At 72.6% G+C, this 57,671-nt stretch carries 37 protein-coding genes (1 of these 37 running past the window's edge); 17 read left to right on the top strand and 20 right to left on the bottom strand.

What is annotated here, in order from left to right; all coding sequences use genetic code 11:
* Together pxpB and AB0C66_RS32895 are read right to left on the bottom strand one after the other, a co-directional pair.
* Positions 1-504, bottom strand: the 5' portion of a protein-coding gene (gene pxpB / locus AB0C66_RS32900; protein WP_362447101.1) for a 5-oxoprolinase subunit PxpB. 162 nt of this gene lie to the left of the window's left edge; only the first 504 of its 666 coding nucleotides appear in the window; the start codon lies at positions 502-504; its stop codon lies off the left edge, out of view.
* Complete coding sequence (locus AB0C66_RS32895; RefSeq protein WP_362447099.1) at positions 501-1,280, bottom strand: 5-oxoprolinase subunit PxpA; 780 nt, start codon at positions 1,278-1,280, stop codon at positions 501-503. Before AB0C66_RS32895 ends, pxpB begins: the two co-directional genes overlap by 4 nt.
* A gap of 267 nt (positions 1,281-1,547) precedes the next feature.
* Between AB0C66_RS32895 and AB0C66_RS32890 the strand changes: the two genes are divergently transcribed.
* The 8 genes from AB0C66_RS32890 to AB0C66_RS32855 all read left to right on the top strand — a co-directional run bounded on the left by AB0C66_RS32890 (position 1,548) and on the right by AB0C66_RS32855 (position 13,904).
* Positions 1,548-2,264, top strand: coding sequence for a GntR family transcriptional regulator (locus tag AB0C66_RS32890; RefSeq protein WP_362447293.1), 717 nt, complete (start codon positions 1,548-1,550; stop codon positions 2,262-2,264).
* 157 nt (positions 2,265-2,421) lie between these two features.
* Positions 2,422-3,144 (top strand): DUF969 domain-containing protein, encoded by a 723-nt coding sequence (locus AB0C66_RS32885; protein WP_362447096.1) that lies wholly within the window; start codon positions 2,422-2,424, stop codon positions 3,142-3,144.
* A complete protein-coding gene (locus AB0C66_RS32880; protein WP_362447093.1) occupies positions 3,141-4,109 on the top strand; it encodes a DUF979 domain-containing protein in 969 nt (322 codons plus the stop codon). Before AB0C66_RS32885 ends, AB0C66_RS32880 begins: the two co-directional genes overlap by 4 nt.
* A gap of 46 nt (positions 4,110-4,155) precedes the next feature.
* Positions 4,156-4,800, top strand: a complete 645-nt coding sequence (gene pcp / locus AB0C66_RS32875) for a pyroglutamyl-peptidase I (RefSeq protein ID WP_362447090.1) — start codon at positions 4,156-4,158, stop codon at positions 4,798-4,800.
* 41 nt (positions 4,801-4,841) lie between these two features.
* The gene (locus AB0C66_RS32870; protein WP_362447087.1) at positions 4,842-5,885 is read left to right on the top strand and encodes a DUF2891 domain-containing protein; all 1,044 of its coding nucleotides are present in this window, start codon (positions 4,842-4,844) and stop codon (positions 5,883-5,885) included.
* A gap of 51 nt (positions 5,886-5,936) precedes the next feature.
* A complete protein-coding gene (locus tag AB0C66_RS32865; RefSeq protein WP_362447084.1) occupies positions 5,937-7,478 on the top strand; it encodes a hypothetical protein in 1,542 nt (513 codons plus the stop codon).
* Between the two features lie 73 nt (positions 7,479-7,551).
* Entirely contained in the window at positions 7,552-8,445 is an 894-nt protein-coding gene (locus AB0C66_RS32860) for a hypothetical protein (protein ID WP_362447081.1), read from the top strand.
* Positions 8,446-8,492: 47 nt separating this feature from the next.
* Positions 8,493-13,904: a hypothetical protein gene (locus AB0C66_RS32855; RefSeq protein ID WP_362447078.1), complete on the top strand. Its 5,412-nt coding sequence runs from the start codon at positions 8,493-8,495 to the stop codon at positions 13,902-13,904.
* On the opposite strand, the gene AB0C66_RS32850 is transcribed toward AB0C66_RS32855, so the two are convergent.
* From AB0C66_RS32850 to AB0C66_RS32815, 8 genes are all read right to left on the bottom strand, one after another.
* Positions 13,855-23,496 carry an Ig-like domain repeat protein gene (locus tag AB0C66_RS32850; protein WP_362447075.1) on the bottom strand — a complete coding sequence of 3,214 codons (9,642 nt, stop codon included), beginning with the start codon at positions 23,494-23,496 and terminating at the stop codon, positions 13,855-13,857. The two genes, AB0C66_RS32855 and AB0C66_RS32850, sit on opposite strands and share 50 nt — an antisense overlap.
* A 359-nt stretch (positions 23,497-23,855) precedes the next feature.
* Positions 23,856-25,403 carry a GMC family oxidoreductase N-terminal domain-containing protein gene (locus tag AB0C66_RS32845; RefSeq protein ID WP_362447072.1) on the bottom strand — a complete coding sequence of 516 codons (1,548 nt, stop codon included), beginning with the start codon at positions 25,401-25,403 and terminating at the stop codon, positions 23,856-23,858.
* Positions 25,404-25,426: 23 nt separating this feature from the next.
* Positions 25,427-26,971, bottom strand: a complete 1,545-nt coding sequence (locus AB0C66_RS32840; RefSeq protein WP_362447069.1) for an amino acid permease — start codon at positions 26,969-26,971, stop codon at positions 25,427-25,429.
* Between the two features lie 15 nt (positions 26,972-26,986).
* Entirely contained in the window at positions 26,987-28,453 is a 1,467-nt protein-coding gene (locus AB0C66_RS32835) for an aldehyde dehydrogenase family protein (protein ID WP_362447066.1), read from the bottom strand.
* Entirely contained in the window at positions 28,450-29,613 is a 1,164-nt protein-coding gene (locus tag AB0C66_RS32830) for an aromatic ring-hydroxylating dioxygenase subunit alpha (RefSeq protein WP_362447063.1), read from the bottom strand. The genes AB0C66_RS32835 and AB0C66_RS32830 overlap by 4 nt, the downstream gene beginning before the upstream one ends.
* Before the next feature lie 107 nt (positions 29,614-29,720).
* Entirely contained in the window at positions 29,721-32,210 is a 2,490-nt protein-coding gene (locus tag AB0C66_RS32825) for an FAD-dependent oxidoreductase (RefSeq protein WP_362447060.1), read from the bottom strand.
* Positions 32,207-33,292, bottom strand: coding sequence for an S-(hydroxymethyl)mycothiol dehydrogenase (locus tag AB0C66_RS32820; protein ID WP_362447057.1), 1,086 nt, complete (start codon positions 33,290-33,292; stop codon positions 32,207-32,209). The genes AB0C66_RS32825 and AB0C66_RS32820 overlap by 4 nt, the downstream gene beginning before the upstream one ends.
* Positions 33,293-33,660: 368 nt before the next feature.
* On the bottom strand, positions 33,661-34,458 hold the full coding sequence (locus AB0C66_RS32815; RefSeq protein ID WP_362447054.1) for an IclR family transcriptional regulator: 798 nt from the start codon (positions 34,456-34,458) through the stop codon (positions 33,661-33,663).
* 149 nt (positions 34,459-34,607) lie between these two features.
* On the opposite strand from AB0C66_RS32815, the gene AB0C66_RS32810 reads away from it, so the two are divergent.
* Positions 34,608-34,970 (top strand): bifunctional 3-phenylpropionate/cinnamic acid dioxygenase ferredoxin subunit, encoded by a 363-nt coding sequence (locus AB0C66_RS32810; RefSeq protein WP_362447051.1) that lies wholly within the window; start codon positions 34,608-34,610, stop codon positions 34,968-34,970.
* Complete coding sequence (locus AB0C66_RS32805) at positions 34,967-36,163, top strand: FAD-dependent oxidoreductase (protein WP_362447048.1); 1,197 nt, start codon at positions 34,967-34,969, stop codon at positions 36,161-36,163. Before AB0C66_RS32810 ends, AB0C66_RS32805 begins: the two co-directional genes overlap by 4 nt.
* On the opposite strand, the gene AB0C66_RS32800 is transcribed toward AB0C66_RS32805, so the two are convergent.
* Positions 36,111-36,542 carry a hypothetical protein gene (locus tag AB0C66_RS32800; RefSeq protein WP_362447045.1) on the bottom strand — a complete coding sequence of 144 codons (432 nt, stop codon included), beginning with the start codon at positions 36,540-36,542 and terminating at the stop codon, positions 36,111-36,113. The two genes, AB0C66_RS32805 and AB0C66_RS32800, sit on opposite strands and share 53 nt — an antisense overlap.
* 374 nt (positions 36,543-36,916) lie before the next feature.
* On the opposite strand from AB0C66_RS32800, the gene AB0C66_RS32795 reads away from it, so the two are divergent.
* The 4 genes from AB0C66_RS32795 to AB0C66_RS32780 are packed head-to-tail and all read left to right on the top strand — an operon-like array spanning position 36,917 to position 41,080.
* On the top strand, positions 36,917-39,670 hold the full coding sequence (locus tag AB0C66_RS32795) for a nitrate- and nitrite sensing domain-containing protein (RefSeq protein ID WP_362447042.1): 2,754 nt from the start codon (positions 36,917-36,919) through the stop codon (positions 39,668-39,670).
* Entirely contained in the window at positions 39,667-40,095 is a 429-nt protein-coding gene (locus AB0C66_RS32790) for a roadblock/LC7 domain-containing protein (RefSeq protein WP_254747528.1), read from the top strand. Before AB0C66_RS32795 ends, AB0C66_RS32790 begins: the two co-directional genes overlap by 4 nt.
* Positions 40,096-40,110: 15 nt before the next feature.
* Positions 40,111-40,506 (top strand): DUF742 domain-containing protein, encoded by a 396-nt coding sequence (locus tag AB0C66_RS32785; RefSeq protein ID WP_362447038.1) that lies wholly within the window; start codon positions 40,111-40,113, stop codon positions 40,504-40,506.
* Positions 40,487-41,080: an ATP/GTP-binding protein gene (locus AB0C66_RS32780; protein ID WP_362447035.1), complete on the top strand. Its 594-nt coding sequence runs from the start codon at positions 40,487-40,489 to the stop codon at positions 41,078-41,080. Before AB0C66_RS32785 ends, AB0C66_RS32780 begins: the two co-directional genes overlap by 20 nt.
* An 82-nt stretch (positions 41,081-41,162) precedes the next feature.
* On the opposite strand, the gene glpK is transcribed toward AB0C66_RS32780, so the two are convergent.
* The 6 genes from glpK to AB0C66_RS32750 form a co-directional block, all read right to left on the bottom strand.
* Positions 41,163-42,695: a glycerol kinase GlpK gene (glpK, locus tag AB0C66_RS32775; RefSeq protein ID WP_362447032.1), complete on the bottom strand. Its 1,533-nt coding sequence runs from the start codon at positions 42,693-42,695 to the stop codon at positions 41,163-41,165.
* A gap of 14 nt (positions 42,696-42,709) precedes the next feature.
* Entirely contained in the window at positions 42,710-43,480 is a 771-nt protein-coding gene (locus AB0C66_RS32770; protein WP_362447029.1) for an MIP/aquaporin family protein, read from the bottom strand.
* 233 nt (positions 43,481-43,713) lie between these two features.
* Complete coding sequence (locus tag AB0C66_RS32765) at positions 43,714-44,904, bottom strand: lipid-transfer protein (protein ID WP_362447026.1); 1,191 nt, start codon at positions 44,902-44,904, stop codon at positions 43,714-43,716.
* Positions 44,901-45,353 carry an OB-fold domain-containing protein gene (locus tag AB0C66_RS32760; protein WP_362447023.1) on the bottom strand — a complete coding sequence of 151 codons (453 nt, stop codon included), beginning with the start codon at positions 45,351-45,353 and terminating at the stop codon, positions 44,901-44,903. The genes AB0C66_RS32765 and AB0C66_RS32760 overlap by 4 nt, the downstream gene beginning before the upstream one ends.
* A gap of 81 nt (positions 45,354-45,434) precedes the next feature.
* Positions 45,435-46,238 carry a M15 family metallopeptidase gene (locus AB0C66_RS32755; RefSeq protein WP_362447020.1) on the bottom strand — a complete coding sequence of 268 codons (804 nt, stop codon included), beginning with the start codon at positions 46,236-46,238 and terminating at the stop codon, positions 45,435-45,437.
* A gap of 176 nt (positions 46,239-46,414) precedes the next feature.
* Positions 46,415-48,817 (bottom strand): glycoside hydrolase family 31 protein, encoded by a 2,403-nt coding sequence (locus tag AB0C66_RS32750; protein ID WP_362447017.1) that lies wholly within the window; start codon positions 48,815-48,817, stop codon positions 46,415-46,417.
* 227 nt (positions 48,818-49,044) lie between these two features.
* On the opposite strand from AB0C66_RS32750, the gene AB0C66_RS32745 reads away from it, so the two are divergent.
* On the top strand, positions 49,045-51,063 hold the full coding sequence (locus AB0C66_RS32745; protein ID WP_362447014.1) for an acetoacetate--CoA ligase: 2,019 nt from the start codon (positions 49,045-49,047) through the stop codon (positions 51,061-51,063).
* 93 nt (positions 51,064-51,156) lie between these two features.
* On the opposite strand, the gene AB0C66_RS32740 is transcribed toward AB0C66_RS32745, so the two are convergent.
* A complete protein-coding gene (locus tag AB0C66_RS32740) occupies positions 51,157-52,476 on the bottom strand; it encodes an aminotransferase class I/II-fold pyridoxal phosphate-dependent enzyme (RefSeq protein WP_362447011.1) in 1,320 nt (439 codons plus the stop codon).
* 58 nt (positions 52,477-52,534) lie between these two features.
* Here AB0C66_RS32740 and AB0C66_RS32735 point away from each other — a divergent pair, with 58 nt between their 5' ends.
* Entirely contained in the window at positions 52,535-53,938 is a 1,404-nt protein-coding gene (locus AB0C66_RS32735) for an MFS transporter (protein WP_362447008.1), read from the top strand.
* A gap of 23 nt (positions 53,939-53,961) precedes the next feature.
* On the top strand, positions 53,962-54,945 hold the full coding sequence (locus AB0C66_RS32730) for a hypothetical protein (RefSeq protein WP_362447005.1): 984 nt from the start codon (positions 53,962-53,964) through the stop codon (positions 54,943-54,945).
* A gap of 76 nt (positions 54,946-55,021) precedes the next feature.
* On the opposite strand, the gene ptsP is transcribed toward AB0C66_RS32730, so the two are convergent.
* Together ptsP and AB0C66_RS32720 are read right to left on the bottom strand one after the other, a co-directional pair.
* Entirely contained in the window at positions 55,022-56,692 is a 1,671-nt protein-coding gene (gene ptsP / locus AB0C66_RS32725; RefSeq protein ID WP_362447002.1) for a phosphoenolpyruvate--protein phosphotransferase, read from the bottom strand.
* A gap of 101 nt (positions 56,693-56,793) precedes the next feature.
* Complete coding sequence (locus tag AB0C66_RS32720; RefSeq protein WP_362446999.1) at positions 56,794-57,246, bottom strand: PTS glucose transporter subunit IIA; 453 nt, start codon at positions 57,244-57,246, stop codon at positions 56,794-56,796.
* Positions 57,247-57,671: the final 425 nt, after the last annotated feature.

Genomic DNA, 57,671 nt, shown 5'->3' with positions numbered 1-57,671 from the left:
GGAGCGCGGATAGACACCGGTGTAGGGGCCCGCGAGCGCGACCGAGCCCACCGGGACCTTGGTCCGCGGGGTGGCGCGGCGCGGCACCGCGAACCGCTCGGGCAGTCCGGTCAGATAGCCGAAGCCCGGTGCGAATCCGCAGAAGGCCACGCGGAACTCGGTGCCGCTGTGGATGCGTACGGCCTCCTCCGGGGTGACGCCCCAGAGGTCCGCGACCTCGGCGAGGTCGGGTCCGTCGTAGCGCACCGGGAGCTCGACGGTGGTGCCCGCGCCACGGGCGAGGGGCGGTATCTCCCAGCCGGGCAGTTCCGCGGCCAGTCGGCCGGGCTCCTCGAGGCCGTCGAGGTACACGGTGCGGGCGGCGGGCACGATCTCGCGCACCGCGGGCAGCCGTCCGTCGGCCGCCCGGCGCAGCAGCTCGGCGTGGAGCGCCTCGGCCTCGTCGCCGCTGCCGAGCTCGACGAGCAGTCCGTGATCGCCGACGGGCAGGCTCCGCAGCGTCATGTGAACGCCGCCACGCGCACACCCGCGGCGGTCAGCTCGCTCCGTACCCGGCGGGCGAGGTCGGCGGCGCCGGGGGTGTCGCCGTGGAGGCACAGGGAGCGCACCGCCACCTCGATCCGCTGTCCGTCCACGGAGGTGACCGCGTGGTCGCGGGCGAAGCCCAGGGCGCGCTTGACCACGGTGTCGGGGTCGGAGACGACCGAGCCGGGCTCGGTCCGCGGCACCAGGGTGCCCGCCGCGGTGTAGGCGCGGTCGGCGAAGGCCTCGGCGACCACCGGCAGTCCGGCCGCGAGGGCCGCCTCATGGAGCCGTGAACCGGGCAGGCCGAGCACCGGCAGCGGACCCTCCGCCGCGAGCCGTACGCCCTCGACGACGGCGGCGGCCTGCGCCGTGTCGTGCACACTGCGGTTGTAGAGGGCGCCATGCGGTTTGACGTAGGACACCCGCGATCCCGCCGCGCGCGCGAAGATCTCCAACGCGCCGATCTGGTAGGCGATCTCATCGGCCAGCTCGCGCGCGGGGACGTCCATGGCGCGCCGCCCGAAACCGGCCAGGTCCCGGTAGGAGACCTGGGCGCCGATGCGGACCCCTCGCTCGGCGGCCAGCTCGCATACCCGGCGCATGATCGACGGGTCGCCCGCGTGGAAGCCGCACGCGACATTGGCACTGCTGACGACGGACAGCAGGGCGTCGTCATCGGTGAGCTGCCAGTGGCCGAAGCCCTCGCCGAGGTCGGCGTTGAGATCGATCGACGGGTTCGCCAAGGGTACGGTCATTTCCGTCCGTTCGGGCGTGCGGAGGGCGTACGGATACGGGGACGTACGCGGGGCCGATGTGGTTGAGCGCCAAGGTAGGCGATCGTTGAACGATCCGACAAGAGTGTTGTTGTCCCGTCCTCGTTTCTGGGCTTGACTTCTCGCCATACGGAATGCGTGAAGCCGTGAATGGGAGCGAAAGTGGCAAATGGGGAGAACGGGTCCAATGCGGCGGAGGCCGCGGCGGGCGCGGAAGGCGCGGAGGAACGTCTCGCACAGGCGGCGGAGGTGGCGGGAAGCCCGGTACTCCCGGGTGGCCCGGGGGGCTCCGGACTGGAGGCCGACCGGGCGCTGCTGGGCCGCACCAGCACCGCGGAGCGGGTCGCCGACATCCTCCGCGACCGCATCGCCGAGGGCTTCTTCCCGCCCGGCACCCGGCTCTCCGAGGACAGCGTCAAGGGCGCCCTCGGCGTCTCCCGCAACACCCTGCGCGAGGCGTTCCGGCTGCTCACCCATGAGCGGCTGCTGGTCCATGAGCTCAACCGCGGGGTGTTCGTGCGCGTGGTGACCGTGGACGACCTCAATGATCTCTACCGGCTGCGCAGACTGGTCGAATGCGCCACCCTGCGCGGCCTGGGGGACCCGCCCTATCCGCTGGACGCCGTCGAGGCGGCGGTGGCGGCGGGTGAGCGCGCCGTGCACGAGCGGTCCTGGCAGGACCTGTCGACCGCCAATATCCGCTTCCACCAGGCGATCGTCGGCCTCGCCGCGAGCCCCCGCACCGACGAGCTGATGCGCGCCGTCCTGGCCGAGCTGCGGCTGGTCTTCCACGTCATGGCCGACCCCCGCCGCTTCCACGCCCCCTACCTGGTCCGCAACCGGCAGATTCTCGAGGTGCTCCAGACCGGGGACGCGGCCGAGGCGGAGCGGCTGCTCGCCTCGTATCTGGACGACTCCCAGCGGCAGTTGGTCGAGGCCTACGCCCAGAAGGTGTCCCGCGGCTGAGGGATCCGGCGCGATAAACGATCAAGCGGAACGAGAACAAGTCGGTTTCAGGCTCTTGTCGGATCGTTGAACGAACATCTAGCCTCCGGTGCGTTCTCCTCTTGACGTCGTGCTCCCCCACGGCGCCGGGAGGTCCTGCGCGCGGAAGGCGGGACGCATGATCGTTCTCCTTGGCGTTCTCGTGGTGATCCTCGGATTCGCCACACGACGCAATCCCCTGCTGGTGGTCGGGGTCGCCGGTATCGCCACCGGGCTGCTGGGCAAGCTCTCGCCCCAGGAGGTCCTCGCGGCCTTCGGCGACGGCTTCGCCTCCAGCCGCTCGGTGACGATCTTCGTCATCACCCTCCCGGTCATCGGCCTCCTGGAGCGCCACGGGCTCCAGGAACAGGCCCGGACCCTCATCGGCAAGCTGGCCAAGCTCACCACCGGCCGGTTCCTCGCGCTCTACCTGGCACTGCGCCAGCTGACCGCGGCCTTCGGCCTCACCAGCGTCGGCGGCCCGGCCCAGAGCGTGCGCCCCATGGTCGCGCCGATGGCCGAAGGGGCCGCCGAGCGGCGCTACGGTCCGCTGCCGGAGAAGGTGCGCGAGCGGATCCGCTCCTACTCCGCCAGCTCCGACACGGTCGGGCTGTTCTTCGGCGAGGACTGCTTCCTGGCGATCGGCTCGATCCTGCTGATCACCGGCTTCGTCAACTCCACCTACCACACCCACCTGGAACCGTTGCAGCTCGCGCTGTGGGCCATCCCCACCGCCGTCTGCGCCTTCCTCATCCACGGCTTCCGGCTGCTTCGCCTGGACCGCTCGCTGGAGAGCCAGTTCGCCGCCTCGGGCGGACCGTCCGCTGCCGAGGGCAGCCGCACCGTGGAGGAGGCCAAGTGATCAAGGCCGAGTGGTTCTTCTGGCTCGTCGGCGCCGTCTTCCTCGCGATGGCCGCGCAGATGGCCTTCGACCGCAGCAACCCCAAGCGCCACGGCTCCGCCGCCTTCTGGGGACTGCTGGGTGCCTGCTTCTTCTACAGCTCCTGGGTGACCGAGAAGAAGGCTCCCGCCGAGCCGCTGGGCGTCGCCGTGCTCGTCATGGTCTGCCTGGCCGGTTTCGATCTCACCGGCCGCGGGGTGCCGCGGACCACCACCCCCGAACAGCGCGTCGCCTCCGCCGCCCGGCTCGGCAACCGGCTGTTCATCCCCGCACTCACCATTCCGCTGGTCGCCGTCATCTGTGCCTCGGCCGTCAAGCACTGGCACATCGGCGGCACCCCGGTGCTCGAGACCGGCAGCGAGACCATCCTCGGCCTGGGCTTCGGCGCCATCGCGGGGCTGCTGGTGGCGATGGTCGTGGTCCGCGAGCGCAGCGCCACCGTGCCGCTGCACGCCGGACGGTCGCTGCTGGAGTCCATGGGCTGGGCGCTGCTGCTGCCCCAGCTGCTCGCCGTACTCGGTTCCATCTTCCAGGTGGCCGGGGTCGGCGACCAGGTCGGCAAGATCACCGAACAGCTGCTGCCGGACGGCCAGAAGTACGTCGCCGTGGCCGTCTACTGCATCGGCATGGCCCTGTTCACCGTCATCATGGGCAACGCCTTCGCCGCCTTCCCGGTGATGACGGCCGCCATCGGCTGGCCCGTGCTCATCCAGCAGATGCACGGGGACGCGCCCGTGGTGCTCGCCGTCGGCATGCTCGCGGGCTTCTGCGGAACGCTGGTGACCCCCATGGCGGCCAACTTCAACCTGGTGCCCGCCGCGCTGCTGGAGCTCAAGGACCAGTACGGGCCCATCAAGGCGCAGATACCCACCGCCGGGGCGCTGCTGGTCTGCAATATCGCGATCATCTCGCTCTTCGCCTTCTGAGGCCCCGAATCTCCGCCTTCCGAGGCCCCGAACCAGGGAGTACGTCATGACCCGGGTGCTGCTCACCGGTTTCGAACCCTTCGGGGGCGAGGAGACCAATCCTTCGTGGGAGGCCGTCTCCCTCGTCGCGGCCGCCCCGCCGCCCGGTCTCGATCTCACGCCGGTGCGGCTGAGCTGTGTCTTCGGCACCGCGCTCGAGGAGTTGGCCGCCGCGGTGGAGGCGGCCGATCCCGCTCTTGTGCTGTGCGTCGGACAGGCGGGCGGCCGCTCCCAGGTCACCGTCGAACGGGTCGCGGTCAACGTGGACGACGCCCGGATACCCGACAACGCCGGACAGCGGCCGATCGACGAACCGGTCGTACCGGGCGGCCCCACCGCCTATCTCGCACCGCTGCCGGTGAAGGCGTGTGTCGCCGCCGTCCGTGCCGCCGGGATCCCGGCGGCCGTGTCGCAGACCGCGGGCACCTTCGTGTGCAACCACGTCTTCTACGGGCTCGCGCATCTGATCGCCACCCGGCGGCCGACGACGCGGGGCGGCTTCGTCCACCTCCCGTGCGCGCCCGAACAGGTCGTGGACCGGGACCAGCCGTCGCTGCCCGTCGCCACGGCCGCCGAGGCGCTGCGCGCGATCCTCACCGCGGCCGTGCACACCGGGACGGATCTGCGGATCGCCGAAGGAGCCACCCATTGACCGTGGAACCCCCGGAGACAGATAGGGGTATATCGGGTGAATTGCGGCAGCATGCCGAGCGGTTCGCCGCCGTCGCGATCGCCAACGTCACCCGTGCCTACCCCAACGCGCCCGCGCATCTGCTGCGCGGCCCCGAGGACCTGGTGCCGCCGCACCGCCACCACCCCGCCTTCTACGGCTCCTACGACTGGCACTCCGCGGTCCATATGCACTGGCTGCTGGTCCGGCTGCTGCGCCGCTGCCCCGACCGCGTCCCCACCGCCGCGCTCACCGAGGTACTGGACCGCCATCTCACCCACGGGGCGCTCCTCGCCGAGGCGGACTATCTGCGCGCCAACCCGTCCTTCGAACGCCCCTACGGCTGGGCCTGGCTGCTCGCCCTGACGGCCGAGTGCCGCGCCCTCGGCGGCGCGGCGGGCGCACGCTGGGCGGACGCCCTGGAACCGGCCGTCGGCGCGGTCGAGGAGCTGCTGCGCGAATGGCTGGCACGGGCCACCTATCCGGTCCGCCACGGCACCCACGCCAACAGCGCCTTCGCCCTCGGCCTCGTTCTCGACAGCGCGTCCGCCGCGGGCCGCCCCGCGCTGGCGGAGCCCGTCGCCGAGGCCGTCCTCGGCTGGTTCGCCGACGACCATGACGCGCCCGTCCACTGGGAACCCTCCGGCCAGGACTTCCTCTCCCCGGCGCTCACCGAGGCGGAGGCGGTCCGCCGGGTGGTTCCGCGCGAGGAGTTCGGGCCCTGGCTGACACGTTTCCTGCCCGGTCTCGAACCGGCCCCCGCACGCGGGCCCGGCCGCCGTGTACCCGCCGCCCCGCTCACCCCGCCCGTCGTCTCCGACCCCGCCGACCCGCAGATCGGCCATCTCATCGGGCTCTCCCTCAGCCGGGCCGCGGCGCTGCGCGGGCTGTCGGCCGCCCTGCCGAACGGTGACGCGCGGATACCGGTGCTGACGGGCGCCGCCCGCGACCACCTCGCCACCGGGCTTCCGTACACCGCCTCCGGCGACTTCACCGGTGACCACTGGCTCGCCACCTTCGCGGCGCTCGCCCTGGACGGACCACCCGGTCATGGGGCCGTAGACTGACGGGCCGTGCCGTTTCGTCCGTTGTCGGTGCGACGGCCTACTCTGTGCGACGTGACATCTCCAGCCCCCGGGGCGGCCGCGCCCCAGCTCAACGGCCCTGCCGGGCCCGCCCGCCCGGCTCCCGGCCCGGCCGCGGACGAGGGCCTGGCCCGGCGGCTGCGCGCGCTCGCGTGCACCGCGCCGCTGCACGACCTCGACACCCGCAAGGCCAATCTGGCGGGGGAGTACGGGGTGTACGCGATGGCCGAGGTCGCCCTCGCCGCCATCGACCTCGTCACGCTCCACATGGACTTCGACACCGGGGCCGACCATGAGCAGATAGTGGCCAGACTGCTGCCCCGCGTCGCCGCCCAGGCCCCCGCGCGCCCCGCCGCCGAGCATGAGCGGGTCGCCCGCTGGGTGCTGGAGAACCTGATCAATGTCGGCAGTGTGGACCGCGGCTTCCGCGCGGTCTACGGCACCTTCGGCGCCGACGGCGCGTACATCCGGCGCGACTATGACTTCAAGCTGATCGAGGAGGTCCCGGGCCCCGGCGGCACCGTTTATCTGCGCACCACCGACGAAGCCGTCAACGTCCTCGTCGGCGCCCTCGACACGGACGTCACCAGCGCCCAGATCGCCGCCGAGGTCAAGCTCGAGGTGCTGATCAGCCGCGGCCGTCTCGCCGACGCCCAACTCGCCGCCGAACAGGCCCGCTACCGCACCGTCCAGTACTCCGAGACGCTGCGCCGCACCCTCGACGCCACCCGGCGGAACGTCCGGGCGGTCGACTGGCTGAGCACCGTCCCCGAGATGATCACCGAGGCGCTCGACCATGTGGCCGACCGCTACCGCCACGAGAACGCGATCCTCACCAATATCCGCAAGGTGCGCGACGAGGCCGCCTCCGGACGGGACCCCGAGCACAAGCGGCGCGCGGCCGAACTGGTCGATATCGTCAAGGACTGCATCCGCCGCCACACCCAGCTCCAGTCCCGACTGCTGGAGGCCGGGCCGCTGTTCCGCGCCGAGCAGGACCGCCAGGCGTTCGCCGCACCCGCCGCCCGCGCCGGACTCGACCTCTACGGACAGCTGCTGGCCCCGCTGCTCCCGCTCCCGGTCGAGCGCGCCGGGCGGGTCACCGACGCCTTCTTCGCCCGGGGCACCGGTCTGCGCACCCCGACCTCGGTACGGATGGGCGACCTGGTGGAGATGCTGCTCACGCCGCCCGTCGAGCGGGAGCACCTCGGCGCGGAGATGCCCGAGCCCGATCTGATCGCCACCCCCGACGACAGCCGGTTCAGCGAGGAACAGCTCGCGTCCGCCATGGAGCTGCTCGACCTCCCGGCCGACGCCCCCCGCCGGCTCTCGGGCCTGCTGGCCGACGCCCGCCGTCGGGACGCCGACCTCCCGTACCTCATCGCCCTCCTGGCCGTGCACGCCGCGAGCCCCCCGGTCGGCACCGCCTACCGCCAGGGCGAGCAGCGGCTGCTCTTCGCCGTCGACGACGGCACCGAACTCGACGACGAGGAGTTCGGCGGCGCCGACCTCATCGTGGGCACGGCCCTGCTGGACGCCGCCGGAATGGCCGCGGACCGGGCGGAGGCGGCCTGATGCCGCGCGCCGTCCGACCGGCCGCCGGGTCCTTCGTCAACCGTGAGTACGTACCGCGCAAGGAGCTTCACCCGTGACCGAGTACGACGCCCTCGACGAGGCGGCGCAGCCGGAGCCCGCACCGGCCGCCGGCGGCGCGCCGGGCGGGATCACCCCCGCCGACGCGGCCGACGCCGCACGGCTGGTGGCCTTCGGGCTCCAGCCCAAGCTGCTGCCCGCGCGGGACGTCGAGTACGCCGAGCTGCTCCGCCGCCACCGTGACGAACCGGCCTTCGCCCGGCTCACCGACGCCGTCGCGGCCGGGCTCGGGCTGATCGTGCTGGAGGTGTCCACCCGCGCCGGAATGGCCGTCACCGCCGCCGAGGACTCCGTCTTCGCCGTCCGCATGGGCGACTACGCCCGCCGCGCCAACACCGACTCCGCCGACCGCTTCCTGCACGGCCTGGCCCATCTCGCCGTCGCCGCCCTGGCCTTTCCCCGCCCCGAGGACCTCGCCGACGACGGCTATATCGGCCGGGTCACCGTCAACGGGATCGACGCCTTCGTCCGCCAGGCGTGCCGCCGTCTCGAGGAGCGGGCCGAGGAGCACGGCGACAACACCGATCCGGCCACCGACGCCCCCGGTCTCGAGGCCGCCTGGCGGGTGTACGCGCGGCGCAGCGCCACCGGCGCCACCAAGGACGCCCGCAGACTGGCCGGTTCGACCACCGGCATCGTCGGCAAGGCCGTGGCCTTCCTCGTCGACTCCGGCTTCCTCCAGCGCACCGGGGACGACGCCGGGGGCGCGTACCGCACCACCGCCCGCTATCAGCTCCAGGTGCGGGACATGGCCGCCGGTGCCGCCATGACCGAGCTGCTGGAGCTGGGCGTCGTACCCGTCGGCGACGGCAGCGCCACCCTGCTGCCGCCCGAAGACACCGACGACCTCGACCTCGTCGCCGACGCCGGTCTGCCGTTCCACGCCTGACGTTCCCGACGCCACCCGCCCCCGAAGCCAACGAGAGTCCTGCCGCCATGTACGAGCTGTCCCGGGTCCGCCTCTACTCCATCGGGCCGGCCGGTGCGCGCTACGCCGACACCGTGCTGGACCTGCGCGGAGTCGGCGAGCCGGTGCCCAGCCCCGCGCCCACCCAGGCGGAGTTCTTCGAGGACGAGCCGGTCGGCCCGCCCCGGCGGCCGGCCCCCGCGGGCGTGCTCTTCCTGGAGAACGGCGGCGGCAAGTCCGTCCTGCTCAAGCTGATCTTCTCGGTGATGCTGCCCGGTCACCGCAACACCCTCGGCGGCGCCAGCTCCGGTGTGCTGCGCAAGTTCCTGCTCGCCGACGACTGCGGACATGTCGCCCTGGAGTGGCAGCACACCGTCACCGGTGAGACCGTCGTCGTCGGCAAGGTCAGCGAGTGGCGCGGCCGTCAGGTCTCCAACGACCCGCGCAAGTTCGCCGAGGCGTGGTACTCCTTCCGCCCCGGCCCCGGGCTCAGCCTCGACTCGCTGCCCGTCGCCGAGTCCGCCGCGGTGCGGCCCCTCGCGGAGGGCGCCTCCACCGCCCGCGGCCGCCGCCGCACCATGAAGGGGTTCCGCGACGCCCTTACCGAGGCGGGCAAGGCATATCCCCATCTGGACGTGGTCTGGGTGGAGATCCACGAGCGGTGGAACGAACACCTCGGCGACCTCGGCCTCGACCCCGAACTCTTCCGCTACCAGCGGGAGATGAACGCCGACGAGGGCGAGGCGGCCGGGCTCTTCGCCGTCAAGAACGACTCCGACTTCACCGATCTGCTGCTGCGCGCCGTCACCGACACCCGGGACACCGACGGGCTCGCCGACCTCGTCCACGGCTTCGCGCACAAGCTGGGCCGCCGCGCCGAACTGACGGCCGAACGGGACTTCACCGCAGGATCGCTGGATCTGCTCTCCCGGATCGCCGAGGCGGCCGACCGGCGCGAGCAGGCGCGCGGTGTGCACGCGGGCGCCGAGCGCCGCACCCGTACGCTCGCCCGGCGCCTCTCCGCGCGGGGCGAGCAGGAGCGCGGCCGGGCCGCCGAGCTGGCCCAGCGGGTGGCCTCCGCCGCGTACGCCGTCACCGAGGCCGAGACGGCGCGCGGCCGCAGCGATCTCGTCGCCGCCGAACTCGCCTACCGTCACGCCTCGTTGGCGCTCACCGCCGCCGAGAAGGGCGCCGCCGCGCAGCGCCGGGAGCTGAACGACGCCCGTACCCTGCACTCCGCCTGGCAGGCCGCCGAGACGGTGCTGCGCCACCGCGCCGCCGCCGACCGCTCCGCCCGGGTCGCCACCGCCATCCGCGAGGCCGAGCGGGACGCCGCCCCCGCCCTCGCCGCCCGTGCCAAGGCCGCCGCCGACCTGGTACGCGCCCTGCACGCGGCCGCCGAGGACGGCGAACGGGTGGCCACCGAGGAGGAGGAGCGCTCCGCCGCCCTCCAGGAGACCGGTGAGGCCGCCCACCGCGACGCCACGGCCGCCGCCACCGCCGCCCAGCGCGCCCGCAGTGACGCCGAGCATCTGCGGCAGCGGCTCACCGAGGTCGAGCAGGAGACCTCCGAGGCCGTCCGCGCCGGATGGCTGGACGACTCCGCGCCGGACGCCGACCCGGCCCGCGCGGCGCTCGCCGCGAGCGACGCGGAGAAGACCGCGGCCGCCGCCTGGGACGCCGCCCGTGAGACGGCCCGCCGGGGCACCGACCACGCGAAGACCGCCGCCGCCGAACAGGCCCGCACCGAACTGGCCGCCGCGCGGGCGGCGGACGCGGCACGGGCCGCGGAGTCCGCGTACGAGGCGGAGCTGCGCACGGCCGAGGCACTCGGCGCCGAACAGCGCCTGGTCGAACTGCTCGGCCTGCCCCAGCCGTCGGCCCCGGTGCCCGCGCCCCGGGGCCGCCCGGTGCCCGCCGAATCCGGCCGGGCCGGGTGGATCACGGTCCCGGTCGACGACGACCCCGACGCGGACGACATGCTGGGCCTGGCCCAACTCCCCGCCGCGTTCCGCGCCGAACCCCCACCCTGCCCGTTCGCTCCCGACCCCGGCCCGGACCCGGCGGACGACCACGCCTACGTGGAGGACGCGGGCGACGCACCGACAGTCCGCACCCGGGACCGAGACGGCCAGCCCGCCGACGACCGCCCCGCGGAGGGCGTCTCGTCGGGCGCGGACCGTGGGGATCCTGAGGGCGGCGGCCGTACCCTGGCCGCGGACTCCGTGCCACCGGGCCGGGTGACCGTCCGGATCGAGGACGGGGACGAGGACGGGGACGACGGCGGGGACGAGGGCGGCGATCGTCGCCGCCGTGCCGTGGCCGCCGATTCGCGCCCCACCGGCCGGGTCTCGGCCGATGCCGGGGACGGGTCCGGACAGGACGCGCCCGGATCCGTTCCGCCGCCCGCGCCCCGCGCCGATGCCGACGGGACCGGGCATGCCGAGGACACCACGGGCACCCCGGACACCTCCGCCGACGACCCCGACTGCTGGGACCCCGAGCTGGGGGACACCACGGGGGAGGCTCCGCTCCCCCGTCCGTCGCGCGGCGAGCCCGCGCCCACGCCGCCCACGCCGCCCCTGCGCCCCGAAGGGCCGCTGACCGCCGAGGAGTTGGACCGCAGCGCCGAGGCGCTGCGCGAACTGCTCGACGAGAGCGTCGCCTCCGCCGAACGGCAGCTGTTCGAGCTGCGGACCGCCGCCGCCGACGACGCGCGGATCCTCGCCGCCCTCGGCGACGGCGGACTGCTGCCGCCCAGCCCCGATGTGCTGGCTGCCGTCGAATTCCTCGGTGAGCACGGCATCCCGGCGCTCCCGGGCTGGCGTTACCTGGCCCAGGCCGTCGACCCGGTCGACCACGCCGCCGTGCTGAGCGCCCGCCCCGAGCTGGTGGACGGCGTCGTGATCACCGACCCCGCCACCCACGCCCGCGCCCGCGAGGTGCTGGCACAGGCGTCGCTGCTGCCGCGGTCCGCCGTGGCCGTCGGCACCGCCGCCGCGCTGCTCGCGCCGACGCCCGCGCCGGGCGAGCGGGACAGCGGTGTGTTCCTGGTCCCGCCGAACCCGGCGATGCACGACGAGCACGCCGCCGACGACGAGCGGCGGGAGCTGCGCACCCGCGCCACCGCCCGCGACGAGGAGATCCGGGCGCTCGCCGCCCGGCTGGCGGGGGACCGTGCGCTCTCGGCGCGGCTCGTGTCCTGGCGCACCGGCTGCCCCCGGGGACGGCTCGCCGAGCTGGCGGCCGCGGCCGAGGAGGCGCGCGAGACCGCCGACACCGCACAGCGGGAGCTCGTGGAGGCGCGGACGGCCCGCGCCGAGGCCGACGAGGCCGCCACCGAGGCCACCCGGGTCCGTGACGAGCGGCAGGAGGCGGCCCAGCGCGCCCGCCGCGTGGCGGACGCGCTGGCCGGTCTGGCGCACCGGCTCCGCCAGCGCGCCGCCTGGCAGACCCGGCTGCGCGAACTGGCCGACGAGGCGGCCGAGTCGGAGGAGCGGGCCGACGCCTGTGTGGACCGGGCCCGCGCCGCGGACGAGGACCGGCGCGCGGCCCAGCGCGCCGCCGACGACGCCCACCGCACCGCCCGCGCGCTGCGCGCCGAGCGGGCCGAGATCGCGGGCGCGCCCGACGACCTCGGGGAGGGCAGCGAGCCGCCCGGCGCCTCGCTGCCCGCGCTCCGCGAGGCGTACCGCGCCGCCTCCCAGGTCTACGAGAAGGTCGGGGTGGGCGCCGACCTCCGCGCCGAACAGGCCCGTGCCGAAAGCGACGAGAGCGCGGCCCTCGCCTCCCTCGACCGGCTCACCAACAAGGTCCGCACCCGCGCCGCACAGCTCCTGGAGGGCACCGACGGTGCCGACGGACCCTCCCGCCAGGCGGCCGCCGCCCGCGCCGAATCGCTGGTGCAGATGCTGGAGACCCGCGCGTCGGCGGCGAGTGAGCAGCTGGGGCGGCTGCGCGGTGAGGCCGAGCGGCTGGCACCCGCCGACGACGGCGACGCGCACACCGAGCTGCCCGGGGAGCTGGTCCCCGCCGACGCCGAGCGGGCCAAGGAGCTGCTGCGCACCGCCACCACCGAACTGGCCGCCCGTACCGACGCGCTGGACACCGCCCGCGCCGCCCACGCCGAGCTGCTGCGCTCCCACCGCGCCGCCGAGGACGCGGCGGGCGGTTTCGACGAGACCGCCGCACTGCTGCGGGACCTGCTGCGCGACGGACCCGGTACGGGCGAGGACGAGGGGGAGCGCCCCGAGCCGTACAGCGGGGAGCTCGCCGAGGCCCGCCAGGCCGCCGCCGAGACCCGCCGCTCGCTGCGCGGCTGCGCCGCCGATCTCTCCCAGGCCGAATCGGCCGTCCGGGAGGCGAGCGACATCCTCGTCCGGCACGCCAACTCCACCCGCTACGAGCAGGTCCGCACCCCGGCCCGGCAGCAGATCCGCGAGCTGCCCGCGGCGGCCCTGCCCGAGCACGCGTCGGCCTGGGCCGAGGCGTTCGCGCCCCGGCTGCGCGTACTCACCGACGAGCTGGAGCAGTTGGAGCGCAACCGCGACAGCATCGTCGACCGGCTGCGCGGCCTGGTCGAATCCTGTCTGGCCACACTGCGTTCGGCCCAGCGGCTCTCCCGGCTCCCGGAAGGTCTCGGCGAGTGGTCGGGCCAGGAGTTCCTGCGGATCCGCTTCGACGACCCGGACCAGGCCACGCTGGCGGAGCGGCTGGGCGAGGTCATCGACGAGGCCACCCGCTCCGCGGTGAAGAAGAACTCGGATCTCCGCCGGGACGGAATGTCCCTCCTGCTGCGCGGAGTTCACGCCGCGCTCCAGCCGCGCGGGGTGGCGGTCGAGATCCTCAAGCCGGACGCGGTGCTGCGGGCCGAGCGGGTGCCGGTCGGGCAGATGGGCGATGTGTTCTCCGGCGGTCAGCTGCTGACCGCCGCCATCGCCCTGTACTGCACCATGGCCGCGCTGCGCAGCAACGACCGCGGCCGGGACAAGCACCGCCACGCGGGCACGCTCTTCCTCGACAACCCCATCGGCCGGGCCAACGCCACCTATCTGCTGGAGCTCCAGCGGGCGGTGGCGGACGCCCTGGGCGTACAGCTGCTGTACACCACGGGGCTGTTCGACACCACGGCGCTCGCCGAGTTCCCGCTGGTGATCCGGTTGCGCAATGACGCGGATCTGCGGGCGGGGCTGAAGTACATCAGCGTCGAGGAGCATCTGCGGCCCGGACTGCCGCAGAGCGACCCGGAGGGCGAGCAGGTGCACGGCCAGATCACCGCCACCCGGATGTACAAGCGGCCCTCGGAGACCCCGGCGTCCGGGGCCGCCGAGGTCTCCGACACCGCCCGGGAGCGGACCGGGGCGGCGGACCGGCGTCCGTCTTCCGAGGGGGTCAGTTCACCACCATCAGCGAGGTACTTCCCGCCGAGGCCGCGTGGTTGACGGAGCCGTTGTAGTTGGCGGTGACGGTGTACGTCCCCTTGGGGAGCGGATTGAACTCCCCGGAGGCCACACCGTTGACCAGCGTCACGGTCTGCGGGGTCCGCCCCGGGATGGCGAGGGTGACGGTTCCGGTGGGTGTGCCGGTACCGGGGAGGACCGTGGCCACCGTGGCGGTGAGGGTCACCCGGTCATTGACCCTCGCGGGGTTCGGCGCGGCGACCACGGCGGTGGTGGTGGACGCCTTGTTGACGGTCTGGGTGTCGGTGCCGGTGGAGGGGGCCAGGCCGTCGGTGCCGTTGAAGGTGCCGGTGACGGTGAACGGACTCCCCGTCGTGGTGGTGTAGGTGCGGGTGGCGGTCGCGATTCCCAGGAGGACCGGGACGGTGACGGAGGCGCTGCCGTCACCGAAGGAGAAGGTGACGGTCCCGCCCCCGGAGGGCGAGACAACCGCCCGCGCGGTCACCGTCTGGCCGACCACCGACGGGTCGGGGGTCGTGGTCACCGTGGTGGTGGTCGCGGCTTTGGTCACCGTCTGGGTGTCGGTGCCCGTGGACGTGGTGAAGTTGGTGTCGCCGTTGTAGGTGGCGGTGATGGGGAAGGGGCTTCCGGTCCTGCTGGTGTAGGTGTGGGTGACGCCGGCGACCCCTCCGGAGAGTGTCGCCGTGGCGTTGCCGGTGCCGTCGCCGAAGCTGAAGGTGACGGTGCCGGTGGGAGTCCCCGCACCGGGCGGGATGGCCGCCACGGTGGCGGTGAGGGTCACCGACTGGCCCGCCCCCGAGGGATCCGGTGTGGACACCACGCTGGTGGCGGTGGACGCCCGGTTGACGCTCTGGGAGTCGGTGCCGAGGGAGGTGTTGAAGGAGTCGCTGCCGTTGTAGGTGGCGGTGACGGAGTACGGGCTCCCGGTGGTGCCGCCGAAGGGGTGGGTGACCGTCGCGACCCCTCCGGAGAGCGTCGCGGTCGTGCTGCCCGTGCCGTCACCGAAGGTGAAGGTGACCGTACCGGCCGGGGTGCCGTTGCCGGGCGCCTGCGGGGTGACCGTCGCGGTGAAGGTGACCGACTGGCCCGTCGCCGAGGGATCCGGAACGGAGACCACCGTGGTGGTGGTGTTCGCCTTGTTGACCGTCTGGGTGTCGGTGCCGCTTGACGCCGTGAAGTTGGCGTCCGCGTTGTAGGTGGCGGTGATGGCGAAGGGGCTGCCCGTCCGGGTGTTGTAGACATGGCTGATGCTCGCCACTCCGCCCGTCAGGGTGGCGGTGGCGTTGCCGGTGCCGTCGCCGAAGGTGAAGGTGACGGTGCCGGTGGGGGTTCCGGCGCCGGGGGCGACGGAGGTGACGGTGGCGGTGATGGTGGTGGACTGTCCGGTGACGGTCGGGTCGGGCGAGGAGACCACGGCGGTGGTGGTGGCGGCCCGGTTGACGGTCTGGGTGTCGCTGCCGTTCGAGGTGGTGAAGGTGTCGTCGCCGTTGTACGTGGCGTTGATGGCGTACGGACTGCCGGACGTGCCCGGGTAGGCGTGGCTGACGGTCGCCACTCCGCCCGTCAGGGTGGCGGTGGCGCTGCCGGTGCCGTCGCCGAAGGTGAAGGTGACGGTGCCGGTGGGGGTTCCGGCGCCGGGGGCGACGGAGGTGACGGTGGCGGTGACGGTGGTGGACTGTCCGGTGACGGTCGGGTCGGGCGAGGAGACCACGGCGGTGGTGGTGTTCGCCTTGTTGACGGTCTGGGTGTCGCTGCCGCTGGACGCCGTGAAGCTGGCGTCCCCCTGGTAGGTACCGGTGAGGGTGTACGGACTGCCGGAGGACCCCGTGTACACATGGGAGACCACGGCCAGGCCGTTGTTCACCGGTGCGCCGACATCCGGGGTGCCGTCGCCGAAGCTGAACAGCACCGTGCCGGTGGGGGTTCCCGCGCCGGGCGCGGCGGACGCGACATTGGCGGTGATGGTGGTGGACTGTCCGGCCACGGTGGGGTCGGGGGAGGAGACCACCGCCGTGGTCGTCGCCGCCGGGCCGACCGTCTGGGTGTCGCTGCCGCTGGACGCCGTGAAGCTGGCGTCCCCGAGGTAGTCGGCGCCGACCGTGAAGGGTCCACCCGCGGCGGTGTAGGTGTGGGTGATCCGGGCCGTGCCACCGTCGAGGGGCGCCATCACGGTGGGGCTGCCGTCGCCGAAGTCGAAGGTGACGATCCCGGTGGGCACGCCCGCGCCGGGGGCGACCGGTACCACGGCCGCGGTGAGGGTCACCGGCTGGCCGGTCACCGACGGATCCGGTGCCGAGGTGACCGTGGTGGTCGTCTCCGCCGGGGTCACCGTCTGGACGTCCGAGCCCGCGGAGGAGCTGAAGTCGCCGTCGCCGCTGTAGGAGGCGGTGACCGTGTACGGGCTGCCCGTCGCGCTCGTGTAGGAGTGGGCGACCGTCGCCACCCCGGCGATGAGCGGCGTGGTGATCACCGCCGTGCCGTCGCCGAAGTCGAAGGAGACCGTACCGGTGGGCACTCCGCCGGCGGGCGGGACCGGGGCCACGGTGGCGGTGACGAGCACCGCCTGCCCGGTCGTCGAGGGGCCCGGGGAGGAGACCACCGTCGTGGAGGTGGTGGCGGCTCCGGGCGACACCGTATGGGTGTTGGTGGCGGTGGCCGGGGCGAAGTCGGCGTCCCCGCTGTAGTCCGCGGTGGCCGTATAGGGGCTCCCGGAGGAGTCCGCGTAGGAGTGGCTGATGGTCGCCGCCCCGCCGGAGACCATCGCCGTGACCGGTGCGCCGCCGTCGCCGAAGTCGAAGGTGACGGTGCCGCTGGGGTTGCCCGCGCCGGGAGCGGTGGCCGCCACCCTGGCGGTGAAGGTGACCTCCTCCCCGGCCACGGACGGGTCGGGTGAGGACACCAGGGTCATGGCGGTGACGGCCTGGCCGACGGTCTGGCTGCCGGTGCCGGTGGAGACGGTGAAGTCGGCGTCACCGTTGTAGTCGGCGGTGACGGTGTACGGACTGCCCGCGGTGCCCGTCCAGATGTGGCTGACGGACGCCTGTCCCGCCGCGAGCGACGCGGACACGGAGGGGGTGCCGTCGCCGAAGGTGAAGGTGACGGTGCCGGTGGGGGTTCCGGCGCCGGGCGCGGCCGCCGAGACGGTGGCCGTGACGGTCACCGGCTCGCCCGCCACCGAGGGGTTGGGCGAGGTGGCCACCGCGGTGGTGGTCGTGGCCGGGACGACGGTCTGGGTGTCGGTCCCGCTGGAGCCGGTGAACCCGGCGTCCCCGCCGTAGACGGCCGTGATCCCGTAGGGGCTCCCGGAGGTGGTGGTCCAGACGTGGCTGACAACGGCACTGCCGCCGACGAGGTCCGCGGAAAGCGGCGCGCTGCCGTCGCCGAAGTCGAAGATGACGGTGCCGGTGGGGATTCCGACGCCGGGCGCGGCCGCCGAGACGGTGGCGGTGACCGTCACCGGCTCGCCCGTCACGGACGGATCCGGCGACGAGACGATCACCGTGGCGGACGGCGCCGGGAAGACGGTGTGCGCGACGGTGCCCACCGAACCGGTGAAGTCGGTGTCGCCGCTGTAGGAGGCGGTGACCGAGTACGGGCTGCCCGCCGCGGTGGTGTAGTCGTGGGTGGCGGTGGCCTCACCGCCCATGACGGGGACGGTGACCGGTGCGCTGCCGTCGCCGAAGTGGAAGGTCACCATCCCGGTCGGGGAGCCGTCGGCCGGGGCGTCCGGCGTCACCCGCGCGATGAACGTCACGGTCTGGCCCGTCACCGACGGATCCGGCAGGGTGAGCACGGAGGTGGTGGTCGTGGCCGGGGCGACGCTCTGGGCGTCGGTGCCGCTGGAGGCGGTGAAGTCGGCGTCGCCGTCATAGGAGGCGGTCACGGTGTACGGGCTGCCCGCGGTGCCCGTCCAGACGTGGTCGACGGTGGCGCCGCCGCCGATGAGATCCGCGGTGACGGGGCCACTGCCGTCGCCGAAGTCGAAGGTGACGGTGCCGGTGGGGGTTCCGGTCCCGGGGGCGAGCGCCGAGACGGTGGCGGTGAAGGTCACCGGCTGGCCCGGCACCGAGGGGTCGGGCGAGCCGGTCACCGCGGTGGCGGTCGCGGCCGGGTCCACGGTCTGGACCACGGCGCCGCTGGAGCCGGTGAAGTCGGTGTCCCCGCTGTAGTCGGCGGTGACGGCGTACGGGCTGCCGACCGTATTGGTCCAGATGTGGTCGGCGGTCGCCACCCCGGCGCTGAGCGGCACGGTGACGGGCGCGCTGCCGTCGCCGAAGTCGAAGGTGACGGTGCCGGTGGGGGTTCCGGCGCCCGGCGCGGCGGCCGAGACCGTCGCGATGACGGTCACTTGCTGCCCCACCACCGACGGCACGGGCGACAGGGTCACCGCCGTGCTGGAGTGGGACTGGTTCACGGTCTGGGCGAAGGTGTCGATCGAGCCCGTGTAATCGGTGTCACCGCTGTAGGTGACGGTCACCGTGTACGGACTGCCCGCCGCGCTGCTGAAGATGTGGTCGACGGTGGCCACCCCGGCGACCACGGGGACCGCGGCCGGGAGGCTGCCGTCGCCGAAGTCGAAGGTCACCGTGCCGGTCGGCGAACCGCCGCCCGGCCCCACCGGAGCCACCGACGCGGTGTAGGTGACCGGTTGGCCCACCACGGAGGGCTGCGGTGCGGCGGTCACCGTGGTGCTGGTGGCGTCCTGGGTCACCGTGTGGGCGGCCGTGGCCACCGAGGTGCCGAAGTCGCCGCTGCCGTTGTAGACGGCGGAGATGGTGTACGGGCTGCCGAGGCTGGTGGTGTAGGCGTGGCTGACGCTGAGGGCTCCGCCGACCAGCGGCGCGGTGACGGGAGTTGTGCCGTCACCGAAGTCGACGGTGACCGTGCCGTCCGGGGTCCCGGCGCCCGGTGGCACGGCGGTGACCGTGGCGGTGACGGTCACCGCCTCACCCACCACCGTGGGGCCCTGACCGATGGTCACCGTACTGGTGGTCGCGGTCTGCTGGACGGTGTGGGTGGTGGTGACGGTGGAAGTGGCGTAGCCGGTGTCGCCGCTGTAGGTGGCGGTGATGGTGTACGGGCTGGCCGCGGTGGTGGCGTACGGATGGGTGACCGTGGCCAGACCGCCCACGGTGTCGACGGTGACGGTCGGGCTGCCGTCGCCGAAGTCGAAGGTGACCTCGCCGGTCGGGGTGCCGGTGCCCGGGGACACCGGGGCCACGGCCGCGGTCACGGCCACCGGCTGGCCGACCACGGTCGGATCGGGCGTGGCGAACACGGTGGTCGCGGTGGCGGCCTGGTCGACCGTCTGGGTCGCGGTGTCCGTGGAGGAGCTGAAACCGGCGTCGCCGTTGTAGGTGGTGGTGACGGTGTACGGGCTGCCGGAGGGATCCGCGTACGCGTGGACCGCGGTCGCGACCCCGTCGGCCAGCGGCACCAGGAGGGAGTCCGAGCCATCACCGAAGTCGAAGGTCACGGTCCCGGTCGGGGTACCGGCGCCCACCGTCGCCGGTGCCACGGTCGCGGTGAAGGTGACCGGTTCGCCGGTCACCGAGGGGTTCGGGGTGGCGGCCAGCGTGGTGGTGGAGTCGGCCAGGTCCACCGTGTGGGCGTCGGCCCCGGTCGAGCCCGCGAAGTTGGCGTCGCCGCTGTAGACAGCGGTGATCGTGTAGGGGCTCCCCGCGGTGGAGGCGTAGATGTGGTCGGCGCTCGCCGTCACCGGACCGGCGCCGGTCACGGGCACGGCGACGGTCGGGGTGCCGTCGCCGAAGTCGAAGGTCACCGTGCCGGTGGCGGTGCCCGAGGCGGGCGGCAGGACCGCCACGGTCGCGGTGAAGGTGACCGCCTGGCCGACGACGGACGGGTCGGGGGAGGAGATGACCGTGGTCGAGGTGCTCGACACATCCGCTTCCACCCGCTGGTCGAACGTCCCGACGGACGCGGCGAAGTCACCGTCGCCGCTGTAGGAAGCGGTGATGGTGTACGGGCTGCCCGCGGTACTGCCGTAGGCGTGCGTCGTCATGGCGATACCGGCCGAGACCGGCACGGTGACGGGGGAGGAGCCGTCGCCGAAGTCGAAGACGACCGTGCCGCCGGGTGCCCCGGCGCCCGGCGGCACCGGTGCCACCCGCGCGATCAGCGTCACGGTCTGGCCCACCGCCGAGGGCTCCGCCGACGAGGTCAGTGTGGTGGTGGTGTCGGCCGGTTCGACGACATGGGAGATGGTGTCCTCGGACGGGGCGAAGTTGGCGTCCCCGGTGTAGGCGCCGGTGATGGTGTACGGGCTGCCACTCGCGGTGGTGTAGGCGTGGTTGACCGTCACCGTGCCGTTCACGAGTTCGGCGGTCAGGATCGGGGTGCCGTCGCCGAAGTCGAAGGTGACCTGACCGGTCGGGAGACCGACGCCGGGTGCGGCCGGGGTCACGGTGACCGTGATCGTCTCACCGGTCACGGACGGATCGGGGGCGGCGGTGACCGTGGTGGTGGTACCGGCCGGTTCGACGCCGTGCAGCCAGGTGCCGTTGGACGCCAGGAAGTTGGTGTCACCGTCGTAGGTGACGCTCACGGGGTACGGGCTCTGCGACGCGTTGGCGTACGCGTGGTCGACCTCGGCTGTGCCGCCCGTCAGCGGCACGGTCTCGGTGGCCGTGCCGTCACCGAAGTCGAAGGTGACGGTGCCGGTGGGGGTGCCCGCCCCGGGCGGTACGGCGGCCACGGTCGCGCTGAGGGTAACCGTCTGGCCGGTCACCGAGGGCTCCGGGTCGGCGCTCACCACCGTCGCCGACACCGCCTGGCTCACCACTTGGGTGTCCGATCCCTCCGAGGCGTTGAAGTCGCTGTCGCCGCTGTAGGTGGCGTCGACCGTGTACGGGCTGTCCGCCACATCCGGGTTGGCGCGGGTGACGGTCGCGGTGCCGCCCGCGACGGGTACGGTGACGGTCGGGGCGCCGTCGCTGAACTCGAAGGTCACCGTGCCGGTGGGGGTACCGGCCGCCGGTTCCTCGGGGGTGACCTTCGCGACGAACGTCGTCGCCTGCCCCACCGTGGAGGGGTCGGGCGCGGAGCTCACGGTGGTGGTGGTGTCGGCGGGCTGGACGGTCTGGAGAGCGGTACCCACCGACGTGCCGAAGTCGGCGTCGCCGTTGTAGGTGGCGGTGACGGTGTAGGGGGTCTCGGCGGCGGCGCTGAAGGCGTGGGTGGCCTCGGCGACACCTCCCACGACCACGGTGACGATCGGGGTGCCGTCGCCGAAGTCGAAGGTGACGGTGCCGGTGGGGGTGCCCGCCCCGGGCGGCGCGGCGGCCACCGTCGCGGTGAACGTCACCGGCTCACCCACGAGGGAGGGGTCGGGGGCGGAGGTCAGGCTGGTGGTGGTATCGGAGGGCCGCACCGTCTGGGCGCCGGTGCCGAGGGAGGCGGTGAAGTCGGCGTCACCGCTGTAGGTGGCGGAGATGGCGTACGGGCTGCCGGAAGTCCCCGCATAGGTGTGGGTGGTCTCGGCGGTGGAGCCGGTGAGGGTGACGGGGACGGGCGGGGTGCCGTCGCCGAAGTCGAAGGTGACGGTGCCGGTGGGGGTGCCCGCCCCGGGCGGTACGGCGGCCACCGTCGCGGTGAACGTCACCGGCTCGCCCGCCGCGGCCGGATCGGGCCCCGAGATCACGGTGGTCGTCGAGGCGGACTGCCCCACCGTCGCACCGGCCGTGCCCGAGGCGGCGGAGAAGTCGGCGTCGCCGCTGTAGGTGGCGGTGATGGTGTACGGGCTGCCGGTGGTCCCCGCATAGGTGTGGGTGGTCTCGGCGGTGGAGCCGGTGAGGGTGACGGGGACGGGTGGGGTGCCGTCGCCGAAGTCGAAGGTGACGGTGCCGGTGGGGGTGCCCGCGCCCGGTGGCAGTGCGCTGACCGTGGCGGTCACGGTCACCGGCTCCCCGGCCGTCGACGGGCTGGGAGAGACACCGACCGCCACACTCGTCGTCGCCTGCCCGACGGTCTGGGTGTCGGTGCCGCCGGACGCGGTGAAGTTGGTGTCGCCGCTGTAGGTGGCGGTGACCGTGTACGGGCTGCCACTGGTGGACGTGTAGACATGGTCCACCGTCACGGCCACACCGGACAGCGGCAGGTCGACCGTCGGGGTGCCGTCGCCGAAGTCGAAGGTCACCGTGCCGTTCGGGGTCCCGGCTCCCGGCGCCACCGGAGCCACCCGTGCCACGAAGGTGACCGGCTGCCCGGTCTGGGAGGGGTCGGGAGAGCCGGTCACCGTGGTGGTGGTCGAGGCCGCCGTCACCACCTGGGTGTCCGTACCGGTGGAGGCGAAGAACAGCACCTCGCCGTTGTAGGTGGCGGTGATGGTGTAGGGCGTCTGTGACGGGGCGAGGTAGGTGTGGCCGACCGTGGCCGTGCCGTCGGTGAGCGAGGTGGTGACGGGCTCCGTACCGTCGCCGAAGTCGAAGGTGACGGTGCCGGTCGGGGTCCCGGTGGTGGGCGGAACACCCGTGACCGTGGCGGTGATGGTCACCGGTTCGCCGACGAGGGAGGGGTCGGGCAGCGAGCTGACGGCCGTTTCGGTCGGCGCCAGATAGCCGAAGGCCCCGGCCAGGGTCACGGTGCCGCCGGGGGTGGTCACGGTGATGTCGGCGGAGCCGGGCGTCCCCGGCGGGGTCACCACCACCAGCAGGGTGTCGGAGTAGGCGCGGAAGGAGACCGCGGGGACACCGCCGACGGTGACGGCGCTGACGAGGGAGAGTCCGGTGCCGGTCAGGACGAGGGTGGAGCCGCCCGCGATCGGCCCGGTGGACGGGGTGACCCCGGTGACGGTGGGGACCGGCGCGTAGGTGTAGGCGAGCCGGTTGCTCACCCCGCCGACAGCGGCGACCCACACCGGGACGGTGCCCGCCCCGGTCGCGGGCGGCGCGGTCACCAGGAGCTGCTGGTCGGAGACGGCGGTGGGGAACGCGAGGGAGTCGCCGAAGTACACCAGCTGAGCGGTGCTCAGATTGACGCCGGTGAGCTCGACGACATTGCCGCCGCCGACCGGCCCGGCGTCGGGCGTGATGGTCTTCAGCCCGGGCCAGGGGATGTAGTAGAAGATGCCGATCGGGGCGGTGCCACCGGGGGTGGTGACCGTGACCGGCACCGCTCCGGTGCCCCAGGGGCTCACGGCCACGATCGTCTCGTCGTCCAGTACGGAGAAACTGGCCGCCGGATGGGGGCCGAAGGACACATCGGTGGCGAAGCCGAAGTGGTGTCCGATGATGGTCACCAGCGTGCCGCCGCCGTACGGACCCTGGTCCGGGAAGACCCCCGAGAACGCCTCCAGGAGGATGGTCGGCGGATCCTCCTCCGCCCCGGACCGCGCGGCTGCGAACAGCGGACCCGCGCCCGCGCGGGGCCGGGGGAGCGAGCCGAGCAGGGCGGCGGTGTCCAGCGTCGCCGGCACTCCGTTGAGATCGGCCGCGGTGCAGATCACCAGCCGGTCGGGGGCCGACCGCGCCACGAGCGGGATCGGCGCGCGGAGGGTGCGGACGATCCTGTGGGACTCCGGGTCGACGACGGCGAGGCAATCACCGCCGCCGTCCGTGACGATGACCAGCCCGTAGGGGCGATAGGGCGTCGGCATGACGGCTCCAGACCAGCTCGCGGGGCCCGCCGCGCCGAGGTGGCCGCCCTTACGCGGGCGCCGCCTTGGCCGGTCCCTGCACGTCCTGTCACGGAGGAGGGCAGGGCACGACCGCATCACTCGGGTGCTTCCGAATTCGGGCGGGCGCCTTCCACTCCTCCGGAAAGGATGGGCGGCCCACCGGAATCAGACGGATTCAGTAACCCATTCCGGTGATAAGGAAGGCAACGCTCCGGACAGGAGGTCACCCGAACGGACGAGTCGGGCATTCGGGCATCGCGGTGCGCCCCCTCCCGGAACATCCGGAAGGGGGCGGAAAGAGGCGACCGCGGGGGCCTGTTGAAGCGTCCGGGGCTCGGCTAGACCCCCTGCTTGATCATGTCGGCGCACTTTTCGCCGATCATCATCGTGGTGATGCACGGGTTGACGGCGACCAGATGCGGCATCACCGAGCCGTCGCACACCCGCAGCCCGCTCACCCCCTTCACCCGCAGCCGGGGGTCGAGCGGTGCCGAAGGGTCGTCCGGCGCTCCCATCTTCACCGTGCACGCCGGGTGGTAGACGGTGTTGTGGGTGTCACGGATGTACCCGAAGAGCTCCTCGTCGGTGTTCACCTCCGGGCCGGGGGCGAGTTCGGCCCCCGCCCACTCGGCCAGCGCGGGCCGGGCCGCGATCTCCCGTGCCAGCCGCAGCCCGTACGTCATCACGCGGATGTCGTGTTCATGGGTGAAGTAGCGGGGGTCCACCCGGGGTTTGTCGCGGAAGTCGCGGGTGCGCAGCCGGACGGTGCCGGTGGAGCGGGCGCGGGTCACATTGGGGGTGAGGCAGAAGGCGTTCTCCGAGGTCGGGTAGCCGCGCCGGTAGGTGTTCATGTCGAACGGCACCGAGCCGTAGTGGAACATCAGGTCCGGCCGGTCCAGACCCGGTTCGGTACCCGCGAAGACGCCGATCTCCCACCACTGGGTGGAGCTGGTGACCATGGGCTGCTTCGCCTCCCACATGATCACGCCCTCCGGGTGGTCCTGGAGGTTCTCACCGACGCCCGGGGCGTCCACTGCCACGTCGATGCCCACCTCGCGCAGCTGACCGGCCGGGCCGATACCGGAGAGCATCAGCAGCTTCGGGGAGTCGATGGCGCCACAGGAAACGATCACCTCCCGCCGCGCCCGCACCCGGAGGGTGTGGATCAGATCGGGGGAGAGGCAGTCGACCCCGCGGCAGTGCCGGTCCGTATCCAGTACCAGCTGTTTCGCCTGCACCCCGGTGCGGATCTCCAGATTGGGCCGCTTCCCCATGATCGGGTGGAGATAGGCGACCGAGGACGACTGACGGGTGTTGTTCTCATCGGAGTTGATCTGGAACCAGTGGGCACCGCGGACCACCGTGGTGCCGGTGTTGAACGGAGTGGTGGGAATGCCCGCCTCGGCACACGCCGCCAGCAGCGCGGCCCCGCACGGATCCTTCGGCGGTACGGTGCGGATGGTGACCGGGCCGCCGCGCCCGTGGTGGTCGCCGGGCGCGTCGTTGGTCTCCAGACGGCGGTACAGGGGAAAGGTCTCATCGGCGTTCCAGCCCGTACAGCCGCCCGCCGCCCACTCGTTGAGGTCCTCGGCCGGGGCCCAGAAGGCGATACAGGAGTTGTGGGACGAGCAGCCGCCGAGGACCTTGGCGCGGGCGTGCCGCATGAAGCTGTTGCCGGACTCCTGCGGTTCGATGGGGTAGTCCCAGTCGTAGCCGGACTCCAGCAGTCCCATCCAGCGGTCCAGCCGCAGTACGTTGTCGTCGCCGACGTCGGAGGGGCCCGCCTCCAGCAGACACACCGTGACCGAGGGGTCCTCGCTCAGCCGCGCCGCGACCACATTGCCGGCCGTACCGCCGCCGACCACCACATAGTCGAACTCGTCCATGGCTCTCTCCTCCTTCGGTCCGTTCAGTCGCTGACGGCGGGGACCGGGGTACCGGACGGTTCGCCGCCGTCCACGGCCGCGTGCTCGGCCAGCACGCCGGTGCGGTGGCGCTGGACGAACCAGTAGTAGGCGAAGCCGCCGAGCGCGACGGTCCCCACGAAGAGGAACGCGCCCCAGCGCAGATACCAGTGGTGCGGGGGAGCCGCGTTGTAGACCGCGTCCCGGGGCCAGGCGAGGTTGAGCATCATCCCCGCGCCCCACAGCACCGCGAGCAGATTGACCGGCAGTCCGAAACGGCCCAGGGAGAACCGCCCCTCACCGGCCGGGGTCCACTTCCCGCGCAGCCGCGCCACCAGCATCGGCAGGGTCACCAGCAGATAGGCGAGATAGATCATGATGATGCCGATACTGGTCACCACCGAGAAGATCTGCGGCTGGCGGATGTTGACGGCCAGTACGGCCAGCGCGAGCACCCCCACGATCACCGCGGGCAGCACCGGGGTCTTGAACCGCGGGCTGACCCGGGCCATCAGCGAGGCCGCGGGCAGGTTGTTGTCCCGCGCCATCGCGAACGCCAGCCGTACGGCGGCGGTGTGCACGGCCAGCGCGCATACGGTCACCGCGATCAGTACGCACCACAGCATCGCCTTGCCGACCGTCGAGCCCAGGACGTCGAGCACGATGTACTGGAGTCCGTCGGTGGACAGCCCCTCGCCGGTCAGACTGCCCACGCTCATCAGCGCCAGCAGCAGGATCAGCCCGCCCAGCACGAAGGAGGCGATGAGCGCGCGCAGGATGGCGCGGGGCGCGTTGCGCGAGGGGTCCAGGGACTCCTCACCGAGCGAGGCGGCCGTGTCGAAGCCGTACATCACATACGCGGAGGCGAGCGAGGCGGTGAGGAAGGCGCCCAGATAGCCGAGGCTCTGGCCGGAGCCGGTGTGCGCGGTCTCGGTGACCACCTCCGGGCCGCGCACCACATGGACGGCGAAGAGCACGATCAGCACCACGGTGGCGACGAGTTCGAGGAAGACGCCCGCGGTGTTGATCCGCGCCATCAGCTTGACCCCGAAGGCGTTGACCAGGGTGGTGAAGAGGATGAGTACCGCGGCCAGCAGCACCGCGTTGGCCGCCGTGTCGTACTGTCCGCTGCCGTCCCCGACGAACTGGAACGACGAGGAGATCTGCGGCAGCGTCAGCTGGTACGCCAGGGCCACCGCGGCCAGCGACACGATCGAGGCGACCAGCATCATCCACCCGGCGAGCCAGCCCACATGGGCGTTGCCCAGCCGTTTGGACCAGTTGTAGACCGAGCCCGCGACCGGATAGCGGGCGGCCAGTTCGGCGAAGCACAGCGCCACCATGAGCTGTCCGGCGAAGACCATCGGCCAGGACCACCAGTAGGCGGGCCCGCCCTGGCCGTAGCCGAAGTAGAAGAGCTGGAAGGTGCCGGTGAGGATGGAGATATAGCTGATCCCGGCGGCGAAGGTGTGGAAGTTGCCGAGTGTTCTCTTCAGTTCGGGGCGGTAGCCGAACTCCGCGAGTTCGGCGTCATCGTGGGAAGGGGGCATGTGCGGACTCCAAATTCAGGCGAACCAGCCCTGGGCACGGGGGCGGGTGTTGCGCCAGATGTGCTTGGCCTCGCGGTACTCCGCGAGACCGCTGGGCCCCAGTTCCCGTCCGGTCCCGGACTGTTTGAACCCGCCCCACTCCGCCTGCGGCAGATAGGGGTGGTAGTCGTTGATCCATACGGTGCCCAGCCGCAGCCGGGACGCGACCCGGTGCGCCCGGCCCTCGTCACCGGACCACACCGCCCCCGCGAGTCCGTAGATGGTGTCATTGGCCAGCCGTACCGCCTCGTCCTCGGAGGCGAAACGTTCCACCGTGAGCACCGGCCCGAAGGACTCGTCGGCCAGTACCGACATTCCACTGTGGCACTCGTCCAGCACGGTCGGCCGGTAGTAGAAGCCGTCCGCCAGGGCCGGGTCGTCCGGCCGGGCCCCGCCGCAGCGCAGCCGCGCCCCCTCCGCGATCCCCGCCGCCACATACGCCTCGATCTTTGCCCGGTGCGCGGCCGAGATCAGCGGACCGGTCTGGGCGTGCGCGTCGAACGGCCCACCCAGCCGGATCGCCTCGGCACGGCGCACCACCTCGTCGACGAAGGCGTCGTGCAGCGAGTCCTCCACCAGCAGCCGGGCACCGGCCGAGCAGACCTGTCCGGAGTGGAGGAAGACCGCGGTGAGCGCGTAGTCCACGGCCGCCTCGAAGTCGGCGTCTGCGAAGACCACATTGGGGTTCTTGCCGCCCAGCTCGAGTGAGGTCCGTTTGACCGTGCCCGAGGCCGCGGCCATGATGCGCCGCCCGGTCCGCAGTCCGCCGGTGAAGGACACCATGTCCACATCGGGGCTGTCGGTGAGCGGCGCCCCGGCCTCCGCCCCGGGGCCGAGCACCAGATTGGCCACCCCCTCCGGCAGCCCCGCCTCCATCAGCAGCCGCATCAGGGCGATGGCGGTGCTCGGGGTCAGCTCACTGGGCTTGAGGACGAAGGTGTTGCCCCCGGCCAGCGCGGGCGCCACTTTCCACGAGGTCTGCAACAGCGGATAGTTCCACGGCGTGATCAGGGCACAGACCCCGACCGGCTCATGGACCACCCGGCTGACGGCGTGCTCGACACCGGTGTCCACCTCCCGGTCCACCTCGGTGCGCACCAGCCTGCCGTAGTAGCGGAAACAGGCCGCGACATCGTCGATGTCGAGTTCGCTCTCGGCCAGCCGTTTCCCGGTGTCCAGGGATTCGGCGCGGGCGAGCGCGGCCCGGTCCCGCTCCAGCAGCTCCGCCACCCGCAGCAGCAGATCACCGCGGGCGGCCGCCGGGGTGTGGGGCCACGGCCCCCGGTCGAACGCCTCCCGGGCGGCGGCCACCGCCTCGGCCGCGTCCTTGCCGCCGCCCTCGTCGACGACCGCCACCAGACGGCCGTCGGCGGGGCAGCGGATCTCCCGGGTGCGCTGGTCGATCGCTCCGGTCCACTGGCCACCTATGAAGAGATCAGTCACGGGCGTTCCTCCGCTTCCGGGGTGGGGACATGGTCGGTCACCCACTGGTGGAAGGCGCCGATGTGATGCTCGCTGGGGACGAGCACCCCGCCGCGCCGGTATGCCCGCGAGTCCATCGCGGGCTGGGTGCGCTCACAGGCGTCGAAGTCCTGGGTGTTGACGCGGTGAAAGAGCTCGACCGACTTCGACAGGTCCGCCTCGGAGGCGGAGGCCACGACGTCCGGTGCGTAGAGCCAGTCGCACTCCACCAGGGTGCGGTCGGCGGCGAGCGGGAACATCCGGTGGACGATCACATGGTCGGGCACCAGGTTGACGAACACCTGCGGCCGTACCGTGATCGCGTAGTAGCGGCGGTCCTGTTCCTCGGCGATCCCGGTGATCCGGCCGAAGCCCGCGCTGCCGTCCACCGTGAACCCCTCGGCCTCCTCGGCGAACTCCGCGCCATGACCGACGAAGTACTGTGCGGCCAGACCGTCGGCGAACTCCGGGAGCACCTCGGTGAGTTCCGGGTGGATCGTCGCGCAGTGGTAGCACTCCATGAAGTTCTCGACGATCAGCTTCCAGTTGGCCCGGATGTCATAGCTGATCCGGCGGCCGAGGGCCAGCGTCGACACCTCGTAGCGCTCCACCGCCTCGGCGTCGCCCAGCCGTTCGGCGACCGATCCGATCACCGTCTCCTCGAAGGACGGCGGCCGGTCGGCCAGACACACCCAGGCGTAGCCGAGCCATTCGCGCAGGGCCACCGGGATCAGTCCGCGTTCCACCCGGTCGATATCGGGCATCTTCTGGAGGTTGGGGGCGGCGGTGAGCTTGCCGTCCAGATCGTAGGTCCAGGCGTGGTACGGGCACTGGAGCGAGCGCCGGACGGTGCCGGACTCCTCGGTGCACAGCCGGGCGCCGCGGTGACGGCAGACATTGAGGAACGCGCGGAGTTCACCCCGGCGGTTGCGGGTGATCAGCACACTCTCCCGGCCGACCTGCACGGTGCGGAAGGCTCCGGGCCGGTCCAGGTCGGCGCCGCGTACGGCGCAGTACCACAGGGCCTCGAACAGGTGCTCCTGCTCCTGCCGGAAGATTCCGGGAGAGGTGTACCAGTGGCCGGGGAGAGTGGTGAGCAGACTGGGGGATGTGGCGGCAGGGGATTCGGGAGCCACAGTCATGGGGGTTCTCCTCAGGCGGGCGCGGCGGTCGGCCGGCGGGGTCGAAGAGCTCGAGGGGATACGGAGGGAATCTCTGCGGACGGCGAGGTGCCACGGACGCCGGGGGGTCAGCGGCGGATCCGGGTCATCCGCGGGTCGAAGAGGGGCTCCGCGGCGACGGTCGCGGGGACCTTCTCACCGAAGTACTCGATGTGCACGGCGGTGCCGGGCACGGCGGCCGCGGCGGGCAGCCAGGCGTAGGCGACGGTGCGGCCGACGGTGTAGCCGTAGGCCGCGCTGGTCACATAGCCCGCGGGCGCGCCGTCGACGAACACCGGCTCGCTGCCCATGACCAGGGCGGCCGGATCGTCCAGGGTGAGACAGGTCAGCCTGCGCCGCGCGGTCTCCTCGGAGCGGCCCTCCAAGGCGGCTCGCCCGATGAACTCGCCCTTGTCCATCCGGACGGCGAAGCCCACTCCGGCCTCGTACGGGTCGTGCTCGGTGGTCATGTCATGGCCCCAGGCGCGGTACCCCTTCTCCAGCCGCAGGCTGTTGAAGGCCGAGCGCCCGGCGGCGATCACACCGTGCCGCTGACCCGCCTCCCAGAGGGTGTCCCACAGCCGCAGGCCCATATCGGCGGTGGTGTACAGCTCCCAGCCCAGTTCGCCGACGTAGCTCAGCCGCATCGCGGTGACCGGCACATGGCCGATGTGGGTCTGCCGGGCCTTGAAGTAGCCGAACGCGCCATGGGAGAAGTCGTCGCGGGTGAGCGGCTGGACCAGCTCCCGGGCGAGCGGGCCCCACACCCCGATGCACGCGGTACCCGGGGTGATGTCGGTGATGTGCACTCCCCCAGTCTCCGACGGGGAGGTGCCCCCTTCCGGTGCGTGGCGCAGCAGCCAGTCCAGGTCCAGGCCACCGTTGGCGCCCACCTGGAAGCGGTTCTCCGCCAGCCGGGCGACGGTAAGATCGCTGCGCACGCCCCCGGCCTCGTCCAGCAGCAGGGTGTAGGTGACCGCACCGGGCTTCTTCGCCAGCTGGTTGGTGGTCATCCGCTGGAGGAAGGCGAGCGCGCCGCGTCCGCTGACCTCCAGCCGCTTGAGCGGCGTCATGTCGTACAGCGCGACACGCTCCCGGGTGACCCGGGCCTCGGCGGCGGCGATCGGCGACCAGTAGCGGGCCGACCAGGCGTCGCGCGGGGGCAGTTGGACACCCTCGGCGAGCCCGGCGTTGGCCTCGTACCAGTGCGGCCGCTCCCAGCCGCCGCCCTCCAGGAAGTACGCGCCCAGCTCCCGCTGCCGGATGTGGAAGGGGCTGACCCGCAGGGGGCGGGGCCGCTCCATGGGCTGAAGCGGGTGGATGACGTCATAGACCTCGACGAAGTTCTGGGCGCCGCGTTCGGCCACATAGGCGGGGGAGCGCTGGGCGTCCTCGAAGCGGTAGAGATCGCAGCCGTGCACATCCGTGCTCGGGCGCCCGTCGGTCATCCATTCGGCGACGGCCTTGGCGACGCCCGCGGAGTGGGTGACCCACACCGCCTCGGCCAGCCAGAAGCCGCGCACCTCGCGGGACTCGCCGAGCACCGGCATACCGTCGGGGGTGAAGGAGAAGACGCCGTTGAACCCCTCCTCGACATGGCTGGCGCCGAGCGCGGGCAGCAGTCCGACGCTCTCTTCCCAGCTGGGCGCGAAATCCTCCGCGGTGAACGGCAGCGAGGACGGCATCACGGGGGCGTCGTCGTAGGCGGGCACCTCGGCCAGGTCGACCGGTATCGGACGGTGGGCGTAGGTGCCGATGCCGATGCGGTCGGTGTGCTCGCGGTAGTACAGATCGCGGTCCTGGAAGCGCAGGATGGGCCGGTTCGCCTCGGTGCGCGGGTCGTTCAGCCCGGCGAGCTCGGGCAGCGGCGCGGTCTTGGCGTACTGGTGCGCAAGCGGCAGCAGCGGAACCGGCACCCCGGCCATCGCGCCGATCCGCGGGCCCCAGAATCCGGCGGCGGAGACCACGATGTCGGCGTCGAACCGGCCCCGGTCGGTGACCACCCCGGTGACCCGGCCGTCCTCCTGCTCGATCCCGGTCACGGTGTGCCGGTCCAGGAAGCGGGCGCCGCGCTCGGTGGCCCGCTCCAGCTGGGCGCGGGAGGCGAGCAGGGCGCGGGCGAGTCCGTCGTCCGGGGTGTGCAGCCCGCCGAAGATCTTCTCCTGGTCCAGCAGCGGCCACAGCTCGGCGCAGCGGGCCGGGGTGAGCAGTTCGGCCCGTACGCCCCAGGAGGCGGCGAGTCCGGCCTTGCGGTGCAGATCGGCCCAGCGCTCCTCGCTGGTGGCGATCTCCAGCCCGCCCACCGGGTTGAAGCAGGACAGCCCGTCCACCTCGAGGGCGGAGAACTTCCGCACGGTGTAGGCGGCGAAGTCGGTGAGGGTCTTGGAGGGGCTGGTCTGGAAGACCAGTCCGGGCGCGTGCGAGGTGGAGCCGCCGGGGGCCAGCAGCGGCCCCTGCTCCAGGACGGTGACCTCGCTCCAGCCGCGGGCGGTCAGCTCGTCGGCCAGCGAGCAGCCGACGATACCGGCGCCGACGATGACGACGCGTCCGCGCGGCCCGCCGAGGGCTTCGGTGCTCACAGGACCACCACCGAACGCAGTACCTCGCCGCGCTGCATCTTGGCGAACGCCGGTTCCACCTCGTCCAGTGCGATGGTCTCGGTGATGAACGCCTCCAGGTCCAGCTTGCGGCTGAGATGGAGGTCGACCAGGACGGGGAAGTCCCGGCTGGGCAGGCAGTCCCCGTACCACGACGACTTGAGGGCGCCGCCGCGGGAGAACAGGTCGATCAGCGGCAGGTCGATCCGCATCTCCGGATCCGGCACCCCGACCTGCACCAGCACTCCGGCGTGGTCGCGCATATAGAAGCCCTGCCGGTAGGTCTCGGGGCGGCCCACCGCGTCGATGACCACATCGGCGCCGAAGCCGCCGGTCAGCTCGCGCACCGCCTCGATCGGGTCGGTACCGCGGGAGTTGACGGTGTCGGTGGCGCCGAAGCGGGTGGCCGCGTCCAGCTTCTTGTCGTCGATGTCGACCGCGATCACCCGGCGGGCCCCGGCGAGCGAGGCGCCGGTGATGGCCGCGTTGCCGACCCCGCCGCAGCCGATGACGGCCACCGTGTCCCCGTTGGAGACCTGGCCGGTGTGGACGGCCGCGCCGTAACCGGCCATCACCCCACAGCCGATCAGGCCCGCCGCCTCGGGGCGGGCGGATGGGTCGATCTTGACCGCCTGGCCCGCCGCGACCAGCGTCTTCTCGGCGAACGCCCCGATGCCCAGGGCCGGGCTGAGCGGGGTGCCGTCCGCGAGGGTCATCGGCTGGGCGGCGTTGCGGCTGTCGAAGCAGTACCAGGGGCGGCCCCGGCGGCAGGAGCGGCAGCCGCCGCAGGGGGCCCGCCAGGCCAGGACGACATAGTCGCCGGGGGCGAGCCCGCTGACACCCGGCCCCACGGCCTCGATGGTCCCCGCCGCCTCGTGCCCCAGCAGATACGGGAACTCGTCACTGATCGCGCCCTCCCGGTAGTGCAGATCGGTGTGGCACACCCCGCACGCCTGGACGGCCACCAGCACCTCGCCGGGGCCGGGATCGGGCACGATGATCGGCACCACCTCCACGGGGGCACCCTTTTTGACCGCGACGACGGCGCGGGCTTCTTGCGGCATGGCTCACTCCTCTGTTCTCCTGCGCTCGCAGGGACCGGTGCGTGGGGAGCTGGCATGGCGGACTCGAGATGCGGGGAATCCGACCGGTTCAACGGTCTTTGGTTACCCTCGAGTTGCGTATAGCGCGGCGTGTTGCGCGATGGGAGACATCCTGAAAGTCGCTCCCCCGTGCGTCAAGAGGTGCGCGTAAACCGCCTGCAAAGGTGCGTTGCCGCGAGGTTTCACGGCCGCTCACGCGCCTGTCGGCGCGGGATCCGGAGGACGATCCGGCGGGGACCGGCGGGCCTTTTCGCGGACACGCGGACATGACGAGGGGGCCGGACGGATCCGGCCCCCTGGTGGTGCGGGTGGTGGTGTCGATGCGGCGGTCAGCCGGGGAAGCCCATCCGCCGGGACAGCTCCTCGGCCGTCTTCACGGCGTACTCCGCCAGGTCGGGCAGTCGGCTCTGGGCCATCCGGTAGGCCGGGCCCGAGACGCCGATCGCCCCGATGACCACACCGTCGTGGCCGCGCACCGGCGCCGCCACCGCGTTCAGCCCGATCTCCAGCTCCTCGCAGGAGTAGGCGAAGCCGCGCTCGGCGGCCGTCTCCAGCTGCTGCCGCAGCTCGGCGGCGATGGTGATGGTGTGCTCGGTGAACCGCGGCAGCTTCCGGGTCACCAGCCGCTCCCGCCGCTCGCCGGTCAGATGGGCGAGCAGCACCTTGCCGCTCGCGGTCGCGTGCAGCGCGGTCCGGCGGCCGAGCCAGTTGAAGGCGGTGACCGCCGCGGCGCCGCGCGCCTGCATGATGTTGACCGCGGCGTCCCCGTCCAGCACGGCGATATTGGCCGTCTCGCCGGTCTCGTCGGCCAGCTCCCGGCACACCGGGGCGCCCTCCTGCGAGATGTCCAGCCGGATGGCGGCGGCGCCCGCGAGTCTGAGCACCCCCGCGCCCAGGTAGTACTTCCCGCGTTCGCGCTCCTGGGCGACCAGGCCGCGGTTCTCCAGCACGCCGAGCAGCCGGAAGGCGGTCGACTTGTGCACCCCCAGCTCGTCGGCGATCTCGGTCACTCCGGCTTCGCCCAGTTTGGCGAGGATCTCCAGGACGCTCACCGCCCTGTCCACCGATTGCACTGCCCCGGCGGCCCCCCGCTTCTCCTCGGCCCGGTCCTCGGTCGTGTTCGTCATGGGTCTGATCTCACCATCCGGCGGCTTCGCGTGGGGTCCCTCGGCAAGGAACTCTTGACGGCTGCCTTCCCGATCTGGATTCTGTTGCGCATCGCGCTTTGCGATGCGCCATTCAGAACGCATGATACCGATCAACGTGAGGGGGGCCAATGATTCCCGTCTGCCGTATCGAGGACCTGCCGGAGGGTGAGTCGGTGCGTGTCGAGGCCGGCGACGCCGGTGGGCCGATCGCCGTGTTCCACTCCGAGGGCGCGTTCTACGCCATCGACGACACATGCAGCCACCAGGACGCCTCCCTCTCGGAAGGCTGGCTGGAGGGCTGCTACGTCGAATGCCCGCTGCACGCCGCCCTGTTCGACCTGCGCTCCGGGATGCCCACCTGCCTGCCCGCCCGCAAGCCCGTACGGACCCACGCAGTCACCGTCGTCGACGGAATGCTGTATGTCCACCCCGCGGTGCACACCGTTCCCGCCGAGCCCGTGCACGCGGTCCAGGAAGAAGCCGTCGCATGAGGACGGTCACCGTCGTCGGTGCCTCGCTCGCCGGACTGCACGCGGCGCGGGGCCTGCGCTCCCACGGCTTCGACGGGCGGCTGGTCATCGTCGGTGAGGAGCGCCACCGGCCCTACGACCGCCCGCCCCTGTCCAAGGAATTCCTCACCCGCCCCGGCGACCCGGGCGGCGACCCGGGACCGCTCGCCCTGACCGACCCCGAGGACGAGGCCGAGCTGGCCGCCGAGTGGCTGCTCGGCGTCCGGGCCGAGGCGCTGGACCCGGCCGCGGGCGAGATCCGCCTCGCCGACGGCCGCACCCTCCGCACCGACGGGGTGGTCATCGCCACCGGGGCCGCGCCCCGCACCCTGCGCGCCACGGCCCTCCCCGGGGTGCACACCCTGCGCACCCTCGACGACGCCGCCCGGCTCCGCGCCGAGCTGCGCGCGGGCGCCGCTCGCGCGGTGGTGATCGGCGCCGGGTTCATCGGCGCCGAGGTCGCCTCTTCCTGTGCCGCGCTCGGACTCGATGTCACCGTGGTCGAGGCCGCCCCGCTGCCGCTGGTGCCCCAGCTCGGTACGGAACTGGCCGAGGTCTGCGCCGAACTGCACCGCGCCGGCGGGGTGACCCTGCTGTGCGGCACCCAGGTGGCCACCCTGCGCGGCACCGACCGGGTCACCGGTGTGGAGCTCGCCGACGGCCGGGTGCTCCCGGCCGATGTGGTGGTCGTCGGCATCGGGGTGCGCCCGGTCACCGGCTGGCTGGAGGGCTCCGGTCTGCGGCTCGACGACGGGGTGCTGTGCGACGAGGGCTGTGTCACCGCACTGCCCAATGTGGTGGCCGTCGGGGACGTGGCCCGGCTCGCCCGGCCCGGCACCGGAGCCACCGTCCGCGCCGAGCACTGGACCAGCGGTATGGAACAGGGCGGGGTGGCCGCCCGCAATCTGCTCGCCGGATCCACCGTCGAGCCGTTCACCGCGCTGCCCTACTTCTGGTCCGACCAGTACGGCGCCCGTATCCAGTACGCCGGGCGGCGCCACCCCGGCGACACCGTCCGTATCGACGAGGGCGACCCCGCCGACCCCGGAGCCGGACTGCTGGCCGTCTACGAACGGGAGGGCGTCCCCACCGCCGTGCTCGGCGTCAGCCGACCCCGGCCCTTCATGCGGCTGCGCCGCGAGCTCGCCCGCGCTCCGCAGCCGGCCGCGAGGTGACCCGCTCCGCCCTGCGCGCCTCCCGGCGCTGACGGCGCAGCTCCCGCGCCGTGCTGCTGGGCCGGGACACCACCCCGTAGCGCTGGTTCCAGACCTGGCGGGTCACCCACACATCCAGCACACCCCAGGTGGCCACCACCGTGCTCGCCACCGTGGCGAGCACGGCGGGGAAGGCGAACCACGACCCGGCGAAGGTGCACAGCACCGCCACCATCGCCTGCACCAGCGCCACCGCCACGATGATCACCGCCCGCACCGCCGCCGTGCGGACCGGGTCGGGCAGCCGTCTGCGACGGGCCGGCTCCTCGGTCCACAGCGGCCGGATCGCCCGCGCCGGGATGTCGCGATCCTTGTCCATCGCGTCCTGTACGGCATCCATGACGCTCCCACCCCTTTCCGCGGCCGCCCCGGCCCGCCCGTCCACTAAGCGGTACTTGGGACGTATGCCCCCCTGATGTCCCGCATAACGTCACGAACGGTGGACACCGGAAGTTCCCCTCCGCGGAACACGGGGAGGGGAAATCCGGCCAAGCCCTTTCGGCCGCGGCCCCGGAGGATCGGCAGGTCAGTGCCAAGTACCGGGGGGTAAGTCGGACAATCGCCCGACAACTCCCGATCATGAAGGGTGGGTTGATCACTGCATCAACCGGACACCCCTTCGAGATGGCCAACCGGCAGTAGTAGGCTCGCGCCCGCTCGTTGTCGGAACATCGAACACCGCCCCCGGGCACGGGGGTTGACGTTGGGGAGGCCATGCGCTTTCGCGGGAAGTCCATCCGCCGGAAGATCGTGGCGCTGTTGCTGGTGCCGCTTGTCTCACTGACGGCAATCTGGGCCTTCGCTACAGTGATCACCGGTCGTGAGGCCATGCAGCTGCTGGACGCCTCGGACATCATCGACAAGGCCGGCCAGCCCGCGGAGGACGCGGTGCACGCCGTCCAGAAGGAACGGCGGCAGACGCTCGTCCTGCTCGCGGATCCCCGCCAGTCGGACGCGCTCCCGGTGCTCCACACCCAGCAGCGCAAAACCGACGAGGTCATCGGCAGCCTGCGGGACGCCGCCGCGGACGGCGATGTGCGCGACCTGATGAACGACGACTCCCGGGACCAGCTCGGCGCGATCCTCAAGGCGGCCGACGGCCTCGACAGTCTGCGCCGGAAGGTCGAGGACAACGGCATCACCCGGATCGCAGCATATGAGTACTACAACAAACTCGTCGACCTCTGCTACACCTTCCGCAGTTCGCTGCATGCCGTGCCCGATACCGACCTGGACAAGCAGGGGCGGGCACTGGTCGCGATGATCCGCGCCCGGGAGGCCCTCTCCCGCGAGGACGCCCTGTACGTCTCGGGCCTCACGGCGCGCAAGATGACCCTGGCCGAACTCCAGGCCATGTCCGACCTCATCGCCGAGCGCACCCTGCTCTACGAGACCAACCTGCCGATCCTGCCCGCCTCGGAGCAGAAGATCTTCGCCGACTACCGGCGCACCAACTCCGCCCCCGCCGCGCTGCGGATCGCCGAGGGCAAGATCCTCTCCTCGATGGATCCCAAGGCGGCCATCAAGGCATTGGACCAGGAGCACTGGGAGGCCGCCGCGGGGCCGGTGCTCAACGACTACGACCGGCTCGGCGACGAGGCCACCGAACGGCTCCAGGACCGTATCGACCCGGTCGCCAACAGCGTGCTGCTCAAGGCGGGCGCGGCCGGCATCCTCGGTCTGCTGGCCCTGGTCATCTCGGTCTTCGTCTCGTTCCGGATCGGCCGCGCGCTGGTCCGCGACCTGTCCGGGCTCCGCAAGGACGCCCAGGAGGTCGCCAGCGTCCGGCTGCCCAGCGTGATGCGCCGCCTCGGTGCGGGGGAGACGATCGACATCGAGACCGAGGCGCCCCGGCTCGACTACGGCCCCGATGAGATGGGCCAGGTCGGCCAGGCCGTCAACACCCTCCAGCGGGCCGCGGTCGAGGCCGCCGTCAAACAGGCCGAGCTCCGCCAGGGCGTCTCCGACGTCTTCGTCAACCTCGCCCGCCGAAGCCAGGTGCTGCTGCACCGTCAGCTCACCCTGCTCGACACCATGGAACGGCGCACCGAGGACACCGACGAACTCGCCGACCTGTTCCGCCTGGACCATATGACCACCCGTATGCGGCGGCACGCCGAGGGCCTGGTCATCCTCTCCGGCGCCGCGCCCTCCCGGCAGTGGCGCAAGCCGATCCCGCTGATGGACGTGGTGCGCGCCGCCGTCGCCGAGGTCGAGGACTATGAGCGGGTCGAGGTCCGCAGGATGCCGCGGCTCGCGGTCAACGGCCCGGCCGTCGGTGACCTCACCCACCTCATCGCCGAACTGCTGGAGAACGCCACCGTGTTCTCCCCACCGCACACCGCCGTCCAGGTGCACGGCGAGCGGGTCGCCAAGGGCTTCACCCTGGAGATCCACGACCGCGGCCTCGGGATGACCTCCGACGCGCTGATGGAGGCCAACCTCCGGCTCGCCGAGACCCCCGACTTCGAACTGTCCGACACCGACCGGCTCGGTCTGTTCGTGGTCAGCCGGCTCGCCCAGCGCCAGGGCGTCCGCGTCTCGCTCCAGCCCTCGCCGTACGGCGGCACCACGGCCGTCGTCCTCATCCCGGGCACGCTCCTCAACGACGAGGACGTCATCGACGACGCCGACGACCGCGCCCGCGGCCAGAGTTACGACCGGCTCGGCCCGCAGAGCAGGCTCCAGGCGGTGCAGGAGCGCACCGCCCCGTTCGAGGACCCCTCCGGGGCCCTGCCGCACACCGCGGTCCGGACCGCGCCGCCGATCAACGGACCCGTCGAACTCGAGCCACCGGTCTCACCGCTGGCGGCCGAGGAGATCGTCGAGGACGAGGAACTGGGCGGGATCTTCCGCGCCCGCGGGCTGCCCGGCCAGCGCCCGGCCCCCGACGCCGAGCGGCATCAGCCGGCACCGGATCCGCAGCCGGGCCACGGCGTCGGCCCCGCCCCGCTGCCCCGTCGTGTCCCACCGGTGCTGGTCTCCGACCACGGCCGTCCGGTCGAGGGCAACGCAGGGAGCGGTGGCCGCCACGCCCGTCCGTACAGCATCGACCAGCCCTCCCAGGCCGACCGCCCGGGTCCGGGCAGGGGACCGGCCCCGTCGGTACACGGCCAGGGGCCGGGGTACGGATCGGGCCACACTCCGGGACCGGGTCGCGACCACGGCCCGTCCTGGGCGGGGGAGCGGACGCCCGAACGCCCGGTGCCACCGCCGCGTTCGGCATCCGGACTGCCCAAGCGGGTACGGCAGGCCAACCTGGCTCCGCAGCTGAGGAACGACCCCCCGCAGGGCAACGAGGCGGAAAGGTACCCTGCGGACACCGATCCCGAACGGGACGCCGAACAGGCCAGGGCCACCATGGCATCCCTCCAGCGGGGTTGGCAGCGCGGTCGGCGGCAGACGGGCAACGGTGCCGGAGCGCCGGACACAGCACCTGGAACGACATATGAGGGGGACGGTCGATGACCGCATCGAACGCCGCAGCACGGAACGCCTCGGCACGGACGTCGGGCGAACTCAACTGGCTGCTTGACGAACTGGTCGGACGGGTGGGAAGCATCCGCAAGGCGCTGGTGCTGTCCGGGGACGGTCTGCCCACCGGCGGCTCCCGCGATCTGTCCCGGGAGGACGGTGAGCACCTGGCCGCCGTGGCCTCCGGATTCCACAGCCTCGCCAAGGGCGTCGGCCGCCACTTCGACGTCGGGCGGGTGCGGCAGACCATCATCGAGCTCGACGACGCCTTCCTGTTCGTCACGGCCGCGGGCGACGGCAGCTGTCTGGCGGTGCTCGCCGACGCCGACTCCGATGTCGGGCAGGTGGCCTACGAGATGACGCTGCTGGTCAAGCGGGTGGGCGCCCATCTGGGCTCCGCTCCGCGCGCCGGCGGGTAACGGAGGCCGGGGGAGATGACCCGAGGCGGGGAACAGATGGGCCGCTGGTTCGACGACGCGGCGGGGCCGGTGGTCCGGCCCTACGCGATGACACGGGGGCGCACCCGCAGCGCCGCGGAGGGAAAACTCGATCTGATCGCGGTTGTTGTCGCCGATGCCATGAGCCACCGGACCGTCGCTGACCAGACGTTGTCCCCGGAGCACATCGACATCGTCGAGATGAGCCGCGACACCCCCCAGTCCGTCGCCGAGCTGGCGGCCGAACTCGACCTGCCGGTCGGGGTGGTCCGCGTACTCATCGGTGACCTGCTCCACGCGGCACTCGTCCGAGTGTCCCGGCCAGTACCTCCGGCGGAACTGCCGGACGAGAGGATTCTGCGCGAGGTGATCAATGGTCTACGGGCACTCTGACCTAGGCCGCTCTCCCATCGTCGAACCGGTCACGCTCAAGATACTTGTGGCGGGCGGGTTCGGTGCGGGCAAGACGACCCTGGTGGGCGCGGTCAGCGAGATCAAACCGCTGCGTACCGAGGAGCTCCTCACCGAGGCGGGCCGACCGGTCGACGACATCGCGGGGGTGGAGGGCAAGAAGACCACCACCGTCGCCATGGACTTCGGGCGCATCACGCTCCGCGAGGATCTTGTCCTCTATCTCTTCGGCACCCCCGGACAGGACCGCTTCTGGTTCCTGTGGGACGAGCTGGCCACCGGTGCGCTGGGCGCGGTGGTGCTGGCCGACACCCGGCGGCTGGAGGACTGCTTCGCCGCCGTCGACTACTTCGAGCGGCGGGGCATCGCCTTCACGGTGGCCGTCAACTGCTTCGAGGGCGCCGACCGCTACCCCGAGGAGTCGGTGCGCGACGCGCTCGATCTCGATCCCGGCACCCCGGTCATCCTGTGCGACGCCCGTGAGCGGGAATCCGCCAAGGACGTCCTCATCTCGGTGGTCGAGCACGCGATGCTGGCTTCGGCCACCCGGCGCTAGCGATACCTTCCGCGAGCCGAGCGCGGATACGGCCCGTACCCCGCCGTCCGGGGTACGGGCCGTCGTCTCGTGAGGTGCCCGGCTATCCCTCGGCGTCCGCCCGCTCCTCCTTGTGCCAGCCGAAGCTGCGCTCCACCGCCATGCGCCAGTTGCCGTACTCGCGCTCCCGCTCCGCCGCCTCCATCCGCGGGGTCCATTCGGTGTCGCGCTGCCAGTGGGACCGCAGCTCATCGAGGTCCTGCCAGACCCCGGTGGCCAGCCCGGCCGCGTAGGCGGCGCCCAGACAGGTGGTCTCGGAGACCACCGGGCGGATCACCGGGACGCCGAGCACATCGGCCTGGTGCTGCATCAGCAGCCCGTTGGCGGTCATCCCGCCGTCGACTTTGAGCGTGGTGATCCGCACCCCGGAGTCCTGGTACATCGCGTCGACCACCTCACGCGTCTGCCAGCTGGTGGCCTCCAGCACCGCCCGGGCCAGATGGGCCTTGGTGACGTACCGGGTGAGACCGGTGACCACGCCCCGCGCGTCGGAGCGCCAGTACGGGGCGAACAGCCCGGAGAACGCCGGGACGATATACGCGCCGCCGTTGTCGGACACGCTCGCGGCCAGCGGTTCGATCTCGTCTGCGGAGCGGATGATGCCCAACTGGTCGCGGAACCACTGCACCAGGGCCCCGGTGATGGCGATCGAGCCCTCCAGGCAGTAGACGGGCCGCTCACCGCCGAGCCGGTAGCCCATCGTGGTCAGCAGTCCGCTCTTGGAGGGCACCGGGCGGTCACCGGTGTTCAGCAGCAGGAAACTCCCGGTGCCGTAGGTGTTCTTGGCCTCGCCCACGCCGTAGCAGGTCTGGCCGAACACCGCGGCCTGCTGGTCACCGAGTGCCGAGGCCACCGGCACCCCGGCGAGCTGGCCCACCGCCGTGCCGTACACCTCGGCCGAGGACCTGATCTCCGGGAGCATCGCCTCGGGGATGTTCATCGCGGACAGGATCGAGCCGTCCCACTGGAGGGTTTCCAGGTCCATCAGCAGGGTGCGCCCGGCGTTGGTGACATCGGTGACATGCACCCCGCCGTCGGTGCCGCCGGTGAGGTTCCAGATCAGCCAGGAGTCGATGGTGCCGAAGGCGATCTCGCCGAGCTCGGCGCGGTGGCGCAGCCCGGGTACGTTCTCCAGCAGCCAGGCGGCCTTCGGCCCGGAGAAATAGCTGGCCAGCGGCAGCCCGGTGGTGTCCCGGAAGCGGTCCTGCCCGTGTTCGCCACCGAGTTCGGCGCAGAGCGCGGAGGTACGGGTGTCCTGCCAGACGATCGCGTTGTGCACCGGTTTGCCGGTGGCGCGGTCCCACAGCACGGTCGTCTCACGCTGGTTGGTGATGCCCAGCGCGGTCAGCTGGTCCGCGCGCAGTCCGGCCTTGGCGAGCGCACCCGCCACCACGGCCTGCACCTTGGCCCAGATCTCGGTGGCGTCATGCTCCACCCAGCCCGGCTTGGGGAAGATCTGGCGGTGTTCGCGCTGGTCGACGGCGACGATCCGGCCGCCGTGGTCGAAGATGATGCAGCGGCTGGAGGTGGTGCCCTGGTCGATCGCGGCGACGTAGGTGTCCGAGTGGTTCGGCATGGCGTCTCCTCCGGTCAGAAGGCTGCGTTGAAGACGAGGCCCGCGAGCACGGCCCCGATCAGCGGACCCACCACCGGGATCCAGGCGTAACTCCAGTCCGAGGTCCCCTTGTTGGGGATGGGCAGCAGCGCGTGGGCCAGGCGCGGGCCGAGATCGCGCGCCGGGTTGATGGCATAGCCGGTCGGCCCGCCCAGCGACAGTCCGATCCCGACCACCAGGAAGGAGACGAGCAGGATGGAGATGCCGGAGCCGTAGATCACGGTGCCGTCGCCGCCGTGGTCGGCCACCGGTCCGATGCCGATCCCGTCGACCTTGCCGAACGCCAGCAGCGGCAGTACCAGGGCGGCGGTGGCGATGACCTCGGTGACCAGGTTGGCCACCGGATTGCGGAGCTCCGGGATGGTCGAGAAGACCCCCAGTGTGGGCTGGGCGTTCTTCTCCTCCGCGTTGGCGGCGAACTGCGCGTAGTACAGCAGCCAGGCGAGCACCGCGCCGATCACGGCGCCGACCAGCTGGCCGAGGATGTAGAGCGGCACCTTGTCCCAGTCGCCGGTGTCGACGGCGACGCCCACGGTCACGGCCGGGTTGAGATGGGCGCCGGAGAGCGGCGCCGCGGTGTAGGCCCCGGCCAGGACACCGAAGCCCCAGCCGAAGGCGATGACGATCCACCCGGAGGCCTTGGCCTTGGAGTGGTTGAGGGTGACGGCGGCACAGACGCCCGCTCCGAACAGGATCAGTATCGCGGTGCCGATGACCTCACCGGTGAAGATGTCCCCATTGCTCATGGCGGCTCCTTGGACCTCGCCCGGGACGCGGTGCCCCGGTCCTCCGTGCTGGGTCGTTTCGAGCGTGCGGATGCATCGGAATCGCCCATGGGGGGTGTGCGGGGTGGAGCCTGCGCGCGGCGACGCCGACTGACACCGCAGAAGTGTGATCCCGCGGTCAGGTGGCGTCAAGGTGATGAACGGCAACGGTGTCCGTCACGGCCGAACGCCGGGCCGCCGCGTCACACGCTCCGTCAGCGCACCGCGATCACCGATGAACCGTGCCCGAACAGCCCCTGGTTCGCGGTGATTCCGGTGTGTGCCCCCGCCACCTGCCGGTCTCCCGCCATACCGCGCAACTGCCAGGTCAGCTCACACACCTGGGCGATGGCCTGGGCCGGGACCGCCTCCCCGAAGGACGCCAGACCGCCGCTGGGATTGACCGGGATCCGCCCGCCCAGCGCCGTGGCCCCCTCGCGCAGCAGCTTCGCGCCCTCCCCGGGGCCGCACAGCCCCAAGTCCTCGTACCACTCCAGCTCCAGGGCCGTGGACAGGTCGTAGACCTCGGCCAGTGACAGGTCCTCCGGGCCGAGCCCGGCCTCCTCGTAGGCCGCCCGCGCGATCGACGGCCGGAACGGGTCGGGGCCCGGACCGGCCGTCGGGGCCGCGTCGGTGGCGATGTCCGGCAGATCGAGCACGGTCCGTGGATGGCGCGGCGAGACCGAGGACACCGCGCGGATCCGCACCGGCCGCCGCACCCCCCGCCGCCGCGCCACGTCCATACCGCAGAGCACCAGCGCCGCCGCCCCGTCGGAGGTGGCGCAGATGTCCAGCAGCCGCAGCGGATCGGCGACCACGGCGGACGCGGCCACCTCCTCGGCGGTCACGCGGGAGCGGTAGCGGGCATGGCGGTTGAGGGCACCGGCGGCGGCGTTCTTCACCTTGACCCGTGCGAAGTCCTCGGGGGTATCGCCGTGGACGGCCATCCGGCGGCGCGCCCACAGCGCGAAGTAGGCGGGGTTGGTGGCGCCCAGCACCCGGAAGCGCAGCCAGTCCGGGTCCTCGGGGCGCTCACCGCCCGCGGGCGCGAAGAAGCCCTTGGGCGCCGCGTCCGCGCCCACCACCAGTACGGTGTCCGCCATCCCGGACAGGATCTGGGCCCGGGCGGTGTCGATGGCCCGCGCACCGGTGGCGCAGGCCGCGTACACACTGGTGACCTTGGCCCCCTGCCAGCCCAGCGCCCGGGCGAAGGTGGCGCCCGCCACCTGCCCGGGGTAGCCGCAGCGCACGGTGTTCGCCCCGACCACGGACTCGATCGCGGACCATTCGAGACCGGCGTCCGCGAGTGCGGCACGGGCGGCCGCCGTCCCGTACTCGGTGAAGTCCCGGCCCCATTTGCCCCATGGGTGCATTCCGGCGCCCAGCACCGCCACGTCGCCGGTCATGACGGCTCCTCGGCGAGGGGCCGCCAGTGCCAGGTGGTCAGGGTCCGCCCGTCCTCCTCGGCCAGCACCCCGGGCACCACCTCGACCTCCATGCCCACGGCCAGATCGGCCACGGTCACCCCGGGCGCGCCCTGTCCCAGCACCACCATCCCCTCGGCCGCGAGCTCCACGGCGATCAGGGTGTACGGCTGCCAGGCGCGGTCGGGGTCCGAGGGGTACGGGGCGGGCGGGCGGTAGCGCCCGTCGGTGTACGACCAGATCCGGCCCCGCGCGGAGAGCGGCACCTCCTCCAGTTCGGTGCCCGAGCAACCGGGGGCGCGGCACGCGGCGTCCTCGCGCGGGAAGTACACGGTGCGGCACCGGCGGCAGCAGGTGCCCAGCAGCCGGAATGCGGTGGTGTCATCCGGGGTGAACCACCCCGGGACCACCGGTGTTCGGGTTTGGGACACGGCCCCTCCCGGCAGACGTTATGAACCTGACGGTACGTCAGAAGTCTGCCACGGTACCGCGGACACGTCACCTGGCCGGGCTCAGTGGCCCGTCAGCGACCGCCGTGCCACCGGGAAGTCGAAGTAGGTGTCGGGGAACGGCTCCGGCTGGTAGGTGTAGTGCCACCACTCCTCGGCCAGATTGACGAAGCCCAGCTTCTCCATGGTGTTCTTCAGCAGCATCCGGTTCGCCCTCCGTACCCCGGTGATCCGCGGGTCCATGGTGTGCGCGAGGGTGTCGAAGCAGTCGTACCCGGTGCCCATGTCCACGGAGTTGTCCGGAAAACGCTCCTGTCGCGGCGCGTAGCAGGGCGTCAGCTCCTCACCGGGCTCATACGGCCGGGTGGGCTTCGCGGGCAGCTTCACGATCGTCAGATCCATCGTGCTGCCCCGGCTGTGTCCGGACTTCTCGGCGATATAACCGTCCTCGAACAGCCGGGTCTTGTCGACATGCGGATAGAACTCGCCCTTCATCCGCTGGTCGTCGAGGTCCTTCGCCCACGTCACGAACTGGTCGACCGCCCGCTGCGGGCGGTAACAGTCGTACACCTTCAGTGTGTAGCCGCGCTTCAGCAGCCGCGTCTGCGCCTGGTGGAGCGCCTTGGCCGCCGGACGGGTCAGGATGCACATCGCGCGGCGGTAGCCGTCGACCGGATCACCGGTGAAGTTGTGCGGGGTGATGTACCGGATCTCCTGGAGGATGGTCGGGTCCACCTCGCTCAACGCCACGAACTCCCGGGGGGCTTGGGGATCGGGCTTCGCCTGCGCCGGACCGGAGGAGGCCACGGCCATCAGGGCGGCGAGGGGCAGGGCGAGGGCGCGGAGCGCGGCAGCACATTTCAGCATGGCCATCCTCTACCAGCCGCCCACGCCCCCCGACAACCCCGGCCCCGGTCGAGCGGCCTCGCCGACGTCCGGCGCGGCTCGGGTGCGCCCCCGATGGGGCACGGGGAAACCGCGCGACCAGCCACGGCGCGGCCGCAGCCGAATGCCGGCACCTCGCGGCACGTCCCCCGGAGCGCTCAGCGGCGGCCGCGGACCCGCACCGGGTAGCCCGCCTCGGCCCCGTCCTCCCGTTCCACCCGTACCTCACCCTCCCGCAGCCGGGTGGAGAACCGCACCACCTCGGTCTTCTCCCAGCCGTCGCCCCGGTCCCCGACCAGCACCCCGCCACCGCCCGTGCGCCCCGGACTCGGGGCCCACACCTCCAGCTCCACCGCGCCGCCGTCGCCCACCACCGGCACCACCGACCCCGCCCGCGCCAGCACCGGGATCCGTGACAGCGGAGCGTCCAGCACCGCCGTGCCCGGCCCCTCGTACGGCACCCCGGTCACCGTGTCGTACCAGCGGCCGCGCGGCAGCCGCACCGTCCGCTGCTCGGCCCCCTCCTCCAGCACCGGCGCCACCAGCAGCGCGTCCCCCAGCAGAAAGGCGTCGTCGCAGTCGCGCAGCGCCCGGTCCTTGGGCGTCCGCCACCACACCGGCCGCACATAGGGCGCGCCGGTACGCCCCGCCAGCTGGGCGAGGGTCACGAAGTACGGGTGCAGCCGCTGCCGTTCGCGCAGCGCCGCCGCCGCGAACTCCAACACCCGCGGCCCGAACTCCCACGGCTCCCGCCGCCCCGCCGAAAGGGCCGAATGGGTACGGAACAACGGCAGATACGCGCCCAGCTGGAACCAGCGCAGATACAGCTCGGGCGACGGGGTGCCGGTGAACCCGCCGATGTCCGGCCCCGAGTACGGCACACCCGAGAGACCGAGCCCCAGCACCAGTGCCAGCGAGGCGCGCAGCCCCGGCCAGCCGGTGGCCACATCCCCGGACCAGCTGCCGCCGTAGCGCTGCAACCCCGCCCAGCCGGAACGGGAGAAGAGGAACGGCCGCTCCTCCGGCCGCAGTTCGCGCAGCCCCTCGTAACCGGCGCGCGCCATCGTCAGCCCATAGACGTTGTGTGCCTCCCGGTGGTCGCCACCGCGGCCCTCCAGCGCGTGCCGGGCCGAGCGCGGCAGTGTCGTCCCGCCGAAGGCGCCGAACGCGGCCGGCTCGTTCATGTCGTGCCACATCCCCGAGAACCCCTGCGCCAGACGCTCCGCGTACAGCGCGCCCCACCACTTGCGCACCCGCGGATCGGTGAAGTCCGGGAACACCGACTCGCCCGGCCACACCTCGCCGCGCACCTCCAGGCCCAGGGCGTCACGTACGAACACATCGGCCGCCGCGCCGCTGTCGTACACCGTGTCGCCCGGCTCCGCCTTCACCGCCGGATCGACGATCGACACCAGCCGGACGCCCTCCGTGCGCAGCTCGGCGGCGAGACCGGGCAGATCGGGGAAGCGCTCGGTGTCCACCGTGAACACCCGGTGCCCGGCGAAGTGGTCGATGTCCAGGTGCAGTGCGGACAGCGGCAGCCCGCGCTCCCGGTAGCCCGCCACCACCCGGCGCACCTCCTCCGCGTCACCGAATCCCCAGCGCGCGTGATGATGGCCGAGCGCCCACGCGGGCGGGACCGCCGGGGCGCCGGTGAGCGCCGCCCAGCCGTGCATCACCCGCGCCGGGGCGCCCACGATCACCCAGTAGCGCAGCGGACCGCCCTCCATCCGCGTCCAGCAGCCGCCGGGGCGATCATGGCCGGAACCCTCGCCCTCCGCGCCCTCCCGCAGGGTGACCGAGCCGTCCCACGAGTTGTCGTGGAACACCAGATGGGTGCCCGCGTCCGCCACCACCAGCTGCGTCGGGGCGGTGAGCGAGAGCGGATCGTCACCCGGCCGGAAGGAGCCCCCCGGATCGGTGTTCCACAGCCGGTACCGGCCGTCCCGCAGCCGTGGCCCCGACGACCGCCCGCCGAGCCCGAAGAACCGCGCGTCCGCCGCCACCTCGGACCGCTGCTGCCAGCGTGCCCCCTCGCCCGCCGGCCCCGGCCCGTCCGCCTTCGATCCGGCCACCGAGGCGGCCGGTTCCCACCAGCGCGGCGGCAGATCGCGGCGGAGCAGCACCCCGCCCGGTGTGCGCACCTCCACGGCGCCCATCCGCGAGACCACCACGGTGACCCGCTCGGACACCACCCGCCAGCCGCCGAGCGTGTCCGGCTCCAGCACCGCCCGGTCGTCCGCCTCCGGGCAGCCCCGGGCCAGCGAGTACGACGGCTCCGGCTCCGCACCGTCCCAGCCGCAGAACACCGCGCCGCCCAGCGTCACCCGCACCCGGAGGGAGGACCGCGCGAACCGCACCACCCCACCGCCCGGCTGCGGATCCGCCCCGCTCACCTCACCCGGCACCCGGGCCAGCTCCGGGCCCCGGCGCGGCAGCCCCACCGCATCCGAACGCCGCCGTTGCCACGCCGCCCGCAGCGACCGCAGCCCCCGCGCCGTACCGATCGTGCGCACCGACCGCACCAGCTTCCCCGACCGCACCCCGTCACGCGCATCCATACTGCTCACCCTGCCATTGCCGGGGCCGGTGGCCACCACAGTTCAACTGCCGTTCACCCGTGGCCCGGCCACATACCCCCGTCGCCGGATGTGGAGTGGCGCCCCTGGTGCGGGGATCGATCACATGGCATCGTCCTGCACGGAGATCAGACGAGACGACGCCGACGCAGTTGACGTGGACGACATGGGCGGCGTGGCCCATGCCGACAGCCCGGGAGCCGACACATATGAACACCTCAGCACACTCCGACCATCTGCCGCGGCCCCTCTGGCAGCCCGGAGCGGACCGGATCGCCCGGTCCCAGCTGACCCGCTTCCACACCTGGGCCACCGAGCGGCACGGCGCGCCCGCGGCCACCCCCGGCGATCCGGCCGCCGGCTATGCCGCGCTGCACCGCTGGTCGGTGGCGGAGCTGGAAACCTTCTGGGCGGCCGTCGCCGAGTGGTTCGAGGTGCGCTTCAGTACCCCGTACGAGTCGGTGCTCGCGGACCCCGCCATGCCCGGCGCCCGCTGGTTCCCCGGCGCCACCCTCAACTACGCCGAGCACGCGCTGCGCGCCGGGGAGGACCCGGCCCGCGCCGACGCCCCCGCCCTCCTCCACGTCGACGAGACGCAGGAGGTCACCCCCATGACCTGGGCCGAGCTGCGCGGCCAGGTCGGCGCGGTCGCCGCCGAGCTGCGCCGCCTCGGCGTCCGGCCGGGTGACCGGGTCAGCGGCTACGTCCCCAACATCCCGCAGGCCACGATCGCCCTCCTCGCCGCCGCCGCGGTCGGCGCCGTGTGGACCTCCTGCGCGCCCGACTTCGGCGCCCGCAGCGTCCTGGACCGCTTCCAGCAGGTCGAGCCGGTGGTCCTGTTCACCGTCGACGGCTACCGCTACGGCGGCAAGACACACGACCGCGCCGAGACCGTCGCCGAGCTGCGCCGCGAGCTGCCCACGCTGCGCGCCGTCGTGCACATCCCGCTGCTGGGCACCCCGGCCCCGGAGGGCGCGCTCGACTGGGACACGGTGGTCGCCGAACCCGCCGAGCCGGTCTTCGCACCGCTGCCCTTCGACCATCCGCTGTGGGTGCTCTACTCCTCCGGCACCACCGGACTGCCCAAGGCCATCGTGCAGTCCCAGGGCGGCATCCTGCTGGAACACCTCAAGCAGCTCGGCCTCCACTGCGACCTCGGACCCGCCGACCGCTTCTTCTGGTTCACCTCCACCGGCTGGATGATGTGGAACTTCCTGGTGTCCGGTCTGCTGGTGGGCGCCACCGTGGTCCTCTACGACGGCAGCCCCGGCTACCCGGACACCGCCGCCCAGTGGCGGGTGGCCGAGCGCACCGGCACCACGCTCTACGGCACCTCCGCCGCCTATGTGATGGCCTGCCGCAAGGCCGGAGTCCGCCCCGGCCGCGACTTCGACCTCTCCCGGGTGCAGTGCGTCGCCACCACCGGTTCCCCGTTGCCGCCCGACGGCTTCCGCTGGATCCACGAGGAGGTGGCGGAGGACATGTGGATCGCCTCGGTCAGCGGTGGCACCGATGTGTGCAGCTGCTTCGCCGGGGCCGTGCCCACCCTCCCGGTGTACATCGGCGAACTCCAGGCCCCGGGCCTGGGCACCGACCTCCAGGCGTGGGACCCGCAGGGCAAGCCGGTGGTCGACGAGGTCGGCGAGCTGATCGTCACCCAGCCCATGCCCTCCATGCCGGTGCGCTTCTGGAACGATCCCGACGGCAGCCGCTACCGCGACAGCTACTTCGAGATGTTCCCCGGAGCCTGGCGCCACGGCGACTGGATCACGCTCACCGACCGTGGCACGGTCGTCATCCACGGCCGCTCGGACTCCACGCTCAACCGGCAGGGCGTACGGATGGGTTCGGCCGATATCTACGAGGCGGTCGAGCGGCTGCCCGAGATCCGCGAGTCCCTGGTGATCGGCGTGGAACAGCCCGACGGCGGCTACTGGATGCCGCTGTTCGTCCACCTCGCGCCGGGCGCGACCCTGGACGACGGGCTGCGGGACCGCGTCAAGCGGACGATCCGCGAGAACCTCTCCCCGCGCCATGTCCCCGACGAGATCATCGAGGTGCCGGGGGTGCCGCACACCCTCACCGGCAAGCGCATCGAGGTCCCGGTCAAGCGCCTCCTCCAGGGCACCTCGATGGACAAGGCCGTGAACCCGGGCTCGGTGGACAACGTGGAACTGCTGGACTTCTACGAGCGACTGGCCCAGGAGCGCAAGCCGCGGACCGGCTGAACCCGCGCCCCGGGGCGCGCGCTGACGCACACCCCCTTGCCCCGGCCCATGGGTGGCGTACGGCGAGGCGTGAGGGGGTGACGTACGGCGGGTCTAACCGCCGTACGTCACCTGCGACTCGCCCCGCACCGCCGCCAGATCCGCCGCCAGCCGCTCCGCGTCGCCGGGAGTGAGCCCCGCCGTCGTGATCCGTACGCCCGGTGCGGAGGTCAGCCGGAACCGGGCTCCGGCCGCCACCCACCAGCCGCGCGTCCGCAACCCGTTGACCACGGCCGCCTCGTCCCGCACCGGCACCCACACATTCATCCCGCTCGCGCCGTGCGCGGCGATCCCCCGGGCCGACAACTCGGCCAGCAGGGACGCCCGCCGCCGGGCGTAGGCGGTGCCGGCCCGGTCGACCAGGGCCCGGGTCGCCGGGTCGGTCATCAGCCGGGCCACCGTCTCCTGGAGGACATGGCTGACCCAGCCCGACGTCAGCAGCAGCCGTCCGTCGTGGCGTGCCAGTGTCGTCCGGTCGCAGGCGAGCGCGCCCCACCGCAGGTCCGTGCCCAGGTGTTTGGAGACCGTACGCACCTGGGCCCACCGCGCCAGCCCCCCGGTGGTCAGGCTGTGCAGCGGCACCCCGGCGATGTCCGCGGCGTGGTCGTCCTCGATGACCAGGACGTCCGGCGCGCCGTCCAGCACCTCCAGCAGCGCCGCGCGCCGCTCCTCCGAGAACCAGCCGCCGTACGGATTCTGCGCGCGCGGGCTGTACACGACGGCGCGCACCCCCGCCCGCTGCGCCGCACGGAGCGCGTCGGGCCGGATCCCCTCGTCGTCCACCGCGACCGGCACGCTGCGCAGCCCCAGCGCCGGGACCAGGTCGAGCAGATGGTGGTAGCCGGGATCCTCCATGGCCACCGCGTCACCGGGCTTGAGCTCGACCGACAGCAGCCGGGCGATGGAGTCCAGCGCGCCCTGGGCGAAGGTGAGGTGGGCGCTCGGCACGCCGTCGCGCTCGTACCAGGCACGGGCGAGCTCCTCCAGACCGGCCAGCCGCGGCCGAGCGCGGTGCGAGCGGACGCCGGGGGAGAGCCGGGCGGTGGGCAGCGCGGCGGGCAGGAAGGCCGGGTCGGGATGGCCGCCCGCCAGATCGGGCACCCCGTCGGGGACCGGCGGCGGACGGCGGGAGGCGACCGCGGGGGCTTCGGCGATCACCGTGCCGGCCCGCCCGTGGGTCATCACGATCCCGCGGCGGCGCAGCTCCTTGTAGGTCGTCGCGACCGTTCCGGCGCTGACGCCGAGCCGTTCGGCCAGCCGCCGCACCGGGGGCAGGGCGGTACCGGGAGCCAACTTCCCGTCCACGACCCCCTGTTCGATCGATGAGCCAATTGCCTTGGCCGTGGTGCCAGTGATCTCATATTGTGTCGCCACAGAATTCATTCTGTACCAATACAAAATCTCGCGTCAACTCGTGTTCAGGGGGAACCAGGTGAGCAGGCCATGGAGGCGCACCGCGCCCGGTGAGCGCATCCCGCTCGGCAAGCGCATTCCACTCGGCGAGCGCATACCCGGCGGCCGGAACGGCCGCCGGATGCTGGTCGTCAGCTTCGTCGACCGGGTCGGCTCGGGACTGTGGGGCGCCACCGCCGCCCTCTACTTCACCTACGCCGCCGGGCTCACCACCGCCGAAATCGGCCTGCTGCTGGGGGTTTCCGGCGCCATCGGCATCGCGGGCCCGCCCCTCGGCGGCGCGCTCGCCGACCGCGTCCCGCTGCGCCCCCTCCTGATCACCGTCCAACTGGTGCGTGCCGTGGCCTCGCTGGCCCTGCTCACCACCACCGATCTGCGCCTGCTGCTCGCCATCGCCTCCCTGGGCGGCGTCGGTGACCGCGCCTCGTCCGTCCTCACCAAGCTCTACGCGACCCGTGTCGCGGGCCCCGACCGCGCCCGCTACCAGGCCATCACCCGCACCGCCGCCAACAGCGGCTGGGCCGTCGGCGGGCTCATCGCGGCCGTCGCGCTCACCGGCGGCTCCACCGCCGTCTACCGCTGGCTCCTCATCGGCGACGCGCTCTCCTTCCTCGCCTCCGCCCTGATCACCCTCGGCTGCGCCGAACCGCCCTCGGCCACCCGCGTCGTGGCGACGTCGCATCCGCGGGGCGGGGGGAAGGGGGCCGAGGAGCCCCGGGACGAGCAGGGCTGGGACGTGGAGGCGCGGGACGAGGCGGCGCGGGGCGAGGCGGTGCGGAAGGGCGCACCCGCCGTCCCACCCCCCAACCCCTGGCGCGACCGCGGCTACCTCACCTACACCGCCACCGAGGCGGTCCTCTTCCTCGACGACTCCGTCTTCAAGATCGGTCTGCCGCTGTGGGCCGCGACCGCCACCCACGCGCCGCATGAGCTGGTGCCCCTGCTGCTCGTCCTCAACAACCTGCTCGTGGTGGTCTTCCAGGTCCCCCTCGCACGGTTCGGCGCCACCCCGCACACCGCACGCGCCACGCTCTGGCCGCTGGCGGGCGCCTTCCTCCTCGGCGGCACCGCGCTGGCCGCCTCCACCGCCGGCGCGACCTGGCTCGCCGTCGGCGCGCTGGTGCTGGCAGCGACCGCCTTCACCGTGGCGGAGATGCTGCACGCCACGATCTCCTGGGAACTGTCCGTCGCCCTCGCCCCGGCCGGCGCGCAGGGCGCCTACCTCGGAGTGCACGGACTGGCCCAGGCCGTACAGCGCAGCGTGGGACCCCTCGCGGTGACCGCCGCGATCGCCGCCGGACCCCTCGGCTGGCTCGGCTTCGGCGCCGGACTGGCCGCGATGTGCGGTGCCCAGCGCCATCTGGTCCGGGACCGCGGCGACGGTGCGTTGTCAGTGGCACCGGTTACGGTGAGTGAGCATTGACCAACGGGCGCTGAGGGGGAGTCATGGCGCACACCAGGCACGGCGGCAGGAAGCGGAGCGCAGGGGGCAGGCGGCGGCCCGGGCCCGGCGGCGGCCGGGAGAGGCCCGCGCGGCTCACCGCGCGGCGGGCCCTGCGCAGAGAAGTGCCCAGCACCGTCGCCCTGTTGGCCGACGAGCGGGACTTCACGGCCATGCGGCGCTATGCGTCGTTCCCCTTCGACGACCACGCCCACTATCTGCGGCAGATGGAGGGGCTGCTGCGGGCACTCGCCGCACGCGGCGTGCACACGGCGGTCGCCCTCTTCGACCCCGACGGTTACGCGGAGTTCTGCGCGGACGCCCGGCTCGACCCGGACACCCCCGCCAGCCGCACCCGCTATACGGCGGAGACGGCGGCCGCGGGCGGCACCGTCACCTACGACGGCCAGCCGATCGACCGCCTGGTGCCGCGTCTGATCGGAGCGGCCGAGGAGCGGGCCACCCTGGAGTACGCCACGGCCCTGCTCTCCCGCACGGGCGCCCGTGACGACATCGCCCGCGCGGCGGCCGAGCGCGCCGCCGCCGCGCTGCGCGGGGTGCTCGGAGCGGCCGGGCCCGGTGTCCACCATCTGGTGTGCAGCGTCCCGGCTGGCGGCACCTCGCTGGTCGCGGTGGTGCACGCCGAGGCGCGGGGAGAGCGTCCGGCGCGGGCCGCCGAGCCCGGCGCCCACATCTTCCGCACCGTGCTGGCCTGCGGCATCGCCAGCCGCGGCCCGGGCGGCATCGTGCTGCGCACCTCACTGCCCGGGGAGCGGGACCGGGTCCGCGGCTGGGCCCTGCACGACGGCTGGCTCCGGCCCTTGAGCGAGGCGGAGGTCTTCACCGCGTACTGCACCGACGCGGAGACCGGCGAGCCGATCCCGCCGGAGCACGGCGTCGAATACCGGGCGGGTATCCCGCTGACCCGCCCGGACGACACCCACCCCGACGAAACCCGCCCCGAGGACACCCGTCCCGACGGGGAATGAGCAGAGGGCCCGTTCCACCACGATCGCCGTGATGGAACGGGCCCCTGGAGACAGCGGGCAGCGGAAGCCTCACGGCTCACTCGCCGGACAGCACCGCCTGCGCCGCGCGGCGCGCGTCCTCGGCGGTGTCCGCCGCACGCGCCGCGGCGGCCGCCCGCTCGCACTGCGCCAGCGTGTGCTTGGCCAGCGTGGCCCGCACATACGGAATGGATGCGGCGCCCATGGAGAGGCTGGTGACGCCGAGGCCGGTGAGTACGCAGGCGAGAAGCGGGTCGGAGGCCGCTTCGCCGCATACGCCACAGCTCTTGCCCTCGGCCTGTGCGGCTTCGGCGGATGCGGCGACCAGGTCCAGCAGCGCGGGCTGCCAGGGATCCTGGAGACGGGAGACGGCGCCGACCTGGCGGTCGGCGGCGAAGGTGTACTGGGCGAGGTCGTTGGTGCCCAGCGAGAGGAACTCGACTTCCTGGAGGATCGAGCGGGCGCGCAGTGCGGCGGAGGGGATCTCCACCATCGCGCCGAACTTGGCCTGGAGCCCGGCCTCGCGGCAGGCGTCGGCGAACGCCCTGGCGTCGGTGCGGTCGGCGACCATCGGGGCCATCACCTCGAGGTACACCGGCAGCCCTTCGGCGGCGGTGGCCAGGGCCGTGAGCTGGGTCCGCAGTACGTCGGGGTGGTCCAGCAGGGTCCGCAGGCCCCGTACGCCCAGCGCGGGGTTGGGCTCATCGGCGGGGGTGAGGAAGTCCAGGGGCTTGTCCGCTCCGGCGTCCAGGACCCGCACCACCACCCGGCCCTCCGGGAACGCCTCGAGGACCTGCCGATAGACCTCGGTCTGCTTCTCGAGGGAGGGTGCTGTGGTGCTGTCGTCGAGGAAGAGGAACTCGGTGCGGAACAGTCCCACACCCTCGGCACCCGCCTCGACCGCCGCCGGAACATCCGCCGGACCGCCCACATTCGCCAGCAACGGCACCTTGTGCCCATCCGACGTCGCACCAGGACCGGAGGAGGCGGCCAGCGCGGCCCTGCGCTCCTCCGCCGCCCGGGTCAGTTCGGCCCGCTTCTCCTCGTTCGGGGCCACGAAGATCTCACCGGTGCTGCCGTCCACGGCGATCACGGTGCCCTCGATCAGCTCCCCGGCCCCGGGCAGTGCGACCACGGCCGGGACGCCCAGGGCGCGGGCGAGGATCGCGCTGTGGCTCGTCGGCCCGCCCTCCTCGGTGACAAAACCCAGCACCAGCGTCGGGTCCAGCAACGCGGTGTCCGCGGGCGCCAGATCACGGGCGATCAGCACATACGGCTCATCACTGTCCGGCACCCCGGGCATCGGCACCCCGAGCAACCGCGCCACGATCCGGTTGCGCACATCGTCCAGGTCGGCCACCCGTCCGGCCAGATACTCGCCCGCCCCGGCCAGCAACGCCCGATAGGCGGCGAACGCGTCGTACACCGCGCGCTCGGCCGTACTGCCCACCGCGATCCGCCGCTCGACATCGGCCATCAGCTCCGGGTCCTGCGCCATCATGGCCTGCGCCTCGAGCACGGCCTGCGCCTCACCACCCGCCAGATTCCCGCGCGCGATCAGATCCGCGGACACCGCCTCCACCGCCTGCCGGGCACGGCCCTGCTCACGCGGCGCGTCATCGGCCGGAATCTGCTTGGCCGGCGGCTCGAGCACCGCCGTACCCATGTGCCGCACCTGGCCGATCGCCACCCCGTGGCTCACACCGACGCCTCGCAGCGTTGTCTCCATGTCACCCGTCCCCGGTCGATACGGCGGATCTCGCCTTGTGGATGTCGTACTCACCGCGATCGCGCCCGGACCGGCCCCGCCGGTACAGGCTCACATCCGGCTCAGGTCCAGTCGAAGAGCGCGTCGCCCGTCTTCACTTCGGTGGCGCCGTCGCTGACGTCGGTCAGCGCCTCCGCGGTGGCCTCGAGTGCCACGACGGGGCAGATGGGCGACTTCCCCGCGGCCACGGCGACGTTCGGATCCCAGCGCACGATCGCGTCTCCGCGGCGGACGGTGTCCCCCTTGCTGATGAGCACCTCGAAGCCGGCGCCGCTCAGCTGCACCGTGTCGATCCCCAGATGGGTGAGCACCCCGTGTCCATCGGCGTCCACGACAACAAAAGCGTGCGGGTGCAGGGAGACGACGATGCCGTCGACCGGAGCCACGGCCACACACGGTTCCAGCACCGGATCGATCGCTGTGCCCGGACCGACCATGGCGCCGGAGAACACCGGGTCGGGGACCGCGGCGAGACCGATCGCCCGCCCGGCGAGCGGGGACGTCACGGTGGTCATGGGAAGCCTCCCAGGGGTGAAGAATGATCACGCGCCGTCACCACCTGTCCCGGACAGCGCACTGCCCAGAAGCGTAAGTCATAGGAACTTTGGATTCCGCACGCGCGGCGGCAGACCGGAGAGGGTCCGGGGCCGTCGAATCGATTTGCCACGGCTCTGTGGGGCCTGTACTGTCGTATGCCTGCCCACCGGATGAAGCATCGCAGTCAGCTGCGGACACGTCCAGGTCGAGGGCAGTACCTTCAGTTACTAGATCCAATTCTCGGATCCGCTTTTGCATGCCATGCGAAAGGCCCCGGTTCGAGACACGGAAATGGTCTGATAGCGTGTGAAACACCGAAGGGAAGCGCCCGGAGAAACCGGTGAAATGGTTTCGAAGGAAGCGTCCGTTCCTTGAGAACTCAACAGCGTGCCAAAAGTCAACG

It is taken from the genome of Streptomyces sp. NPDC048636 (assembly GCF_040650655.1).
Classification (GTDB): domain Bacteria; phylum Actinomycetota; class Actinomycetes; order Streptomycetales; family Streptomycetaceae; genus Streptomyces.
The sequence above is the reverse complement of the archived record's forward strand: the minus strand, read 5'-3'. Positions and strand labels throughout refer to the sequence as shown.

What these genes read in the sequence shown, in the direction of transcription:
- AB0C66_RS32895 (WP_362447099.1), bottom strand. Translation starts at nt 1,280, where the DNA reads ATGACCGTACCCTTGGCGAACCCGTCGATCGATCTCAACGCCGACCTC.
- AB0C66_RS32885 (WP_362447096.1), top strand. Translation starts at nt 2,422, where the DNA reads ATGATCGTTCTCCTTGGCGTTCTCGTGGTGATCCTCGGATTCGCCACA.
- pcp (WP_362447090.1), top strand. Translation starts at nt 4,156, where the DNA reads ATGACCCGGGTGCTGCTCACCGGTTTCGAACCCTTCGGGGGCGAGGAG.
- AB0C66_RS32855 (WP_362447078.1), top strand. Translation starts at nt 8,493, where the DNA reads ATGTACGAGCTGTCCCGGGTCCGCCTCTACTCCATCGGGCCGGCCGGT.
- AB0C66_RS32850 (WP_362447075.1), bottom strand. Translation starts at nt 23,496, where the DNA reads ATGCCGACGCCCTATCGCCCCTACGGGCTGGTCATCGTCACGGACGGC.
- AB0C66_RS32845 (WP_362447072.1), bottom strand. Translation starts at nt 25,403, where the DNA reads ATGGACGAGTTCGACTATGTGGTGGTCGGCGGCGGTACGGCCGGCAAT.
- AB0C66_RS32840 (WP_362447069.1), bottom strand. Translation starts at nt 26,971, where the DNA reads ATGCCCCCTTCCCACGATGACGCCGAACTCGCGGAGTTCGGCTACCGC.
- AB0C66_RS32830 (WP_362447063.1), bottom strand. Translation starts at nt 29,613, where the DNA reads ATGACTGTGGCTCCCGAATCCCCTGCCGCCACATCCCCCAGTCTGCTC.
- AB0C66_RS32820 (WP_362447057.1), bottom strand. Translation starts at nt 33,292, where the DNA reads ATGCCGCAAGAAGCCCGCGCCGTCGTCGCGGTCAAAAAGGGTGCCCCC.
- AB0C66_RS32815 (WP_362447054.1), bottom strand. Translation starts at nt 34,458, where the DNA reads ATGACGAACACGACCGAGGACCGGGCCGAGGAGAAGCGGGGGGCCGCC.
- AB0C66_RS32810 (WP_362447051.1), top strand. Translation starts at nt 34,608, where the DNA reads ATGATTCCCGTCTGCCGTATCGAGGACCTGCCGGAGGGTGAGTCGGTG.
- AB0C66_RS32805 (WP_362447048.1), top strand. Translation starts at nt 34,967, where the DNA reads ATGAGGACGGTCACCGTCGTCGGTGCCTCGCTCGCCGGACTGCACGCG.
- AB0C66_RS32800 (WP_362447045.1), bottom strand. Translation starts at nt 36,542, where the DNA reads ATGGATGCCGTACAGGACGCGATGGACAAGGATCGCGACATCCCGGCG.
- AB0C66_RS32795 (WP_362447042.1), top strand. Translation starts at nt 36,917, where the DNA reads ATGCGCTTTCGCGGGAAGTCCATCCGCCGGAAGATCGTGGCGCTGTTG.
- AB0C66_RS32790 (WP_254747528.1), top strand. Translation starts at nt 39,667, where the DNA reads ATGACCGCATCGAACGCCGCAGCACGGAACGCCTCGGCACGGACGTCG.
- AB0C66_RS32785 (WP_362447038.1), top strand. Translation starts at nt 40,111, where the DNA reads ATGACCCGAGGCGGGGAACAGATGGGCCGCTGGTTCGACGACGCGGCG.
- AB0C66_RS32780 (WP_362447035.1), top strand. Translation starts at nt 40,487, where the DNA reads ATGGTCTACGGGCACTCTGACCTAGGCCGCTCTCCCATCGTCGAACCG.
- glpK (WP_362447032.1), bottom strand. Translation starts at nt 42,695, where the DNA reads ATGCCGAACCACTCGGACACCTACGTCGCCGCGATCGACCAGGGCACC.
- AB0C66_RS32770 (WP_362447029.1), bottom strand. Translation starts at nt 43,480, where the DNA reads ATGAGCAATGGGGACATCTTCACCGGTGAGGTCATCGGCACCGCGATA.
- AB0C66_RS32765 (WP_362447026.1), bottom strand. Translation starts at nt 44,904, where the DNA reads ATGACCGGCGACGTGGCGGTGCTGGGCGCCGGAATGCACCCATGGGGC.
- AB0C66_RS32755 (WP_362447020.1), bottom strand. Translation starts at nt 46,238, where the DNA reads ATGCTGAAATGTGCTGCCGCGCTCCGCGCCCTCGCCCTGCCCCTCGCC.
- AB0C66_RS32750 (WP_362447017.1), bottom strand. Translation starts at nt 48,817, where the DNA reads ATGGATGCGCGTGACGGGGTGCGGTCGGGGAAGCTGGTGCGGTCGGTG.
- AB0C66_RS32745 (WP_362447014.1), top strand. Translation starts at nt 49,045, where the DNA reads ATGAACACCTCAGCACACTCCGACCATCTGCCGCGGCCCCTCTGGCAG.
- AB0C66_RS32730 (WP_362447005.1), top strand. Translation starts at nt 53,962, where the DNA reads ATGGCGCACACCAGGCACGGCGGCAGGAAGCGGAGCGCAGGGGGCAGG.
- ptsP (WP_362447002.1), bottom strand. Translation starts at nt 56,692, where the DNA reads ATGGAGACAACGCTGCGAGGCGTCGGTGTGAGCCACGGGGTGGCGATC.
- AB0C66_RS32720 (WP_362446999.1), bottom strand. Translation starts at nt 57,246, where the DNA reads ATGACCACCGTGACGTCCCCGCTCGCCGGGCGGGCGATCGGTCTCGCC.